A 55,809-nucleotide genomic window follows, 5' to 3' on the forward strand; every position below is an offset into this window, starting at 1 on the left:
ACCTGCACATCATTCTCGATAATCACAGCGCCCACAAAACGAAAGAGATCAGAGATTGGCTGGAGGCCAGGCCTTACATTCACTTCCATTTCACGCCGACCAGTGCCTCCTGGCTGAATGCAGTAGAGGGTTGGTTTGCCCAGCTTGAACGGCGCGCCCTCTACCGCGGAGTTTTCACCAGCGTCCCAGAGCTCAAAGCAGCATTACTCGACTTTATTAAAGTCCACAATCGCACGTTGGCCAAACCGTTCAAATGGACCAAGGATGCGAAGGGTATCCTCGCAGCCGTTGATAGAGCAAAGAATGCGTTACCTAATTAATCAAGCGTCCCACTAGCGATGGCAGTGTGTATGCTCCTTACGCTCCAATCCAGCGCCTCGCCTGAATGGAGACGGGTGCGTTTGGCGTGCAGGTGTTGCCGGATGAGCTTACCCGGTCGTGGCCCCATTGCGACACGAGGTCTTGCGAGTGCCGCAGCACACGGTCGACCGAAGGTATTTGACGTCTGATATCCCGGTTAGCGGTCATTGCACATGGCCTCAGCTGAGCCCCTCGATTTTAAGCGAAAAACGGATGTATGCCACTCATGCGAATCCGGCATGGCTTTGCTTGCCACGTCATTCGATATTCTGCACCTGCTCCCGCATCTGCTCGATCAGCACCTTGAGCTCCACCGCGTTGTGGGTGCTGCTGCTGGCAATGGATTTCGAGGACAGGGTGTTCGCCTCGCGGTTCAGCTCCTGCATAAGGAAATCGAGCCGGCGCCCGCAGGGGCCCCCTTTATCCAGGGTGCGCTGCACCTCGCCGATATGTGCCTGTAAACGATCCAGTTCCTCGTCGACATCTGCCTTCTGTGCCAGATACACCAGCTCCTGCTCCAGACGGCCTGGATCAATTTCAACCTGCAGCTCGGCCAGGCGCGCCTGCAGCCGGGCCCGTTGCCGCTCACGCAGGGCGGGCACCAACTGCCGAGTGGCCAGGGTAGCGGCTTCCACCTGCGTCAGGCGCTCGCGAATCACCGCCGCCATCTTGGCCCCTTCCCGGGCGCGGTTTTCCAACAGGCTGGTGAGTGCTGCCTCGAATAGCGCAGTGGCGCCCTGCAGCAGCGCCGTTTCGTCGATCTCCGCCGTGGCGCACACGCCGGGAAACTGCAGCAGTTCCAAGGGGTTGACGGCCTGTGCATCGGGCAGCAAGGCGCGCAGTTCGGTCGTGGCGCCGAGCACCTGCTGTAGCCGTGCGCGGTCGATTTCCAGCGTGGCGGCCTGCGCGCCGCCGGCCTGAAAGCGGAACTGACAGTCGAGCTTGCCGCGCGACAGGCGTGCCGCGGCGCGATCCCGCAGCCGCGTTTCGGCATTGCGCAGCGCCTCGGGTAGTTTGAAGCTGCAGTCGAGATAGCGGTGGTTTACGGTGCGCACTTCGGCGATCAGCTCACCACCGCTCACGCTGGCGCTCTCCCGGGCGAATGCGGTCATGCTGTAAATCTCTGCCACGTGCCTGCCTCGCATACTGTGTTAGCGGGCAGTCTAGCAGCCTCTGCGGAAGGCTCACACCGGCGTTCCCCGGGCGGTAACACCTGCGGTCGATTGCGGCCTGTACTGAGCCTGCTCTGCAGGCGGCTTGCGGCTCGCGTATACTGCGCTCCCCATTGACCGGAGACTCCCCATGCAACGACCCAGCGGCCGCGCGCCTGACGACCTGAGAACAGTCACCCTTACCCGGGATTTCACCTGCCACGCAGAGGGCTCTGTGCTGGTCGAGTTTGGCGCCACGCGCGTTATCTGCACAGCCTCGGTGGAGCCGGGCGTGCCGCGCTTCCTGCGCGGCACCGGCAGTGGCTGGGTGACCGCTGAGTACGGTATGCTGCCGCGCTCTACAGGATCGCGCATGGATCGTGAAGCGAGCCGCGGCAAGCAGGGTGGCCGCACGCTGGAAATCCAGCGCTTGATCGGTCGCTCACTGCGCTCCGCCGTCGACCTGAAAAAGCTGGGGGAATTCACCATCACGGTCGACTGCGACGTGATCCAGGCCGACGGCGGCACGCGCACGGCGGCCATTACCGGCGCCTGTGTGGCGCTGGTGGATGCCCTGAACCACCTGCAACGCAAGAAGTTGATTACCACCGACCCGCTGTTGCAGATGGTGGCGTCGGTGTCCGTCGGTGTGTTTCAGGGTGAGCCGGTACTGGACCTGGACTACCGCGAGGACTCCCGCGCCGACACCGACATGAACGTGGTGATGGGCGAGGACGGCGGTTTTATCGAAGTGCAGGGCACCGCCGAAGGGCAGCCGTTTCAGCGCAGTGAGATGAACGCCATGCTGGACCTGGCAGAGAGCGGCATTCGCGAGCTGTTTGCGGCCCAGAAGAGGGCGCTGGCGGGCTGACGCGGCTCAGACTTCGATGTCGTAATCCATGATGACCGGGGCGTGGGAGGAAAACACCCGCGCCTTGTAAATGGCGCCGTAATCCACCGCGTACTTCAGGCCCTTGGAAATGATCTGGAAGTCAGTGCGCCAGCCGTTGCTGCCGGGCTCACCGTCCGGCCACCAGCTGAATTCGTCGCGGTCAGAGTTGATCTCCCGGAACGCGTCCACGTAACCGCCATCGAGCAGTTCGTCCATCCATTGCCGTTCCTCGGCCAGGAAGCCGGGAACGGTGCTGTTGCGTTCGGTATCCTGCACGTCGGCCGCGGTGTGCGCCAGGTGCCAGTTGCCGCAGATGATGAACTCGCGGCGCTTGTTGCGAACCTTCTGCAGATGGTTCTGCAGCAGCCCGTAGAATTCTGTCTTGCGCGCCAACTGGTCGGCGTTGCCCGGCTCGGCGTAGGGGGCCAGCAGGCAGCCCACGCTGAGGTTTTCGTAGTCAGCCTGAATGTAACGGCCTTCCATGTCGAAGTCCGCGAACCCCAGCCCGGTCATAATGGCTTTCGGCAGCTTGCGACAGTACACCGCCACGCCATTCGATTTGCCATCGACGTGGTCGTAGAAGTAAGCGTTGTATTCCCGCGGGAAGTAGAGATCGTCGCGCAGGTCGTATTCGGTGCAGCGCAAATCCTGAATGCAGATGAAATCGGCGTCCTGCTCGTTCAGCCAGTCATAAAATCCGTTACCGGCGGCGTTCTGGATGCCGTCGGCACTGAAGCTGATGATCCTCATTCTTGGCCCCTTGCTGAGAGAGCGTGTATCATTAAAGCGCCATGATACCGGCGTCGTGGGGCAAGCATAACCCCAATCTGGCCAATTCGCAGCCTTTACTCCCGCTCGGAGTTGTAAATGAACGCATATCAGCAGGAGTTCATCGAGCTCGCCCGTCGTCACGATGTCCTCAAGTTTGGTGAATTCACCCTCAAATCGGGTCGCGTCAGCCCCTACTTCTTCAATGCCGGCGCGTTCGCCAGTGGCGCGGCGCTGGCCACGCTCGGTCGTTGCTATGCGCAGAGCATCGTGCAGGCCGGGATTGAATTCGACGTATTGCTCGGGCCGGCCTATAAAGGCATCCCGCTGGCCGCCGCGACGGCCGTGGCTCTCGCGGACCACCACGGGCGCGACGTGCCTTTTGCCTACAACCGCAAAGAGGCAAAAACCCACGGGGAGGGCGGCACGCTGGTCGGTGCACCTTTGCAGGGGCGCGTGCTGGTGATCGACGATGTAATCACCGCCGGCACTGCCGTGCGTGAGGTCATCGGCATGATCGAAGCGGCGGGGGCCAGCCTGGCCGGTGTGGCCATCGGTCTCGACCGGCAGGAGCGCGGCACGGGAACGGCCTCTGCCATCCAGGAGCTTGAGCGGGAGCAGGGCATTCCGGTACTCAGCATCATCAACATGGGCCACATTATCGATTATCTGCAGGCGGCGGGCGATCCCTACACTGAGGTGCTGACCGCCATGCGTGCCTACCGACAACGTTACGGCGTGTGACTTGTTGCGTCGGCTGGCAACCTCTATATTGAACGCCATGAAAAGACCGGTCCTTATGCAGCTTGTCGGCGCGGCCCTGTTCACTTGCCTGGTGGCCCAGGCGACTGCACAGGGTGGCAACCTGTACCGCTACCGCAATGACCAGGATGTCGTCGTGGTGGATGACAGCGTGCCGCCGGAGTTCGTCGCGCGCGGCTATGAAGTGCTGAACGAGCGCGGCGCGGTCATTCGCGTGGTGCCCAGGGTACTCACCCCCGAGGAGCTCGCCGACGCCACCCTGCAAACCCGTCTGGAAGAGGCGGCGGCGCGTGAAGAGCAGCGGCTGCGCAAGTGGGACCAGACACTACTGCTGCGCTACAGCTCCATCGAGGACATCGAGGCACACCGCGACCGCGCACTCGCCGACCTGCGCCTGCGCGTAGGTATCCTCAAAAGCAACCGCCGCAATTTCAAACAGCAGATCGAGAACTACCAGTCCCAGGCCGCCGATCTCGAGCGCCGTGGCTACGAAGTCGACGAGGCGCGGCTCAAGGCCATCGCCAGCCTGCAAAAGGAACTGGCCGCAACCGACCGCCAGATCGCCGATCGCAATGTGGAAGTGGAAGAGGTTCGAGCCAGCTTCGAGGCGGACATCGAGCGTTTCAAGATGCTGGAAGAGGCGGTGCGTTTGCGCCGCGAACTGAGCTCCAGGGCCGCTCAGGCCGATTAGTCGGGGGCGCCAAGTCGGGGGCGCCAAGTCGGGGGCGCCAAGTCGGGGGCGCCAAGCCTCGCAAGCCCCAAATCCCAACGGTCACGAATTTGTCGCATATTTGCGCTTGCACTTTCAAGTTAATGTGTAGTGCTTGAAGTGAAGTTGACAAAAAGATGCGAGGCAAATCCAATGCACCGAATAATAAAACGCGCGGGGCTCTGCCTTGCGTTTCTGGTGGCGGCGTCCACCGGCTCGGCCCTGGCGGCTGATAAACCGAATATCCTGGTGATCTGGGGTGACGATGTCGGCCAGTCCAATATCAGTGCCTATACCCGTGGCCTGATGGGCTACAAGACACCGAACATCGACCGCATTGCCAACGAGGGCATGCTGTTCACGGACTACTACGGTGAGCAGAGCTGCACCGCAGGGCCGCGCCTCATTCATCATGGGCCAGTCGGTATTTCGCACCGGGCTGTCCAAAGTGGGCCTGCCGGGTGCCGAGCTCGGCATGCAGGAAGAGGACCCGACCATTGCCGGTCTGCTGAAAAACCACGGCTACATGACCGGCCAATTCGGTAAGAACCACCTTGGCGACAAGGATGAGCACCTGCCGACCAATCACGGTTTCGATGAATTCTTCGGTAACCTGTACCACCTGAATGCGGAAGAGGAGCCTGAAAACGAGGATTATCCCAAGGATCCCGCTTTCCGCGAAAAGTACGGTCCGCGCGGTGTCATCCGCTCTTACGCTGACGGTCGCATCGAAGACACCGGCCCGCTGAGCAAGCGGCGCATGGAAACCGTTGACGATGAAACGGTTGCCGCGGCGAAAGACTTCATTACCCGCGCGGTGAAAGCCGATACGCCCTTCTTCGTCTGGTGGAGCGGCACGCGCATGCACTTCCGCACCCATGTCAGCGACGAAAAAATGGCGATGGTGAAGAAGCAGTATCCCCACGCGGATGAATACACCGCTGGCATGATCGAGCACGATATGCATATCGGGGAGTTCCTCACGTTGCTCGATGAACTCGGTGTAGCCGACAACACGCTGGTTTTTTATTCCACCGACAATGGCCCCCACATGAACACCTGGCCGGATGCGGCGATGACGCCTTTCCGCGGTGAGAAAAACACCAACTGGGAAGGTGGCTGGCGGGTACCCGCCGCAGTGCGCTGGCCCGGCAAGATCCCTGCTGGCAGCGTCTCCAACGACATCATGCACCACATGGATTGGCTGCCCACCTTTCTGGCGGTAGCGGGAGAGCCTGATGTGAAGGAGAAACTGCTCAAGGGGCACCGTGCGATCAACCGCAAGTACAAGGTGCACCTGGATGGCTATAACTTCCTGCCCTTCCTCACCGGTGAAGCCGAAACCGGGCCGCGTCGTGAGATATTCTACTTCTCCGATGATGGTGACCTGACGGCCCTGCGCTACGACGTGTGGAAGCTGGTGTTCCTGGAGCAGCGCATCGCGCAGACGTTGCAGGCGTGGCAGGAGCCCTTTGTGGAACTGCGTTTGCCTTACATATTCAACCTGCGCCGCGACCCCTACGAGCGCGCCCAGATCACCTCCAACACTTACTATGACTGGATGATAGACAGGGCCTACCTGTTGGTGCCCGCGCAGGACTACGTAGCGCAGTTCCTGGCGACCTTCAAGGAGTACCCGCCACGTCAGAAAGCCGCCAGCTTCTCGCTGGACCAGGTAATGGAAAAGCTGACGACGCCCGCCGGTACGCCCTGAGGCCGTTGATGAGAACCCCGCGGGCGCAAGTCCGCGGGGTTTTTTTATGAGCGCTGTTTGACGAGCGCCTGGCTAGCTGGCGGCGGAGCCCGTCTGGCCGGCGAGGGGTGTGCTGATTGCCTGGCGGAAAAAACCGTTGAGCAGCAGCGACCACTGTTCCTGCCAGTTCTCGGTGGGTGAGCGGGTGAAGCCGCTGCGCACGAACTGCGCGATACGCCCTTCGGCGGTAGCCATGAGCAGGTTGGCGGCGGCGGGCAGTGGTATGACCGGGCGCAGCCCCTCGCGCAACTCCGCCTCCCGCAGCACCTGTTTCAGCTGTGTTTCGTAGCGGTCAAAAAGCTGTGCCACGCGCTGGTGCAGGCGATCGTTTTCCCCGGCGAGGGCATCGCCGGTGAGTATGCGGGTAATGCCCGGGTTGCGTTCGGTAAAGGCCAGCAACAGCAGCAACATCTTCTCGCAGCGCCTGGCGACGCCGGGTTCCTCAGTGAGGATGAGGTTGATGCGGGAAAACAGTGTGTCTTCAATAAACTCGATCAGCCCCTCAAACATCTTTCCCTTGCTGGGAAAGTGGCGGTAGAGAGCGGCTTCGGACACACCGACTTCACGCGCCAGACCGGCGGTCGTGATGCGATTGCCAGGGCTGGCCTCCAGCATCTGGGCAAGGGCTTCCAGGATTTGCTGACGGCGTTGGGATTTTTTCGGCGGCATGTCGCTCACGATCGATGACGGGTGCCCTAATGCTATCGACTCACCGGGGCGGCTGCAACACGCGAAACGTTCTGGCGCCCCGGTTTACCCCGCGCGGCCGGTAATCAATGTGCCGATGCCAGTGTCGGTGAAGATCTCCAGGAGCACCGCGTGCGGCACGCGGCCGTCGATGATGTGCGCACTCGCCACGCCGGACTTGACTGCATCCAGTGCGCAGCCGATTTTCGGCAGCATGCCGCCGCTGATGGTGCCATCTTCGATCAGCCCGTCCACCTGTTGCGTACTCAGCCCGGTGAGAATGTTGCCCTGTTTGTCCAGCAGACCAGAGACGTTGGTGAGCAGCATGAGTTTTTCCGCGCGCATAACCTGGGCGATTTTGCTGGCTACGAGATCGGCGTTGATATTGTAGGTGTTGCCGGCATGGTCCACGCCAATGGGTGCGATAACGGGAATGAAGTGACTACCCAGAATCACATTGAGCACTTCCGTGTCGATCTGGTCGACTTCACCCACGTGGCCTATGTCGATGATCTCCGATGCGCCGAGTTCGGGGCTGTAGCGGTTTACGGTGAGTTTGCGCGCGCGAATCAGCTGGCCGTCCTTGCCGGTGACACCAATGGCCTTGCCGCCGGCGCGGCTGATGGAGGAGACGATCTCCTTGTTCACGCTGCCGCCGAGCACCATTTCCACCACGTCCATGGTTTCGCTGTCGGTCACCCGCATGCCGTTGACGAACTCGGTGTGGAGGTTGAGTTTCTTCAGCAACTCGCCAATCTGTGGGCCACCGCCATGCACGACTACAGGGTTCATGCCGACCAGCTTCATCAGCACTACGTCCCGGGCGAAGATCTCGTGCAGCACCGGGTCCACCATGGCATTGCCGCCAAATTTCACCACGATGGTCTTGCCGGTGAAGTGCTGGATATAGGGCAGCGCTTCGGTCAGTACCTGGGCGATGTTAAGAGCGGATTCACGGTCGAGCGACATAGTCTTTCCTGCGGCGCACTCTGGGCGAGCGGAGTAGGTATCGGGTTATTCGGGGAGGCTGAGCTGTGGCGACACCACGGCCATCTGGTCCCGGAAATCAGTCATGATAGCGCGCAAGCGCTGCTCTGTGGAGGCCTCGAAGCGGGCGGTGAGCGCGGCTGACGTGTTGGATGCACGCACCAGACCCCAGCCGTCGTTGAAGTCGACGCGCAGGCCATCGAGCGTGTTCACCTTGCCCTCCGGGAAGTAGGCGCCATCCACAAGCTGTTGTACCAGTGCGAACTTGTCGTCATCCGGAACCGGGATGAGAATCTCCGGCGTATTTGCCGATTGAGGCAGGGCATCGAGCATGTCGTCAAGGGTCTGGTTCTGGTTGCTGAGTATTTCCGCGAGGCGCACGGCCGCGTACATGCCGTCATCAAATCCATACCAGCGTTCGCCGAAGAAAATGTGCCCGGAGAATTCGCCGCCGAGCATCGCGCCCGTTTCCAGCATCTTTTCCCGCATGAAGGCGTGCCCGGTTTTCGACAGCACAGGCCGCCCTCCGTGCTCGACAATCAGCTGCCCCAGGTTGCGGCTGCACTTCACGTCAAATACCACGTCCGTACCCGGATTGCGGGATACGACGTCTTCGACATAGAGCATCATCAGCTGGTCCGTGCGCAGTATCCGGCCGGAGCCCGTCACCACGGCAATGCGGTCACCGTCACCATCGAAGGCAACACCCAGATCGGCGTGGTTGTGACGCACGGCCGCCGCGAGGTCGGAGAGATTTTCCTCGCGGCTGGTATCCGGGGAGCGGTTCGGGAAGCGCCCGTCAATTTCGCAGTACAGTTGCAGGACATCACAACCCAGCTCTGCGAACAGCTGCGGCGCGATGTCGCTGGTGGCACCGTTGCCGGCGTCCACCACCACTTTCAGCGGAGCGGGCAGCGTGATGTCGCTGATAATCTCCTCGAGGTAGGCGGGCAGTGGATCGGCTTTCGATGCCTTGCCCCGGCCTTCCCGGAAGTCTCCGGCCAGCGCGGTTTCGCGTAGGCGCTGCATCAGGCCTGTCGTGCTGGGCGCGTTCCTCAGCACTATCTTGAGCCCGTTGTAGGACGCCGGGTTGTGGCTGCCGGTCACCATGACGCCGGAGCGGGTTTGCAGTGTGCGTGTTGCGAAGTACAGCAGTGGTGTGGGCACGACACCGATGTCGATGACATCGCGACCCGTGCTGAGCAGCGCCTTGATCAGGGCAGCTTTGATGCGTGGGCTGGATGTTCGCCCGTCGCAACCTACAATAAGTGCGCTTTCTTTGTTGTCGGCGGCGATGGTGCCCAGCGCACGACCGATCAGGCTGACGGTGGTATCGCCCAGCTCCCGCTCGGCTTGCCCGCGAATATCGTAGGCGCGGAATATCTGTGCCGGCAGGAACTCCTCCGGGTTGATCACGGGGTCGTGGGAGAGATCGGCGTTCTCGAGGTCGACGTGGGTGTCGGCGCTGGCGTGGTCGGGTTCATCCTCGACCAGGGGCGTACGCTGGAACAGCGGATGCATCAGGTGGTTGTCTGACTGACTGTTTCTAGGCTGCTCGGGTTTGTCCTCGTCCTCGTCTTCGTCTTCGTCTTCGTCGAGAGGTGCATGCCCCTTGTGCTCTACCAGCAGTTCGCGCAGGTGCTCCCCGAGGGGAACCAGATGCGGCAGGTGCAGCTGCACCTGACCCCGCAGGCCTGCACCGCGCATGATACGTTCGACATCCTTGGTCAGCAGGCCGGGTATCCGTGCGGCGAGCAGCAACAGGCCACCGGTGATACCGAGCAGAATCAGGGCCAGCAGTAGCAGCACCGGCAGACGGCTGATGTGGAACTGGGCGATGAGGGCATGCGAGGGCGTGAATGCCAACTGCCAACTGGTGTCCGGGACGGTAAATACCACTCGGTACGCTTCGCCCTGTGCCTCGGCGCTGCCTACGGTAATCAGTTCCACACCGTTTTCGACATGGCTCTGCTGCAGGGTCACCTGCCCATTGGCCGGGTCGGCCAGCGCCAGCCAGCGCGGGATAAGCGCCTTGTCGAAGGTCCCAAGGATCACGATCTGTTGCCCCGGCTGGTCGTCAGCGCGCACCAGTTGCGCCATGGAGGTGTAGATCTGGCCTTCGGCGCGATAGGTTTCCGGCTGGCTCGGGTCACCTGCGGTAGCGCGGCGCACCAGGTCGAGCTCAATGTGGTTGCGCAGCTGATGACTGGACCCGCTGAGGCTGGCTGTGCCCAGGTCGCTGAGCAGCAGTGCACGCACCTCGCTGAACTCCGGGAACAGGCGCAGGATCTGCCTCTCCAGCGGCGCTACCGTTGCCTCCTCGGCAACCAGCAGCTGCTGCCCGAGTGCGCTGTCGGCGACCTGCTGCAGGCGTTGGCGCAGGTCCGCCGCGACCTGAGCCAGGGCGCGCGCCTGTTCGCTGGCAATGATATTCACCGCGGCGCGGGTATGCCGATCCTGCAGCCCGGTATCGCGCAGCAGGGCGAGGTAACCGAACCCGAGCAGCACCGGCAGGGTAATGGTCAGCACGGCAATCAGGAGTATGCGGTGCAAGGTCGCTTTGCTGGCGACGACCCCGGCAGCGGTGTTCTTGATGTCTTTAGCCATCCGCTGCCTCCATGCGCTGTGCGATCAGGGCTATCAGCTCGCGTGCAATGGTCGACTTGCTGGCCTGCGGCAGCGCGCAGCTGCCCTGCTGCCAGAACACCGTTACGGCATTCTGGTCACTGTTGAACCCAATGGCCGTATCGGAAACATCGTTGGCGACGATCATGTCCAGTTTTTTACGCTCGAGTTTGCCTCGTGCATACTGCTCAACATCGTGTGTTTCCGCGGCAAAGCCCACGGTGAAAGGCGCCTGCGCATGGCGGCTTACGGACGCCAGAATATCCGTGGTGCGCTCCAGTTCGAGGGTGAGGTGCTCCGCATCCTTCTTTATCTTGCCTGCGGCGGCTGTCGCCGGACGGTAGTCCGCTACCGCGGCGCAGGCGATGAACAGGTCGCAGTCCGTCACCCGCGCGAGGCAGGCGTCCAGCATCTCGGCCGCACTCACAACATCCACACGTTCTGCGTGCTCGGGCGTGGCCAGCTGCACGGGCCCGCTGACCAGGGTTACCTGCGCGCCAGCATCCACGGCCGCAGCGGCCAGGGCATAGCCCATCTTGCCGGAGCTGTGATTGGACAGGTAGCGCACAGGATCGAGTGCTTCACGAGTTGGCCCCGCGGTGATCACAACGCGGCGGCCGGCCAATGCGCCGTTGGCAAACAGCCCGGCAGCGGCCAGCGCGATATTGGCGGGCTGTTCCATGCGTCCGGGCCCCACATCCCCGCAGGCCTGTTCACCCGAAGCGGGGCCTACCAGTGACATGCCCCGGTCCTGAAGCGTGTCGATGTTGGCGCTGGTAGCCGGGTCGCGCCACATTCGCTGGTTCATCGCTGGCGCCACCAGTTTCGGCGCCGCGGTGGCGAGGGCAACAGTGGTCAACAGGTCATCGGCGCGCCCACTGGCCAGCCGGGCAATCAGGTCTGCGGTGGCCGGCGCAATGATGAGCAGGTCAGCCCAGCGCGCCAATTCGATATGCCCCATGCCGAGCTCGGCCTCGGTGTCCAGCAGTTCGGTGTGAACCGGGTTGCCGGAGAGCGCTTGCAAGGTCAGCGGCGTGATGAATTCCTGCGCGCCCCGGGTCATCACGACTCGCACATCGGCGCCGCGCTCCTTGAGTTGGCGGACGAGCTCTGCCGATTTGTAGGCGGCGATGCCGCCGCTGACGCCGAGCACAACATTGCGATTGAAAAGATGTGCCACTGCGGCTACCCAACTGGGACAATAGGTTGTTTTCAGAGGCGAACAATACCATCACGACAGGTGTTTTGACACCGCAGGGCCGAAGCCAGGGAGGGCGTCGCCATGTCAATCAGGAATTGGGCCGCGGGGGAGGGCCCGCGGGACAAGCTGCTGCAGCGCGGCGCGAGGACGCTTTCCGACGCCGAGTTGCTCGCCGTGTTGCTGCGCACCGGGCGCCGCGGTTACTCCGCGCTGGACCTGGGGCGCGACCTGTTGCAGCGCTTCGGCAGCCTGGGCGGGCTGCTGGGCGCAAGCCAGGAAACGCTACTGGAGTATCCGGGATTGGGGTCCGGCAAGTACGCGCTGCTGAAAGCCGGGCTCGAGCTCGCCCGGCGTCACGCGCTGGAACAGGCCCGCGCCGGGAGTGCCCTGTGCAGCCCCCAGGCGACGCGGCAGTTTCTGCAGCATCACCTGGGCGGCCAGCCGCGTGAAGTCTTTACCTGCCTGTTTCTCGACAACCAGCACCGCATACTGCGTTGCGAGGATCTTTTTTTCGGCACGCTGGATGGTGCTGCCGTGTACCCGCGCGAGGTGGCTGTGCGCGCGCTGCAATACCATGCAGCGGCGGTGATTCTCGCGCACAACCACCCCTCCGGCATCGCCGAGCCCAGCCACGCGGACCGGCGCATCACCGAGCGCCTGCAGGCGGCGCTGGGCCTGCTGGATATCCGCGTGCTGGACCACGTCATCGTGGGGCGGGGCCAGAGCTATTCCTTTGCCGAAAGCGGGTTGTTGTAGCGTATACTTCGCAGCCGGTTTCGCTTGCGATACGTGGGGTGTTCTGGTATAAAGTCGCGCTCCGCGCGGCCGGGGTACCCTTTCAGACCCGTTTGGCCACACAAATTCGACAAGTCCCGTGGTATATGGGAGAGGCAATCATGGCAAGAGTATGTCAGGTCACCGGCAAGCGCCCGGTCACAGGAAACAATGTATCACACGCAAAAAACCGCACGCGCCGTCGTTTTTTGCCGAACCTGCACCACCACCGGTTCTGGGTTGAATCCGAGAAGCGTTTTGTCTCCCTGCGTGTTTCCAGCAAGGGCATGCGTATCATCGACAAGAAGGGCATTGACCAGGTGCTGAGCGATATTCGCGCCAGCGGCGTCAAGGTCTGAGCGGCGAAGTCTGAAGGAGAATAGCCATGAGAGACAAGATCAGAATGATTTCGTCAGCGGGTACAGGCCACTTTTATACCACTGACAAAAACAAACGTACCACCCCGGACAAACTGGAAATGAAGAAATACGATCCAGTTGTGCGCAAGCACGTCATGTATAAAGAAGGCAAGATCAAGTAAGCGCGTCTCGCCTCCTGGTACGTAGGGAACCCCGGCCTGTGTCGGGGTTTTTTATGGCCACGCAACATGCCTGAACTACCCGAAGTCGAAACTACCCGTCGCGGTGTTCTGCCCTGGACCGAGGGGCAGCGCGTACTCGCCGTGGACATTCGCGAATCCCGCCTGCGCTGGCCAATACCGGATGACTTGCCACAGCGGCTCTGCGGTCAACATATTACCGCGGTGGAACGTCGCGCCAAGTATCTGCTCTTTCACACCGCCGCCGGCAGCCTGCTGGTGCACCTGGGGATGTCTGGCTCCCTGCGCGTGATCCGCGATAACAGCCCCCTGCTGCGTCACGACCACGTGCAGATCACGCTCGCCAGCGGTGATCGGCTGCGTTACAACGACCCCCGGCGCTTTGGTTGCATGCTATGGCTGGCTCCCGGTGAGTGTCATCCGCTGCTTGCCGGGCTGGGTCCGGAACCACTGTCCGAGGCTTTCAGCGGGGAGCTGCTTCATGCGCGCGCTCGCGGCCGCCGCGGTGCGGTGAAACCGTTTCTGATGGACGGCAAGGTGGTTGTGGGTGTGGGTAATATTTACGCCAATGAAGCGCTATTTCTTGCGGGCATTCGCCCGGATCGCCCCGCGGGCAAGATCAGCCTGGCCCGCTACCAGCGTCTGACGGAGCACGTGAAGCAAGTGCTTACTTCCGCTATAACGCAAGGAGGAACGACTCTGCGCGACTTCGTGGGCGGCGATGGCAAGCCGGGCTACTTCGCGCAGCAGCTCGCGGTCTACGGCCGCGGCGGCAGGCCTTGCACCCGCTGCGCGCGCCCCCTGCAGGAGGTGCGGCTGGGCCAGCGCAGCACAGTGTATTGCGTGGCCTGTCAGCGCTGAACAGGCTACACTCTGGGTCTGTCTGGGTGGGGACGTCCGTCCCGCGGGGGAGTGAACAATGAAAACCAATGACCTTAATCGCCGGCTCGCGTCTGCAGCGTTGGCTGTATGCCTGACGGCACCTCTATTGGCCGTGCCGCAACAGGCTGCGGCGCAAAACGCCGTGGATGAAAGCCCGTCCGCCGGAGCCATGGTGGGGGATCTGCTGATTGCGCGGCCTATCGGCGCGGTGATGACCGTGGGTGGCACGGCCGCCTGGCTGGTCAGCCTGCCCTTTACCCTCCTCGCGGGTCACGCCGGGGAAGCGGCCGAAACGTTGATGGTGGGCCCGGCGGAAGCCACCTTCATGCGCTGTCTTGGCTGTCGTGAAACCGGCTATACCAACAAGGATATCGACCGCAATCGTGCACGCAAGGCCGCCGCCGCGGCTGAAGAAGCCGGCAACTAGCGGAAACGTTCCTGCAGGGCCCGGGCCACCGGCTCGGGCACGAAAGGTGTGATGTCGCCGTTGAGTGCGGCGATCTCACGCACCAGGGAGGACGAGATGTAGGACAGGTGCTCCGAGGGCGTCAGGAAAATGCTCTCGAATTCCCGGTCCAGTGCCCGGTTCATGTTGGCAAGCTGGAACTCGTATTCAAAATCCGCCACAGCGCGCAGCCCGCGCAGCACGCAGCGCGATCCCTGGCTGTGCACAAAATCAATCAGCAGGTTGCTGAAGCCCACCACTTCCACGTTATCCAGATGCTGCAGTGAGGCCTGGCACAGCGCCACGCGCTCCTCCAGGTTGAACAGCGGCGTCTTCTTTTCACTGTGCGCAATTGCCACCACCACTTTGCCGAACAGGCGCGCGGCCCGTTCTGTCAGGTCGACGTGACCGTTGGTGATCGGATCGAACGTGCCCGGGTAAATGACCGTGTGTGAATTCATGCAGGGTGCTCAGCGCTGATAGACCAGCCGCGGATGGTAAACACTCACTGTAGCCGGTGCAAACGCCCCGACGTCACGCCGTGGTGCGGAAAACGCGGTAGCGCACCGCGCCGGAGGTTTTATCGCGATACAGCACCCAGTCCTCTGGCAGTGCGGCTTCCGGCTCGGTAGCCGCGGTTTCGACGTAGATGCTCGCCCCCGGCGCCAGCACACCGCTCTGTGCCAGCAGCGCACAGACAGGCTCCACCAGTTGCAGGGCAAACGGCGGGTCGATGAAGACGATGTCCCAGGGGCCGGCCCCCGAGGCCAGCAGGTCCAGCGCACTACAGGCATGGCAACTCGCGCGCGCCGCCCCGTCCAGGGTAGCCAGGTGGCGGCGGATCTGCGTCAGGCTCGCGGCATTGTTGTCGACAAAATCGCAGTGGCGCGCCCCGCGTGACAGCGCCTCCAGCCCGAGCGCGCCGGAGCCGCTGAACAGGTCCGCGCAGCGCGCATCCGGCACCTCGGCCGCCAGCCAGTTGAACAGGGTTTCCCGCACGCGATCACCGGTGGGTCGCAGGCCCTCCGCGGCGTTGAAAAGCAGTTTGCGGCCGCGCCAGCGCCCGCCGATGATACGCAGGCTGCTGCTGGCAGTTGACGGCTGCTTGGCCGACCGATGCCGTGCTGTCATTTCGTCGCTCCCCCGAGCAGTGGTAGGATACGCAGTCCTGCGGATGCCTCCCGCGAATTTTATCACGAGACCCATGAAGTTTTTCAAACGCAGTAAGAAGACGCCTGCGCCGGACGTAGCTGAAACCGAAACCCGCGCGGACGATGACGTTGCGCCCGCGGAGCGCGAGGCAGGCAGTGCTGACGACGTGGTCGCCACCCCGGTGCCCGCGGCCGAGGCTCTGGTGCCAGCCTCCGAGGCCGAGCAGGCCGCGGCGGAACCGGTACAGCAGCCTGCCGAGCGGCCGGTGGCGGCGGCGGAGGCCGGTTTCTTCGCCCGCCTGCGGCGCGGCCTCGGCAAGACCAGCAACACTCTGGTGGAGGGGCTGGGAACGCTGTTTCTGGGGCGCAAGGAGATCGACGCCGAGCTGATGGAAGAGCTGGAGTCGCGCCTTCTGCTGGCTGATGCCGGCGTTGACGCCACTGTCGAGATTATCGGGCGCCTTACCCAGCGTGTTTCACGCAAGGAGCTGACACGGCCGGAGGCCCTGCAGCGCGCCCTGCAGGAAGAGCTGTTGAGCCTGCTTCAACCCTGCGAAATGCCGCTTGATGTCAGCGGCCACAAACCCTATGTGATCCTCATGGTCGGCGTGAACGGCGTAGGCAAGACGACCACCATAGGCAAGCTCGCGCGTCGCTTTCAGGCGGAAGGGCGCTCTGTCATGCTGGCGGCTGGTGATACGTTCCGCGCCGCTGCGGTCGAGCAGTTGCAGGTGTGGGGTGAGCGGCACAATGTGCCGGTCATCGCCCAGCATACCGGTGCCGATAGCGCGTCCGTGATCTACGATGCGCTGCAGGCAGCTCAGGCGCGCAAGGTGGATGTACTGATTGCCGACACTGCCGGGCGCCTGCACAACAAGGACCACTTGATGGAAGAGCTGCGCAAGGTGGTGCGCGTGATGGGCAAGCTGGATGCCGCTGCACCCCACGAGGTCATGCTCGTGCTGGATGCCGGCACCGGGCAGAATGCCCTGGCCCAGGCCAGTCAGTTCCAGCAGGTGGTGGGGGTGACCGGCCTCACTCTCACCAAGCTGGACGGCACCGCCAAGGGCGGTGTGATCTTTGCCATTGCCCGCAAGCTGGGGCTGCCGATTCGCTTTATCGGCGTGGGCGAAACAGCGGACGACCTGCGCCCGTTCGCGGCGGAGCCGTTCATTGACGCCCTTTTTGCAGGTGCCGATCAGGCGCCATGATCACGTTCGATCGTGTCAGCAAGCGCTACGCGGAAGGTCACGAGGCTCTGAGCGAAGTCAGCGTTGATATTCGCCAGGATGAAATGGTGTTTCTCACCGGTCATTCGGGTGCCGGCAAGAGCACGTTGCTGCGGTTGATCATGCTCATCGAACGGCCCTCACGCGGGCAGGTTATTGTCGATGGCCTGAATCTGGCCAAGGTGGGGGAGCGCGGCATTCCCCGTCACCGGCGCAATATCGGCGTGGTATTCCAGAACCACCAGCTGCTGTTCGACCGCAGCGTATTCGACAACGTTGCCCTGCCGCTGGTGATTGGCGGCTACGAACACCGGGAGATTGGCCGCCGTGTGCGTGCAGCGCTGGACAAGGTAGGGCTGCTGACGAAAGAGCGGGCGCTGCCTGTGACCCTATCTGGCGGTGAACAGCAGCGGGTGGGCATCGCCCGTGCGGTGGTAGCGCGCCCGCGGATCCTGCTGGCGGATGAACCCACGGGCAACCTCGACCCGGTGCTTTCGGCGGAGATCATGCAGTTGTTCGAAGCCTTCAGCCAAGTCGGCGTGACGGTATTGATTGCCAGCCACGACCTGGCGCTGATCTCCCGCCTGCGCCACCGCATCCTGACCCTGCGTAATGGCCGTCTGGTCGGTGCGGGGTCATGAGCGCCGCCGAGGGCAAGCCGCGTCGCGATGGTGCCAGTGCTCGCCGCACGCGCCTGCGCCACTTGCTCCAGGGCTGGCTGGCCCACCACCGGCTCTCCGCGGCAGATAGCCTGGCGCGTGTGCTCGACCATCCGTTTGCCAGTGCGCTTACCTGGCTGGTGATCGGCATTGCGCTGGCGCTCCCGGCTGCACTGACCGTGGCGCTGGACAATGCCCGCGCGCTCAGCGACCGTTGGGACAGCCCGGCGCAACTTTCTCTATTCCTGGGTGGTTCGGTGGGTGGCGAGGAGGCGCAGGCGTTGCAGGATACGCTCCAGCAGCGACCCGACATCGAACAGGTGGTGTTTGTATCGCGCGACGATGCCCTCGCCGAATTCAGTGCGCTTTCCGGGTTCGCCGATGTGCTCGATACACTGGAGCGCAACCCGCTTCCGGACGTTCTGCTGGTAACGCCCGTGCCCGGTAGCGACGCGCTGGCGCCGCTCTACGAACAGCTCAAGGATGACCCGCGCGTCGCGGAGGTGGTGCTGGACATGGCCTGGCTGGAGCGACTGAATACCCTTATGCAGCTTAGTCGGCGCGTGGTGCTGGCACTGGGTAGTGTGCTGGTGGCGGGGGTGGTGCTGATTCTGGGCAACACCATCCGGCTGGCCATCGAGAGCCGGCGCGAGGAGATCGTGGTGATCAAACTGGTCGGCGGCAGCAATGCCTTCGTGCGCCGCCCCTTCCTCTACACGGGCCTCTGGTACGGGGTGGGGGGAGGCGTGTTCGCGGCGCTGCTGGTGGCCTCGGCACTGTGGTTTCTCGGCGGGCCGGTGACACGCCTCGCCGAACTCTACCAGAGCAATTTCCGGCTCGGCGGCCTGGGCATCATGGGCAGCCTCAACCTGGTGCTCATCGGCGGTGTTTTGGGGTTGGCGGGCGCCTGGCTGGCGGTGACCCGGCACTTGCGCCTGATCGCTCCGCGCTAGGCAGGGCGCGCCTGCAGGGAACTTTTCCACCGTTAGCACTCTAATACAAAGAGTGCTAGAATCGGGCACATGACAGAGGGGAAAAATCGCATGAGTAAAGCGTTGCTGCCGGTCGACCAGATGGTCCCGGGCGCCAATCTTGCCGCCTACGTGCAGGCTGTAAGCACCATTCCGCTGCTCACACCGGAGCGCGAAAAGGCGCTGGCGGAAGACCTCTTTTTCAACAGCAATCTTGAGGCTGCACGCGAGCTGGTCATGTCGCACCTGCGCTTTGTGGTGCACATCGCCCGCAGCTACTCCGGCTACGGCCTGTCCGAGGCCGACCTCATTCAGGAAGGCAATGTAGGCCTGATGAAAGCGGTCAAGCGCTTCAATCCGGAAAAGGGCGTGCGCCTGGTGTCGTTTGCCGTGCACTGGATCAAGGCAGAGATGCACGAGTTCATCCTGCGCAACTGGCGCATCGTCAAAGTCGCCACCACCAAGGCCCAGCGCAAACTGTTTTTCAACCTCCGCGGTGCGAAGAAGGACTTGTCCTGGCTCAGTCACGAAGAGGCTCAGGCGGTAGCGGATGATCTGGGTGTTGATATCGCTGAAGTGCAGCGCATGGAAGGGCGGCTCAGTAGCCGTGATGTCGCCTTCGATTCACCGGTAGGGCAGGACGAAGACGACGCCTGGCAGGCACCGCAATATTACCTGGAAGACCAGCGTAGCGACCCCGCCCTGTCCGTTGAGTCGGACAATTGGCAGGAAAACAGCGAAGAACAGCTCTACCACGCACTGTCTGAGCTGGATGAGCGCAGCCGCGACATCCTCGCCCAGCGCTGGTTGGCGGAGAAAAAGGCCACGCTGCACGAGCTGGCTGCCAAGTACGAGGTGTCTGCGGAGCGCATTCGTCAGCTCGAGCAGAACGCCATGAAGAAATTGCGCAGCGCGATCGCCGCCTGACGCATCTCCGGGGGTGCTACACTGCACCCCCCTGTTTTCCGGAGCCTGCCATGGCGCAGTTTTTCATTGCCAGCGCGGCTGTCAGCGGTGCTCTCGCGGTCAGTTTTGGCGCCTTCGGTGCCCACGCCCTGAAAGCCCGGCTGGATAGCTACTCTCTGGGCGTCTTCGAGACCGCCGTGCAATACCACTTTATTCATTCTCTCGCCCTCCTGGCGGTGGGCATCCTGCTGCAGCAAAACAGCGAGCTGGCCCTGCTGCGCAGCAGTGGCTGGCTGTTCGTGCTCGGTATGCTGCTGTTTTCCGGTAGCCTCTACGTGCTCAGCCTGTCTGGCCTGCGCTGGCTCGGTGCCATTGCGCCGCTCGGTGGCCTGTCGTTTATCGCCGCCTGGGGTTGCCTGGCGGCCGCGAGCTGGAAACTGGCTGGCTGATGGGTGAGAACAGCCAGCGCCCCATTCGCAGCTACGTACTGCGCATGGGGCGTCTTACCACCGGCCAGCAACGCGCCTGGGATACCTACTGGCCGCGCTTCGGCCTGCTGCACGGTGATGGTCAGCTCGATTACCAGAAGGTGTTTGGTCGCGACGCGCCGCGGGTGCTGGAAATCGGCTTCGGTATGGGGCAATCCTTTGTCGAGATGGCCGCGGCAGCGCCCGCGACGGATTTCATCGGCATTGAGGTGCATCGCCCCGGCGTGGGGAAAATGCTGCACAGCATGGCCGAGTGTGGTGTGGGAAACATCCGTGTGTACTGTCACGACGCGGTGGAAGTGTTGCGCGACTGCATTGCCCCCGCTTCGCTTGATACCATCCAGATATTCTTCCCCGACCCCTGGCACAAAAAGCGTCACCATAAACGACGCCTGATCCAGCCGGCTTTCACCGCAACGCTGGTGGACTACCTGAAGCCCGGCGGCGTGCTGCACCTGGCGACCGATTGGGAAAACTACGCGCAGCAGATGCTGGAAGTGCTGGACGCCACCCCGGGCCTGGTCAACCTGGCGCCCGATGGGCTGTATGTCCCGCGCCCGGCACACCGACCGCTGACCAAGTTCGAGCAGCGCGGCGAGCGCCTGGGGCACGGCGTCTGGGACCTCATGTTCCGTCGCAGCGTCGACTGAAGCCCGGCCTTGCGAGCCCGAGGGGATGCCCTCAGGCGAGAAATTCCGTAATCACCGAGTCGAGAAAGCGGCGCCCCAGGGCGCTGGCGCGTACCCGTGTGCCCTCCTGCAGCAGCAGGCCGCGAGCGGTCAGTGTATCCAGTGCCGGTTGCAGCGTGGATGGCGGGAGTCCGGTGCGCGCCGCGTAGTCCGCCAGGGCGAAGCCGCTGTTCAGGCGCAGGGCGTTGAGCATGTATTCACCGGGCTTTTCCGCGTCTGTCAGCCACTGGGACTGGACGCGCCAGTCGCCCGCCGCCGCGAGGTAAGCGTCCGGCTGGCGTCGTTTGGCATAGCGCATAATACGTCCATCGGAAAAACTCACCTTGCCGTGCGCGCCCGCCCCGATACCCAGGTAGTCGCCGAACTGCCAGTAGTTCAGGTTGTGCCGGCACTGCTCACCGGCCGCGGCCCAGGCCGATACTTCGTACTGCTCAAGGCCAGCCGCCGCGAGCTGGATCTCGCCGGCGTCCTGAATATCCGCCAGCACGTCCTCTACAGGCAGAATGGGTGGTTGTTTGTAGAAAACCGTGTTCTGCTCGATGGTCAGCTGGTACCAGGAGAGATGCCCGGTCTGGTAGCCACTGGCCGTTGCCAGGTCGGCCATGGCCGCGCTTGCACCCTGCGCGGGCAGCCCGTGCATCAGGTCGAGGTTGATACGCTGAAAGCCCGCGCGGCGCGCCGCCGCCACCGCGGCGTGCGCCTGGTCACTGTCGTGCACCCGGCCCAGCGCCGCGAGCTGCTCATTCTGGAAGGATTGAATTCCCAGCGACAGGCGGTTGATGCCGGCAGCGCGAAACCCGGCAAACTTCTCCGCCTCCGCGCTGCCCGGGTTGGCTTCCAGGGTGGCTTCGAGGGCGTCTGCCAGCGCTACCCGCTGCCCGATACCCTGCATCAACCGACCAATGCCGGCAGCGCTGAACAGGCTCGGTGTACCGCCGCCGATGAACAGCGTCTGGATCACGCGGCCCTGCACGAAGGGCAGGTCGGCCTCCAGGTCTGCCAGCAGGCTATCGATATAGGCGGTTTCCGGCAGGTTGCGGGATTCGTGTGAGTTGAAATCGCAGTAGGGGCATTTGCGCTCGCACCAGGGCAGGTGCACATACAGTGCCAGCGGCGGTAGTGGCAGCTCGCCCATCAGGGCGCCGGCTGCTGCAGACGCCGCTCCAGTGCCGCGACCAGCTGCGCGCAGGCCTGGGCCCGGTGGCTCACCCGGTTCTTGGTGCGCGGAGCCAGCTGCGCCGCGCTGCAGTTGAACGCGGCGACGTGAAACACCGGGTCGTAGCCAAAACCGCCCTCACCCTGGGGGCTCTCGAGAATATGACCCTCCCAGCTTCCCTGGCAAATAATCGGTGTTGGGTCACTGGCGTGGCGCAGGTACACCAGCACGCACTGGTAGCGTGCGCTGCGTTCCGGCCACGGCACGCCCTGCAGCGCGGCCAGCAGCTTGCGATTGTTGCCTTCGTCGCCCGCCCCGGAGTAACGCGCCGAGTGAATACCCGGCGCCCCCTGCAGGCAATCCACTTCCAGCCCGGAATCGTCGGCAATAGCCGGCAGGCCGGTGTGTTCGGCGGCGGCGCGTGCCTTGAGGAGGGCGTTCTCCACAAACGTGAGCTCGGTTTCCGCCACATCCGGCACGCCGAATTCCGACTGCGCCTGCAGCAGGTAGCCCAGCGGGTCGAGAATGCGTGACAGTTCCGCCAGCTTGCCGGCGTTGCCACTTGCCAGCACCACGGCCTGGGCGTTGCGCGCGGTGCTCATCAGTTGACGTACAGCTGGTGGCGATGCTCGAAACGGTAGGTGGTATCGGCACCTTCGGGGCGGAAATCAATCTCGAAAAAGCGCCACTCCTCGTTGATGAAGCCGAATTCCGCAATGTAGTAGATGGCGCCGCTCTCCCGCACTTCGAGGAACTCCAGGGGCTCACCGGTAATCAGATCGCGCGTGTAGCCCTGAATCATCATCGCCCGCGCCTCGGTGCCATCGCCAACGTGCTCGCGGACCGCGAGGTTGAGGATAGCCCTGTTCTTGCCGCGGGTGATGCCGTAGCTGGCGGCGACACGCGGGTCGAGAAAGGTGGTGTTGACCACGCTGTAGTGCAACTCGTAGGGGCCGAAGCGCTCAGATTGTTGTGCGCTGGCGGTGCCGGTGAGCACCAGCATGAGCAGTGTCAGGCAAAATCTCTGGATCATCGTTCTCTCCTCAGCGGCTGATGAGATAGATCGCGGTGACGGCGAACAGGTTGGGCCAGGCGCTCGCCAGCAGCGGTCGACGCGGGGTGTTGCCGACCATATCGCGGGCGAGTATGCGGATGCCCCGTTCCTCGCACAACGCTTCAAAATCCGTCACCGTGCAAAAGTGGATGTTGGGCGTGTCATACCAGTTATACGGCATGAAACGGGAAACGGGCATGCGGCCCCGTGAACCCAGATACAGCCGGCAGCGCCAGTGCGCGAAGTTGGGGAAGGTGACGATGCCCTGGCGGCCGATGCGCAGCATTTCTTCCAGCACACGGTCGGGGTAGTGCACCGCCTGTAGCGCGTGTGCCATCACCACGGTATCGAAACTCTGGTCGGGGAAGTTGCCGAGTCCCGCATCCATATCCTGTTCAACAATATCCAGGCCGCGGGAGACGGCATTGGTAATCTTGTCCGGGTCGATCTCGAGGCCCAGGCCACGTACCTGGCGCTCCTTCGCCAGGCGTTGCAGGAATTCGCCGTTGCCACAGCCGAGATCGAGTACCCGTGAACCGGGCTCGATCCAGCGCTGGATATGCGTGAGGTCGAGGCGCATCAGCAGTTTCCCCGCACGCGCTGCATATAGGCAGTGAACAGCGCCAGGTAACGCGGGATCGGCATAAGGAAGGCGTCGTGCCCCTCATCGGCCTCGATTTCCGCATAGGTCACCGGCCGGTCGGCGGCGATCAGTGCATCGACGATCTCGCGGGAGCGGCCTGGCGAAAACCGCCAGTCGGTAGAGAACGACAGCACCAGAAAGCTGCACTGTGCGGTGCGGAAGGCCGCCACCGGGTCGTCACCGTATTCACGGGCCAGGTCGAAGAAATCCAGTGCCTGTGTCATCAGAATATAGGTGTTGGCGTCGAAGCTGCCGGAAAACTGGCTACCCTGGTAGCGCAAGTAACTTTGTACCTGGAATTCCGCGATCTCCTCTTCACCCAGCTCGAGGCTGCCGGAACGCAGGTCGCGACCGAACTTGTTGGCCATGGCATCGTCGGACAGATAGGTGATGTGGCCTACCATGCGCGCCAGCGCCAGCCCCTTGGCCGGCAGTGTGTTGTGCGTCAGGTAGTGGCCCTCGGCGAAGTCGGGGTCGGACTGTATAGCCTGGCGGGCGATCTCGTTGAAGGCAATATTCTGGGCGCTCAGGCGCAGCGCGGAAGCGATCACGACACAGTGGCGCAGGCGCTGCGGATAAAGCAGTGCCCAGCGCATGGCCTGCATGCCACCCAGGCTGCCCCCGACCACGGCGGCCCAGCAGTCGATACCCAGCAGGTCCGCGAGGCGGGCCTGGCTGTGCACCCAGTCGCGTACCCGCAGTGAGGGGAAATCCGGGCCCCAGGGCGCACCGTTTTCCGGGTTGATGCTGACCGGGCCGGTAGACCCGTGGCAGCCGCCCAGGTTGTTCAGGCTCACCACGAAAAAATGGTTGGTGTCGATCGGTTTGCCCGGCCCAATGCACTCGTCCCACCAGCCGGGTTTGCGGTCATCGGCACGGTGATAGCCGGCCGCGTGGTGGTGGCCGGAAAGCGCGTGGCATACCAGAACCGCGTTGGAACGCGTGCTGTTCAGAGTGCCATAGGTTTCGTAGACCAGCTCGTAAGATGCCAGTACACGGCCACAGGCCAGCGTCAGCGGCTCGTCGAAGCGGGCGCGCTGCGGCGCGACAATGCCAACGGTCGAAGTTTTCACGTGGCGACGTTCAGAGCCCGATAACCAGGGCCGCGGGCAGACCCGCCGCTGCCGCCATGTGCCCGAGCGCAATCTGGATCACGTTGATCAGGATGAACACCAGAATCGGCGAGAAATCGATACCGCCCATGCTCGGCAGCATGCGCCGAAAGGGCGCCATCACTGGCTCGGTGAGCTGGAAGAGCAACAACAGCGCCGGGTGCCGGCCGCCAGGCGCGATCCAGCTGAGAATGATCATGGCCAGCAGGGCAAAGAAATAGATATTCACCAGCAGGCCGACAATGCCCAGCACGGACCACACCAACAGCGTCAGCACCCCCGGTGGCCCCAGGCCATTCAGTGCCAGCAGCGCCACAATCGCCGCCATCTGCAACAGCAGGGCGAGCAGCAGTGTCGACAGGTCCAGGCCCCGGTAGGCAGGAATCACGCGGCGCACCGGCAGCACCAGCGGGTTGGTGACCTTGGCCAGAAACTGGCTCACCGGGTTGTAGAAGTCGGCCCTGACCAGCTGCAACAGGAAGCGCAACAGGATGGCCAGCAGTGCGAGGTTGAGCACCGTTTGCAACAAATAGGCAACGATATCACTCAGTGCGTTCATGGTGTCTCCTGCTCCGACTCGGCAGCCATGTCAGTGGCTCGCTGTTGCGCTGCGGTCATGGCATGTGCCACCAGGTCGCGCAGGCCCTCGTGCTCGAAACACTCCACGGCGCGCTCAGTGGTGCCACCGGGGCTGGTGACACGGCGCCTCAACTCCACCAGGTCGACATCACTCTCCAGCGCCATGCGCGCCGCCCCCAGGCCTGTTTGCCGGGTGAGGGCGGTGGCGCAGTCGCGCGACAGGCCCATGGCGCAGCCGGCATTGATCATGGCCTCCATAAACAGGAAGAAATACGCCGGGCCGCTGCCCGACAGGGCGGTTATCGCATCCAGCAGAGGCTCTTCATCGACCCACTGCACCAGGCCAACGGCGCCGAGAATGTTGGCGGCAAGCGCGCGTTGCTCAGCGTTCACCTGTGCATTTGCGTACAGGCCACTGGCACCCGCGCCCAGCAGGGCCGGTGTATTGGGCATGCAGCGCACAATGGCGGTACCACTGCCCAGGGCGTTCTCCATACTGGCAACCGTGGTGCCCGCAGCGATGGAAATGACCAGCGCCCCGCGTGCACGAATCGCTGTGGCGATGCTCGCCAGCGCAGCGTGCATGGCCTGGGGCTTGACCGCCAGAATGATGACATCGGCATTGGCACAGGCCTGTGCATTGTCGTTGTGGACATTGATCGGGCCCAGCTTGCGCAGGTTGGCCAGGCTCGCCGGCGAGGGATCGGCGGCGTGCAGGGCAGCGGCGGAATGGCCGCTGTCCATCAGGCCCCCGATGATGCTCGAGGCCATGTTGCCGGCGCCGATGAAGGTGATAGCCGCGTTGGTCATAATTCGTGTGTCGGTTGGTCTGGGGAAGACCGCAGTATACACGCCGTGGCTGGCCGAAATCATCCGCCCCCGTGCGTGCTGCGCGGGCCGAAAATATCCGTGCCCACGCGCACCAGCGTAGCGCCTTCGGCGATAGCCGCTTCCAGATCGCCCGACATGCCCATCGACAACGTGTCCAGTTGTGGTAGTGCTGCCTGCAGTTCGACCAGCGCTGCCTGTAGCCGCGCGAAGGGCATGCGCTGCGCGGCAAAGGAGTCAGCGGGTGCAGGGATGGTCATCAAACCGCGCAGTTGCAGCCGCGGCAGCTGTGCCACCGCAGCGGCCAGTTCCGCTAGTTCACCCGGTTCCACGCCGGACTTGCTGTCTTCACCGGAGATGTTCACTTGCAGGCACACCTGCAGGTCGGCCAGCTGCGGTGGGCGTTGTGCGCTGAGGCGCTGGGCGATTTTCAGCCGGTCCACACTGTGCACCCAGTCGAAATGCTCGGCGATGGCGCGTGTCTTGTTGGACTGGATCGGCCCGATGAAGTGCCAGCAGAGGCCGAGATCAGCCAGCGCATCGACCTTCGCCAGCCCTTCCTGCAGGTAATTCTCGCCGAAATCCCGCAGCCCCAGCGCAGCCGCGGCGCGCACCTCGTCCGCCGAGCGGGTTTTGCTGACGGCGAGCAGACGTATCGCCCCCGGCGCGCGCTGGCTTTTTTCCGCGCTGAGTCGTACTCTTTCGAGGAGCCTGGAAATCCGTTGAGCGAGCTGTTCGTTCTGCATGGGGCAGATGGTAGCTGATTCCGCTACTGCCAGGCGAGTTGAGAATAATCGGTTGCCGCGCCATGAGGTGTGAGCAGCAGTATCCGGCGCTCGCGCCGGACCGGCCCAGAGGGAGTGGAACGGTGGATATTACAGAACTTCTCGCGTTCAGTGCCAAACAGGGTGCATCGGACCTGCACTTGTCTGCCGGCCTGCCGCCGATGATCCGGGTCGATGGCGATGTGCGCCGTATCAACCTGCCACCGATGGATCACAAGCAGGTGCATGATCTCATCTACGACATCATGAACGACAAGCAGCGCAAGGACTACGAGGAGTTCCTGGAGACTGACTTCTCCTTTGAAGTGCCGGGTGTCGCGCGGTTCCGGGTGAACGCTTTCAACCAGAACCGCGGTGCCGGCGCAGTATTCCGCACCATTCCCTCGAAAGTGCTGACCATGGAAGACCTGGGCATGGGCCCGGTTTTCCGCGATATTTCCATGATGCCGCGCGGGCTGGTGCTGGTGACCGGCCCCACCGGCTCGGGCAAGTCCACCACTCTGGCGGCCATGGTCGACCATATCAACGACAACAAGTACGAGCACATCCTCACCATCGAGGATCCGATCGAATTCGTGCATGAAAGCAAGAAGTGCCTGGTGAACCAGCGCGAAGTGCACCGTGACACGCTGGGTTTCTCCGAGGCGCTGCGCTCGGCCCTGCGTGAAGACCCGGACATCATTCTGGTGGGCGAAATGCGCGACCTGGAGACCATTCGCCTGGCGCTGACCGCTGCCGAAACCGGTCACCTGGTGTTCGGCACCCTGCACACGACCTCGGCTGCAAAAACCATCGACCGCGTGGTGGACGTGTTCCCGGCGGCGGAAAAGTCCATGGTGCGTTCCATGTTGTCGGAGTCACTGCAGGCCGTTGTCTCGCAAACCCTGCTCAAGCGGTCCACCGGCGGCCGGGTTGCGGCGCACGAAATCATGCGTGGCACCTCGGCCATCCGCAACCTGATTCGCGAGGACAAGGTGGCGCAGATGTACTCCGCCATCCAGACCGGGCAGGCGCTGGGCATGCAAACCATGGATCAGTGCCTCAAGGACCTGGTGGATCGCCGCATCATTACCCGTGACATTGCGCGAGAAAAGGCGCGTATGCCGGAAAACTTCTAGTACTCAAGGATGGGAGATCGGGCCATGTTGATTGATGAGTTGTTGCAACGGGTCGTCAAGGAGCAGGCCTCCGACGGTTTTGTCACGGCCGGTGCGCCGCCGAGTATCAAGATTGACGGCCAGATCTACCCGATCAGCAAGGCCCGGTACACCGATGAGCAGACCCGCGATATCGTGCTCTCCACCATGAACGAGCGGCAGCGCGAGGAGTTCCTGCGCAGCCACGAATGCAACTTTGCCCTGGCGGTGCCCAACCTGGGCCGGTTCCGGGTCAATGCCCTGGTGCAGCGCGGCAGTATGAGCCTGGTAGTGCGCCGCATCCACACCGAGATTCCCGAAATCACCGAGCTGGGACTGCCGCCGATCATCAAGGAACTGGCCATGACCAAGCGCGGCCTGGTGATTTTCGTCGGCGCCACCGGCACCGGCAAGTCCACCTCGCTGGCGGCGATGGTGGGTTACCGCAACCAGAACAGTCGCGGCCATATCATCAGCATTGAAGACCCGATCGAGTTCATGCACGACCATGGCAACTGTCTTGTGACCCAGCGCGAGGTGGGCATTGACACCGAATCCTTCGATGTCGCCCTGAAAAACACCCTGCGCCAGGCGCCGGATGTGATCATGATCGGCGAGGTGCGCTCTGCCGATACCATGGCCCAGGCGCTGACGTTTGCGGAAACCGGCCACCTCTGCCTGTGTACCCTGCACGCCAACAATGCCAACCAGGCACTCGACCGCATCCAGAGCTTCTTCCCGGCCGACCTGCACTCCCAGGTGTGGATGGACCTGTCGCTCAACCTGAAGGCCATGGTGGCCCAGCAGTTGCTCCCGCACAAAGAGGGCAAGGGGCGCACGCCGGTGGTGGAGGTGCTGCTCAACTCGCCACTGATCCAGGATTACATTCGCAAGGGCGATGTGCACCTGATCAAGGATGTCATGGCCAAGTCCACCGAGCAGGGCATGCAAACCATGGACCAGTCGCTGATTACGGCCTACAAGGACAACCGCATTACGCGCGAGGATGCGGTGCGCTACGCCGACTCGGCCAACGATGTGCGGCTGATGATCAAGATGTTCGACAAGGGGCAGGACTCGGGGGCGGACGACCTGGATTTGAGTTTTGACGACTCGGATCGCGGCAAACACATGGGCCGCTAGCCTCTAGTTATTCACCTGTTCGGCCAGCCAGGTCTGCAGGATCAGTTCCGCCGCGTAACTGTCCACCGGTGCGGCGCGATAGTCTCCCCGGTGCCCCTGTTCGCGCTGTGCCGATTTGGCGGCATAGCTGGTCAGGCGCTCATCGCTCATCTCTACCGGCAGCCCCAGGCGCCCGTGCAGTCGGCGCGCGAATTTGCGTGCCCGCAGGGCCAGGGGGCTCACCGTACCGTCCATGTTCAGCGGATCTCCCACGACGATGAGCCCCGGCTGCCACTCCGCGACCAGCGCCGCGATTTGCGCCCAATCGGGAATGCCGTCGCGGGCCTGCAGCACGCACAACGGCTGGCTGGTGGCGAGCAGGGAATTACCCACCGCAACGCCGATCTGGCGCAGGCCGTAGTCAAAGGCAAGTACGGTGGCGGCGCCGGCGCGCGTGCCGCGCTGCTGCTCAGGCATGGCCTGCCTGCGCGCTGATCAGATTCATATCTATGCCCAACGCACCGGCGGCCGCGGACATCCGCCGATGCCAGGGTGTCGCGAACAGGATATCGCCGTTGGCGGGCGCGGTGAGCCAGCTGTTGTGCGACAGCTCTTCCTCCAGCTGGCCGGCTGACCAGCCGGCGTAGCCCAGGGCGATAAGGTAGTCCCTGGGGCCGCTGCCAGCCGCGATCGCCACCAGAATATCCCGCGAGGTGGTCAGGGTGATGTCCTCGGTCACCGTGAGGCTGGCGTCCCAGTTCTGGCGGGCGCCGCGGTGCAATACAAAGCCATGATCCAGCTGCACCGGCCCGCCAGCCATCACCGGCTCATCGCTGAAGTCGCGACAGGCTTCAATTTTCAGGTGCTCGAAGATCTCGGCGACGTTGAGGTCCAGCGGCTGGTTGACCACCAACCCCATAGCGCCGCTTTCCCCGTGCTCGCAGAGGTAGGTCACACTGTGCGCAAACAGGCCTTCCTCGAGGCTGGGCATGGCCAGCAGGAAGTGGTCCCGCAGGCAGGCGCCGCTGTGGGTGATGGTGGTGGAAACAGGCATGGTTTCGGGTGCTGACCTCAGGGTGAATGGTGCCGGTTGTATTGCTGTGTGTTCACTCTGAGCTTAGCCGGTTTTCTTCAAATTGCCACGTGCGCACGATTTCCAGCTTGTCGGTGGTGGCGCGCAGCGCGGCGGGAAAAGGGGCAAATGGCGCGGCCATGCGCACGATCTTCATCGCCGCCTCATCGAGTACGGCGTATCCCGAGGAGCTCAGGATGCGAAGGTCCTCCAGCTGCCCTTCGTAGTTGACCACCACCAGCAATTGCAGGCTGCCGTAGAGGCCGTAGCGTATCGATGCTTCCGGATAATACTGGTTGCCTACAGCCTCCACCCGCCGCCGCCAGTCGTGCAGGTAGGCGGCGTCCATGGCTTCCTGCGCCGACACCGCACTGAGGCGGCGCACGCGGGGTGCACTCGACAGCGTGGTCTGGTCCTCGTCGATATCCATGTCGGCCTGTTCGCTGACCAGCCGGGCGGTGAGGCCGACTGGCTGTGGCGCTGACATCGGAGCCGCCTCCCGCTGTTGTTCCCGCTCTGCTGCGGCCTGTTCGCGACTGCTGCGCGCGCTCAGGGCGCTGTCACTGGCACTCGCATCAGCCGCCTCGCTCGCTTCGCGGGCCTCGGCTTGCAGGGGCGCACCGGCGGAGCGTCCTCCGGTGCGGTCCTCGGCGGCTGAACTGCCGCTGCCCGCCTGGCTGAACTGGGCGAGGTGGGTGATCTCCTCCGGCGTCAACGCGGCGCGGTGCTGGGCGAGGGTAATCGCCAGCTGCGGGGGTTGGGGCGAGGGCGGCTCGAAACCGAATCCCAGGCCCAGCAGCAGAATGAGGTGCAGGGCACCGGCCAGAAACAAGGCGATGGTGAAGGTGTTGCTCGCAGCGGGAGCGGTGGTCGTGGACACGTGGTGCCGGCCCTAGCGGGCGGCCAGCTCCGCGGCAATACAGTCCATGAGCTGGCCGCCGATATCGACATCGTAGGCGCGCTCTATTTCCTGGATGCCGGTGGGGCTGGTCACGTTGATTTCCGTGAGGTAGTCGCCAATGATGTCCAGGCCGACGAAATACAGGCCGCGCTCGCGCAGGCTGGGTCCGACCTGCTCGGCGATCCAGCGGTCCCGCGCTGACAACAGCTGCGGTCGCCCCGTGCCCCCCGCCGCAAGGTTGCCGCGGGTTTCCCCCAGTGAGGGAACCCGCGCCAGGCAGTAGGGTATGGGTTCGCCATTGATCATCAGGATGCGCTTGTCGCCCTCGGTGATTTCGGGAATGAAGCGCTGTGCCATGATGGTGCGCTTGCCGAAATGCGTCAGCGTTTCCAGAATCACGTTCAGGTTCGGGTCGCCCGGTTTCACCCGGAAGATGGACGCTCCCCCCATGCCATCCAGCGGTTTGAAAATCACGTCGCCGTGCTCGGTCTGGAACGCTTTCAGGCGCCGCGTATCACTGCTTACCAGCAGCGGCGGGCAGCACTGGGGGAACTGGGTGGCAAACACCTTCTCGTTGCAGTCACGCAGGCTGTGGCAGCGGTTCACGATGAGGGTGCCCTCGCGCTCGGCGGCTTCGAGCATGTAGGTTGCGTACACATACTCGTTGTCGAAGGGCGGGTCCTTGCGCATGAGGATAGCGTCCAGCACGGTGAGGTCCTGCACCTGCGCGTTGCCCAGTGTGTACCAGCTTTCCGGGTCGTGGAACACGGTCAGGTGGGACATGCTGGCGCGGGCCTTGCCCTGTTCGAGGAACAGGTCACCGGGCTCCATGTAGTAAAGCTGCCAGTCTCTGGCCTGGGCGGCCCAGAGCATGGCCATGGTGCTGTCCTTCTTGAACTGAATCCGGGAGATGGGATCCATTACAACGCCGATCTTGATGGTCATCAGTGTTTTCCGCGATTGGGTGTTGCCGTAAAGTACGCAATGGGTGTGTTGTTCGCAAGCGCGAACCCCGCGCAACACGGTCCGCCTAGCGGGGCAGGCACATATCGCCCCAGTGCGCTTGCAGTATGGCCAGTGCGGCCAGAGGTGCGGTCTCCGTGCGCAGTACCCGGGGCCCCAGAGCGAGTGGCAGGAAACCGGCGGCCATTGCCGTGGCAATTTCCGCTTCGCTCAGGCCACCCTCAGGCCCGACCAGCAGGCTGAGCGACGTTGGCGAGCTCGCCGTGGCGGGCAGGGGCGAAGCGCGGTGATGCAACACCAGGCGCTGTGCATCTTCGCAGTCGCCGGTCCAGCCCGGTACCGTGCCCGGCGCATGCACCTGCGGCAGGCAGCTGCGGCCCGACTGTTCGCAGGCGCTGATGGCAACCTGCTGCCAGTGTTGCAGCTTGCGGGCCTCCCGTTCGCCGCGCAGGCGCACTTCGGTGCGCTCGGTATAGAGCGGCGTAATCTCTGCTACCCCGAGTTCAGTGGCCTTCTGCACCACCCAGTCCATGCGCTCGCCGCGCGATACGCCAATGCCCAGGTGAATGCGCAGCGGTGACTCCACCAACCCCGGCTGACCCTGCTCCAGGGTGACGGTGACCGCGCGTTTGTCGGCGCTGACGATGGTTGCCGGGAAATCCACACCGCTGCCGTCAAACAGGCAGAGCGCATCTCCCGGGCCCATGCGCAGCACCCTGGCCAGATGCTGACTGGGGCCGGGCTCAAGCACCAGCGTGGCGTCACCGGTCAGTGTCTGCGCCGTGAAAATGCGAGGAATCCGCACTACCTCGACCCTACAGCCCCAGGTTGTTGCGAATTTGCCGCGTGGGCTCCACCTGGTTCATGGTGTAGAAATGCAGGCCCGGAGCGCCATTCTCCAGCAGGGTCTGGCAGAGCTGGGTGACTACCTCGACGCCGAACTGACGGATGCTCTCCTGATCGTTGCCATAGCCCTCGATGCGCTGGCAGATCCAGCGCGGGATTTCGGCGCCGCAGTTGCGCGAAAAGCGCGCCAGGTTGGCGAAGTTGGTGATGGGCATAATGCCGGCCACGATGGGCTTGTCGATACCGATCGCCGCGCATTGGTCGAGAAAATAGAAATAGGATTCCACATTGTAGAAGTACTGGGTAATGGCGCTGTTGGCACCGGCATCCAGTTTTTCCTTCAGGAACCGCAGATCGCTGTTGTAGCTCTCCGCCTGCGGGTGAATCTCAGGGTAGGCCGCCACTTCGATATGGAAGTAGTCGCCACTGTGTTCGCGGATGAATGATACCAGCTGACTGGCGTACACCAGCTGGCTGGCACCTCCCATACCCGAGGGCATGTCTCCGCGCAGGGCGACAAGCCGGCGCACTCCCAGTTCACGGTAACGCTTCAGCAGGTCGCGGATGGTGTCTTCGCCGTCACCGCCGAAGCTCAGGTGCGGGGCGACATCAATGCCCTGCTCGCACAGAGCCGAGACCACACCGAAGGTGCTGTCACGCGTGGATCCGCCGGCACCATAGGTCACCGAGAAGAAGCTGGGGTCCAGCGCCTGCAGAGCGGGTGTCGTCCGCTCCAGCAGGGCTGTTTTGCCATCCGCCGTCTTGGGCGGAAAATATTCAAAGCTGATTGTGGGCATGCTGCGCCTAGTACTTGTAGCTGTCAGGCTTGAAGGGGCCTTCCTGCTTGACGTTGATGTACTCGGCCTGGGCTGTGGTCAGACGGGTAATGACCCCGCCAAAGCCGGCCACCATGTGTGCTGCCACCTCTTCGTCCAGCTTCTTCGGCAGTACTTCCACGCGCAACGCCGCGGCCTTCATTTCGGGCTCGAGGTTGGCGAAGCGGCGCTCGTACAGGTAGATCTGCGCCAGAACCTGGTTGGCGAAGGAGCCGTCCATGATGCGGGACGGGTGGCCGGTGGCATTGCCCAGGTTCACCAGGCGACCTTCAGACAGCAGAATCAGGTAGTCGCTGCGGGCGTCGTCGCGGTACACCTTGTGCACCTGCGGCTTCACTTCTTCCCACTGCCAGTTGCGGCGCATGAAGGCGGTGTCGATCTCGTTGTCGAAGTGGCCGATGTTGCACACTACCGTGCCGGATTTCAGTGCGCGCAGCATGTGCTCGTCGCACACGTTGTAGTTGCCGGTGGTGGTGACCAGCAGGTCGACGTTGCCGAGAATGCCGTGGTCGATGCCGTCGGCAGTGCCGGTGTTAACACCATTGATGAAGGGTGATACCACCTCGTATCCATCCATGCAGGCCTGCATGGCACAGATCGGGTCGATCTCGGTAACACGCACAATCATGCCTTCCTGGCGAAGTGACTGGGCGGAACCCTTGCCCACGTCACCGTAACCGATCACCAGCGCCTTCTTGCCGGCGAGCAGGTGGTCCGTGCCGCGCTTCACGGCATCGTTCAGGCTGTGACGGCAGCCGTACTTGTTGTCGTTCTTGGACTTGGTGATGGAGTCATTCACGTTCACCGCGGGAATCTTGAGTTCGCCGCGCGCCAGCATTTCCTGCAGGCGATGCACGCCGGTGGTGGTTTCCTCGGTCACACCGTGGATGCTGTCGAGCATGGCGGGGTATTTCTGGTGCAGCATGGAAGTCAGGTCGCCGCCGTCATCCAGGACCATGTTGGCGTCCCAGGGCTTGCCGTCCTTGAGGATGGTCTGCTCCAGGCACCACTCGTACTCTTCTTCGGTTTCCCCTTTCCACGCGAACACGGGTACGCCGGCGGCAGCGATGGCCGCGGCGGCGTGGTCCTGGGTGGAGAAGATGTTGCAGGACGACCAGCGCACTTCGGCGCCGAGCTCGACCAGGGTTTCGATGAGCACACCGGTCTGGATGGTCATGTGGATGCAGCCGAGGATTTTGGCCCCCGCCAATGGCTGGCTGGCGCGGTACTTTTCGCGCATGGCCATGAGTGCGGGCATTTCGGTTTCAGCGATGTCGAGTTCGCGGCGGCCCCAGTCGGCCAGGGCGATGTCGGCGACTTTGTAGTCGGGCTGATTGTCGAGTTTGGTCACTGTGCTCATAGTCTTGTCCTTCCTGCTGGTTGTTTCGATTACTACTGTTTGTGTTTGTGTTTGTGTTTGTGTTTCGTGTTTCGTGTTTCCGGGTTGGGCGCGCTGTAGTGCGGCCCCGCTTGCCCTCCGCCGCGGGCGACCGGGACGGGCGGCCTGCGGCTGCCCTCACTGCGGAGCCTGCTCCGGGCCCCGCCCCGACGCGCTTCCTGCGCGGCGAGGCTTTCCGGCACATCCCTGTGCCTCCAGGCCCTGCGCAGGCGCCTTCGTTCGGCGCCCTTCACGGTCACCCGCGGCGGAGGGCAAGCGGGGCCTCGCATTCCTGCCACATCAAGGATCTGGCTGGACTAATTGCTCGATGTATCGCCCGATCGCGCGGACCGGTGCTGCCCGGGACAAGCATGTCCAATGTGGCACCCAAGTGAGGCGCGGCGGGCTCGTCAGGGGTTTGCGGGACTGTCTGAAACATGGATGTTTCAGACAAGCCTACAGGGACGTATTCACGGCGTGTCCCGCAAACCCTGACGAGCCTGCCGTGCCGGCCTCACAGAGTGCCCACCAAAGCAGGCCTGTGAGCCCATCCGAACCGTCCTCACAGAGTCCCTACCAAAGCAGGCCTGTGAGATCGCCCGCATCACATCGCCCCGCGCAATACATCCGCCTTGTCCGTCAGTTCCCAGGTAAAATCCTCGTCCTCCCGGCCAAAATGTCCATACGCTGCAGTTTTACGATAAATAGGCCGCTTCAGATTGAGCATGTCGACGATGCCCTTCGGGCGCAGGTCGAAATGCTCACGCACCAGCTTCACGATGCTGGCATCGGACAGCTTGCCGGTGCCGAACGTGTTGATTGAGATTGACGTAGGCTCAGCCACCCCGATCGCGTAGGACACTTGAATCTCACAGCGGTCTGCAAGCCCTGCCGCAACAATGTTCTTGGCCACATAGCGCCCGGCGTAGGCGGCGGAGCGGTCAACCTTCGAGGGGTCCTTGCCGGAAAACGCGCCGCCACCGTGGCGCGCCATGCCGCCGTAAGTGTCGACAATGATCTTGCGACCGGTGAGGCCGCAGTCGCCCACGGGGCCGCCGATGATGAACACGCCGGTGGGGTTGATGTGGTAGCGCGTGTCGGCGCTCAGCCACTCGGCGGGGAGCACTTCCTTGATAATGAGGTCCATCACCGCCTGGTGGATGTCGGCCTGGCTGATGCTCTCATCGTGCTGCGTCGACAGTACCACCGCATCAATACCCACCGGCTTGCCATTCTCGTAGCGCAGGGTCACCTGGCTTTTGGCATCGGGGCGCAGCCAGGGCAGCGTGCCGTGCTTGCGCAGCTCCGCCTGCCGCTCTACCAGACGGTGGGCGTAGAAGATGGGCGCGGGCATGAGAGTTTCGGTTTCATTGGTGGCGTAGCCGAACATCAGGCCCTGGTCGCCGGCACCCTGTTCCTTGTCGTCGCCGGCATCGACGCCCTGGGCGATGTCCGGGCTCTGCTTGCCAATGGCATTGAGAACAGCACAGGACGCGCCATCGAAGCCGACTTTCGAGCTGTTGTAGCCGATGTCCAGCACCACGTTGCGCACCACGTCCTCGAGGTCGACGTAGGTTTTGGTGGTCACCTCGCCGGCAATCACCACCATGCCGGTCTTGACCAGGGTCTCCACCGCAACGCGCGCATCGGGGTCGTCGACAAGGATCTTGTCGAGGATGGCGTCGGAGATCTGGTCGGCCATTTTGTCGGGGTGCCCTTCGGACACTGATTCGGAGGTGAAAGTCGCGTACTCGCTCATACCGTGTTTCCTGTTGCTGTGTGTGGGCGGCCGAAGAGGCGCACCTGTATCTGAAATCCGTTGCGCTGTGCCAGGTAGACGCTGGCGATGTCGGTCAGTCCGGCATCGCTGGCCCAGGCCGCGAGGTCCTCGGGGGCAAAGCCCAGCCAGAGGTCCCCGCAGTTCTCCCGCGCCCAGGCCTGGTCGTGGCGGCACAGGTCGGTCACCAGTACCACGCCGCCGGGTGCCAGGCAGGCGGCAACGTCGTGCAGTATCTGCTGCGGCTGAGGCGTGTGGTGCAGCACCATATTGATGACCACGCAATCTGCCTGCAGGCTCACCAGACGCTCGTGTCCGGTGTCGCCGTGCACGAATTCAATGTTGTCGAGTGCGTCGGTGGTGCTGCGTGCCCGTTCGAGCATGGCCGCGGTGTTGTCCAGCGCGACCACGTGCCGGAAACGGGGGCCCAGGGTGAGCAGGAAGCTGCCGTCACCCGGGCCCACTTCCAGTGCGGTGTCGAAGCGGCTGAGCGGGGCGTCCCGCAAGACCTGGGCTACGGTGTCCGCGTACTGTTCGTAGCTGGCGATCAGGTCTTGCTGCTGGCGGAATTTGTGCGCGTTGTCGGTGAAGAAATGGCGTGAATTGGCCTCGCGCTGGCGTTGTACCTGTTGCAGGCGCTGTTCCAGCAGTTCGGGCAGGGGCACGGCATCCAGCGCATCGAAAATCTGTTGCTGCAGGGCATCCAGGCCAGGCTGTTGGCCAAGCTCGCTGCGGCGGTAGAAGATGGAGTTGCCCTCGCGCCGGGAGGCGACCAGACCCATGCCAGCAAGCACCTTGAGGTGGTGGCTCAGCGCAGGCTGACGGGTTGCAAACAGGGCGCACAACTCGGACACACCAAAGGAGTCGTTGCGCAGCACGCGCAGGATCTGCAGGCGCAGCGGGTCTGCACTGGCCTTGCACAGGTTGGCCAGGGATTCGATGCGCGCTTCGGGACGGGTGTCCAGCGCGTCGGGCTGTCGGGTCGCGGTGAGCATGGCGGCGGAGTGTAGCAGGCAATGCAACCTATATCAAAATAATTTGATATAGATGCGCGATGTGTCGCGGCGGGCAGAATAAGCGCGCAATAGTTGGGTGATTTGTTTGCCGTGGGCCGCCGCTTACGCGAAAATAACGCCCCCTTGTTTACCGGCCTCAGCGCCCAGCCACGGAGCACGCCAATGCCATCCCGCTTTGAACTCGCCAACGCCATTCGTGCACTCAGTATGGATGCTGTCCAGCGCGCCAACAGTGGTCACCCTGGTGCCCCGATGGGAATGGCGGATATCGCCGAGGTGCTGTGGAACGACTTCCTGCAGCACAACCCGGCAAACCCGCAATGGCCCAACCGCGACCGTTTCGTGTTGTCCAACGGTCACGGCTCCATGCTCATTTACTCCCTGTTGCACCTGAGCGGCTACGAACTTCCGCTGGAGGAGCTGCAGAATTTCCGTCAGCTGCACAGCCGCACGCCGGGGCACCCGGAGTACGGCTACGCGCCCGGCGTGGAAACCACTACCGGCCCGCTGGGCCAGGGCATCAGTAATGCCGTGGGCATGGCGCTGGCGGAAAAGGTGCTGGCGGCGCAGTTCAACCGGCCCGGGCACACCGTGGTGGATCACCATACCTATGTTTTCCTCGGCGATGGCTGCCTGATGGAGGGTATCTCCCACGAGGTTTGCTCCCTCGCGGGTACGCTGGGGCTGGGCAAGCTGATCGCCTTTTACGACGACAACGGCATTTCGATTGATGGCGAGGTCGAGGGCTGGTTCACCGACGACACGCCGGCGCGGTTCCGTGCCTACGGCTGGCAGGTTATCCCCCGCGTTGACGGCCACGACCCGGACGAGGTGCGCCAGGCGATTGCCACCGCGCGCGCCGAAGAAGGCATGCCCACGCTGATTTGCTGCAAAACCATCATCGGCAAGGGCGCACCGAACAAGCAGGGCACAGAAGCCTGTCACGGCGCTCCCCTGGGTGTGGATGAGATTGCGGCGGCGCGCGAGTCCCTGGGCTGGACGCACGGTCCCTTCGAGATCCCCGAGGCAATCTACGGTGGTTGGGATGCCCGCGCTGCGGGTGCCACGCGGGAGCAGGACTGGGAGGCTGCCATGGCAGCCTATGCCGAGGCGTATCCAGCCGAGGCGGCACAGCTGCGCCGGCGGCTCGCGGGGGATCTGCCCGAGGGCTTTGCCGCCCAGGCCCAGGCGTGGATCGACCAGTGCCAGGCCGAGGGGCAGAGCATTGCCTCGCGCAAGGCCTCGCAGAATTGCCTGGGTACCTTCGGCCCGCTGCTGCCCGAGCTGCTCGGTGGCTCGGCGGATCTCGCCGGCTCTAACCTCACTCTGTGGCAGGGTGCGCAGGGCATCACCCAAACCGATGCCGCTGGCAACTACATCTACTACGGCGTGCGCGAGTTCGGCATGTCCGCCATCATGAACGGTATCGCCCTGCACGGCGGGTTTGTGCCTTACGGCGCCACCTTCCTCATGTTCATGGAATATGCCCGCAATGCCGTGCGTATGGCGGCGTTGATGAAGCTGCGCACGATTTTCGTCTACACCCACGACTCCATTGGCCTGGGCGAGGACGGCCCAACTCACCAGCCGGTGGAACAGCTCACGGCACTGCGTGCCACACCCAACCTGCACACCTGGCGGCCCTGCGATACGGTCGAGTCCGCGGTGTCCTGGAGCGCTGCCTTGCAGCGCACCGCGGGCCCCACCGCGCTGATCTTCTCGCGCCAGAATCTCGCGCATCAGGCGCGCTCTGCAGAGCAGGTGGCCGCGATTGCGCGCGGTGGCTACACCCTGGTTGATTGTGACGGTCACCCCGAGTTGATTCTCATCGGCACCGGTTCGGAGTTGCAGCTTGCCGTGGACGCCGCTGCCCGCCTGAGCTCCGCCGGGCGCCGTGTGCGCGTGGTGTCGCTGCCCTGTGCGGAGCTGTTCATGGAGCAGGACGCGGCGTACCGCGAAGCCGTGTTGCCCAGTGACGTGCTGGCGCGCGTTGCGGTAGAGGCCGCGCACGCCGACTACTGGTACAAGTTCGTCGGCCTCGACGGGCGGGTTGTGGGCATGACCACCTTTGGTGAGTCGGCCCCCGCCGCCGATCTTATGGCGTATTTCGGCTTCACCGTGGATGCGGTGGTCGCTGCGGCCGAAGAGGTGCTGCTGGGAGACTGAAGCGGTGTTGCGTCTCGCCATCAATGGCTACGGCCGCATCGGGCGCAGCATCCTGCGTGCGCTCTATGAGGGGCGGCGGCGCGAGCAGCTGCAGATCGTCGCCATCAATGAACTGGCCGATGCGCGCACGGTGCTGCACCTCACGCGCTACGACAGCACCCACGGCCGCTTCGCGCTGCCCCTGAGTGGTGGGGTGGGGGAGCTGCATATCGACGGCGACCGTATCGCCCTGCTCAGCCAGCCGGATGTGGCGCGCCTGCCCTGGGCGGAACAGGGCGTTGACCTGGTGCTCGAGTGCACCGGTGCCTTCAGTGACCGGGCTACTGCGGAACTGCACTTGCGTGGCGGCGCCGGACGTGTGCTGTTCTCGCAGCCTGCACAAACCGATGTTGATGCAACGGTGGTGTTCGGTGTGAATCACGACACACTGCAGTCTGCTCACCGTATTGTCTCGGCGGCCTCCTGTACCACCAATGGCATCGTGCCGGTTATCGACGCACTGCACCGCGCGCTGGGGGTGGCCTGCGGCACCATTACCACCATCCACTCGGCGATGAACGACCAGCCGGTGCTGGATGCCTACCACCACACCGACCTGCGCAAGACACGGGCGGCATCCCAGTCCATCATTCCTGTGGATACCGCCCTGGCGCGGGGTATTGAGCGCATTCTGCCGGAATTGGCCGGGTGCTTCACGGCGCAGGCGCTGCGGGTGCCCACGCAGAATGTGTCGGCCATGGATCTCACGGTGCAGGTGACCCGCGATACCAACGAGCAGGATGTGAACCGCATTCTGCGTGAAGCCGCCGCCAGCGCTTATCACGGTGTGTTGGGCTTCACCACGGAGCCGCTGGCGTCCTGCGACTTCAATCACGACCCGCGCTCCAGTATCGTGGATGCCAGCCAGACCCGGGTCAGTGGCCGGCGCCTGGTGAAGGTGCTCACCTGGTTCGATAATGAATGGGCCTACGCCAACCGCATGCTCGATGTGGCTGCCTGGTGGGGTGGCCGCGATGTTGACTGATTGCGCAGGAGTGCAGAGATGAAGCTGATGTCCAACCTCGACCTGGCCGGCAAGCGGGTGCTGATTCGCGAGGACCTGAACGTACCCCTGAAAGCGGGCCAGGTGAGCAGTGATGCGCGCATACGGGCGGCGCTTCCCACCCTCCGTCAGGCACTGGCTGCGGGCGCGAAAGTACTGATCATGTCGCACCTGGGTCGTCCCGAGGAGGGCGTGTTTGCCGAGGAGTTTTCCCTCGCTCCCGTGGCTGAGCGCTTGTCGGAACTGCTGGGCCAGCCGGTGTCGCTGCTGCGCAACTGGCAGCAGGGTGTGACGCTGGACAACGGCGAGATCGCCCTGCTGGAAAATGTGCGCTTCAACCCGGGTGAGAAGAAAGATGACGAAACACTGTCCCGCGCTTACGCTGCGCTGTGCGATGTGTTCGTCATGGATGCCTTTGGCACCGCTCACCGTGCCCAGGCCTCCACCCACGGGGTGGCGCGCTTCGCGCCGGTGGCCTGCGCTGGCCCGTTGCTTGCGGCGGAGCTGGACGCGCTGGACAAGGCGCTGGCCAACCCTGCCCGCCCACTGGTGGCGATCGTCGGCGGATCCAAGGTGTCCACCAAGCTGACCGTACTCGAAACCCTGGCGGACAAGGTGGACCAGCTGGTGGTCGGCGGTGGCATTGCCAATACATTCCTCGCCGCCAGCGGCAAACCGGTGGGTAAATCGCTGTGTGAGCACGACCTCATTCCCGCGGCCCAGGCGCTGATGGCGAAAACACACATTCCCCTGCCCGAGGATGTGGTGACCGGCAAGGAGTTCGCGGAATCCGCCGCGGCGGAAACCAAGCCCGCCGCTGCCGTGGCCGACGACGACATGATTTTCGACATCGGCCCGCAGGCGGCAGCAGCGATTGCTGACATTCTGGCCCAGGCGGGTACCATTCTCTGGAACGGCCCGGTGGGCGTATTCGAATTCGACCAGTTTGCGGGCGGCACCGAGGCGCTGGCCCACGCCATTGCCGCGAGTTCCGCATTTTCCCTCGCCGGTGGCGGTGACACCCTGGCGGCGATAGACAAGTTCGGCATTGCCGACCGGGTGTCCTACATTTCCACCGGCGGCGGCGCTTTCCTCGAGTATGTCGAGGGCAAAACGCTGCCCGCCGTTGCCATGTTACAACAGCGCGGGGACGATGCCTGAGGGCGCACCTGCACCAGAACCCATCGAGGATAGACCTATGGCACTTATCAGTATGCGTCAGTTGCTGGATCACGCCGCAGAGTTTGGCTATGGCGTGCCGGCGTTCAATGTGAACAACCTGGAGCAGACCCGCGCCATCATGGAAGCGGCCGATGCCACCAACTCGCCGGTCATCATGCAGGCCAGTGCGGGTGCGCGCAAATACGCCGGCGCACCGTTTCTGCGCCACCTGATCCAGGCCGCCATCGAAGAGTTCCCGCACATTCCCGTGGTCATGCATCAGGACCACGGTGTATCACCCGCCGTGTGCCAGCGCTCCATTCAGCTGGGCTTCAGTTCGGTGATGATGGACGGCTCCCTCGGCACGGACGGCAAGACACCCATGGATTACGACTACAACGTGGACGTAACGCGCCGCGTGGTGGACATGGCACACGCCTGTGGTGTGTCGGTGGAGGGCGAACTCGGCTGCCTGGGCTCGCTGGAGACCGGCGAGGCGGGGGAGGAAGACGGTGTCGGTGCTGCGGGCAAGCTGAGCCATGAGCAGATGCTCACCGACCCCGAAGAAGCGGCGGCCTTCGTGGCCGCCACGGGGGTGGATGCCCTGGCCATTGCCTGTGGCACCAGCCACGGGGCATACAAGTTCAGCCGTCCGCCCACCGGCGATATTCTCGCTATCGACAGGATTAAGGAGATCAATGCCCGCATCCCCAATACCCACCTGGTGATGCATGGCTCCTCCTCAGTGCCGCAGGAGTGGCTGGCGATTATCAACGAGTTTGGCGGCAACATCCCGGAAACCTACGGCGTACCGCTAGAGCAGATACAGGAAGGGATACGCCATGGCGTGCGCAAGGTGAATATCGATACCGACCTGCGCCTGGCCTCCACCGGTGCCGTGCGCCGTTTCCTGGCGGAGCACCCTGCCGAATTCGACCCGCGCAAGTTCCTGGCCGTGACCACCACGGCGATGAAGGACATCTGTGTGGCGCGTTACGAAGCCTTCGGCACCTCCGGCCATGCCGACAAGATCAAGGTGCGCTCGCTGATTGCCATGCAGGAAGCCTACGACGCGGGCCAGCTGGGCTCGTAGACCCGATAGCTTCAGGCCGCGACGTGGCTCCCGGCGCTGCAAGCCTGCAGGCACTGCGCAACGCACTGCCCCGTTTCGGCGGGGCCTGCGACCTTCCCGGCCTGGATGAGTACCTCGCGTTCTACGGTCTCGATTTCCGCGACTCGCCGGCGGGCTCTCGGTATCGGCTGGGCCGGGTCACCTCCGGTGGTTACGAACTCGCCGTGCAGTGCTGGGAACAACCTGACGCCCGGCACACCCTGCTGCTGGTGCACGGCTTTCTGGACCATGTGGGCTTCTACCGCCACCTCATAGGTCATGCCCTGCAGCGCCAGTGCAACGTCATTGCCTTCGACCTGCCGGGGCACGGCCTCTCCACCGGTGAGCCGGCGGCCATTGGCGACTTCAGCGAATATGCCGATGCGATTCAGGCGGTGCTCGACGCCGTCGACGTGCCGCCGCTGCCCCTGCAGGCAATGGCCCAAAGCACGGGTGGTGCGGCCCTGGTCGCCTACGCGCGACAGTGCGCGGCATGGCCGTTTACCGGCACCGTTCTCCTCGCGCCGCTGTTGCGCCCCGCGGGCTGGCTGCGTGTACGCGCCGCGCACGCGTTGGTCCACCGTTTTGTGGACACGGTGCCCCGCGGTTTTGCGCAGAACTCCTCGGACGCAGAGTTTCTTGCCTTCGTGCGCGCCGATCCCCTGCAGTCCCGGCGTATTCATGTGAGCTGGGTCGGTGCGTTGCGCCGCTGGCTGGCGGATTTGCCTATTGCCGACCTCGGAGTGGGGCCGGCGCTGCTGGTACAGGGCGATGCCGACGGTACGGTGGACTGGCGCTTCAATCTGCCGCGCTATGGTCAGCTGTTTCCGGGGTTGCGGATTGAGTTGCTGCACGGTGCGGGGCATCAGTTGGCGAATGAGTCCGAGGCGTTGCGAGAGCGGTATTTGCGTCAGGTGGATCGGTATTTGGGGTGGGGTTGTTGAATTTTCTCTGGTGCCCTGAAGTCGGCTCTGGGCGTGTTGGTGCTCTCAAGGGCACGCAGTGAACCCTTCCATGGGGGCTTGATGAAAACATCCGTGTTTTCAACAGCCCTTGAGAGCACCAACACCCCCAGAGCCTGGCTTGTGTGGTTCGCGGAGCCAGGAGTTTCTACAGAAGTCAGGGGGGCGAGGCGGGGACGACTGGGCCGGGCAGTCTACCCAATTGAGGGGGTCGTCGCCGACTGGGTCTCTCCGGGCTTGTATGAAACACGGATGTTTCATACAAGCCTCCATGGACGGATTTACGGCGTGCCCGGAGAGACCCAGTGGGCTGCGGCACCCGGTTTGTGGCACGACATCTCAGCGCACCGTCACTCGGTAGCACTCACGCGGACCACTACTCACCCCCCCGCCAGGTTGAGAAACTTCTGCACCCCGTCAAAAAACATCTGCACTGAGATGATCACCAGAATCATTCCCATCAAGCGCTCCATCGCCAGCAACCCGCGGGCGCCGAGCGCTTTCAGCAGCAGCGGTGCCATCATCAGCAATGCGGCGCACACGCCCCAGGCACCCACCACCGCAATGGTCCAGTCCACCATCCGGTCGGGGTCCTTGTGCACCAGCAGCATCGTAATCGCCAGCGCCGAAGGTCCCGCCACCATGGGTATGGCCAGGGGTACGATAAAGGGCTCGCCATCCGGCGTGTCGCCCATGAGGCCGTAGGGGGAGGGAAAAATCATGCGCAGCGCTATCAGGAACAGAATGATCGCACCGGCGATGCTGATCGACTCCTGTCGCAGGTTCAATACGTTGAGCATGGCGGAGCCGGCGTACAGGAACAGCAGCAACACCACCAGTGCAATCACCAGTTCCCGGAAAATCACCCATTGCCGGCGCCGTGGTTCCACATCCTTCAGCACCGACAGGAAGATGGGTACGTTACCCAGCGGGTCCATGACGAATGCCAGAGTGACAAAAGCAGAAATGGTATCCATGTTAACTCCGAGGCTGCAGCGCGCAGTGTAACCCGCAAGGGTGGCAGGGCAGTAGGGCCGTGGCCAGGGGCGGCCGGGGTGCGTGGACACGGTGAGGTGGATCTACGCTAGGGGTTGACGCGTCCAAGGCGGGCCGGTGCTATGCTTGGGCAAAAGGCTCGCCGGAGGGTTGAGGTATGCAGCGGCTTATTGGGAAGTTTTTGCGCGCGGGTGTGGGGCTCGCCGCCGTTGCGGTGCTCAGTGCCTGCGCGGCACAGCCGCCGGTGGAACGCGCCGTAGTGGTGGCAAACAGCGAGCTGCTTTCGGGGAGTCGACTGGGTGTGGCGGCGGATGCTCGCGCGCCGTCTGCAGACCTGACGGCCGTGAATGCCGACATGCGTGATTTCCTCCGTCAGCATGTGCCGGAGGGGCTTGGGCCCACGCGTACCATCGAGTTGATTCTGCGGGCGATTCTGGATGACGGCCTGCAGTTGCGCTACGACAATTTTCGTACCTTGACGGCTGCGGAGGCCTTCGACAGTCGGGAAGGGAACTGCATGTCATTCACGAACCTGTTTGTGGCCCTGGCGCGCGAGGCAGGTATCAAGGTGCATTACCAGGAGGTGGAGATACCGCCGTCGTGGACGGCGGAGGGCGACACCTGGCGCTACAATCTGCACATCAATGCGCTGGTGAAACTGCCGGGCGCGGAGCAGGTGGTGGACTTCAATCTGGGCGACTATGACCCCGCACTGCACCGGCGCGTATTGACTGACGAAGAGGCGCAGGTGCGCTATCACAACAACATGGGTGTGCACTGGATGACCGCGGGTGAGCACGAGCGTGCGTTCCTGCAGTTCCGCGAGGCGCTCCTGTTGCGGCCACGCACGGCGCATGTCTGGACTAACCTCGGCACGCTGTATCGTCGCGGGGGTGATCTGGTGGCAGCCGAATCGAGCTACCTGCATGCGGTGGAACTGGCCGATGATGCGGCGGCCAACAGCAACCTTGCGCGCCTGTACGCGGAGCTGGGTGAGCCGGCGCTGAGTGACTGGTATCGTGGTCGCGTGCAATTGTTCCGCCAGCAGAATCCTTACTACCTTCTCTACCTCGCGCGGGAGGCCTACGCGACGGCGGATTATTCGGCGGCGGATCGGCTATTGCGGCGTGCGATTCGCAAACAGCCGGAGGAGCACGAGTTCTATCGCTGGCTCGGGCTCAATGACCTGCAGCAGGGGGATACGCGCGCGGCTGCGGCGCATTTCGCCCAGGCGCTGGCGCGTGCCGACGCCGAGTCGGGGGCACGTTACCGGCACAAGCTGGATTTACTCGCAGGGCATTGAGCCGCCCTGCCTTGCGTAGAATTGCGCCGGGCCCTCAATTGCGTCGAGCCCTCTGGTAAACTTCGTGTTTTGACGTTGTCTGCGGGCGGGGTGATTCATGACAGTATTGCAATGGGGTGGGAGCGGCAGTTCGGTGCCTCTTTGTGCGCGGGTGCGCGCGTGAGCGGTCAGCCACAGCAGCGCCTGCAGGCGGCCCTGGAGGCGTTGCGTGCGGGGCGGGCGGGTGAAGCGGAGGCGCTGCTCGACGAGCTCACCCGGGCCGGTAACGCGGCGGCCTCCACCTGGCTGGCACTGGCCTTTGCGCGCGTGAATCTGGACCGGGCGGAAGGGGCTCTGCTGGCCGTGGACCGTGCCTTGCAGCTGGAGCCGCGCAACATCCGCGCGCTGTTGTTCAAGGCAGACCACCTGGATCGGCTGGGGCGCGATCGCACGGCCCTGGGGTTCTATCAGGGCGCGCTGCGCGTGGCGTCGAGCATGGCGCAGATACCGGAAGATGTGCGGCGCGGGCTGGCGCGTGCCGAAGAGGTGTGCGACCGCTGGGCCGCGCACTACGAGAATTACCTGCTGGAAAACCTGGAGGAGGCGGGTTTCAACCGCGCCGAGTTTCCACGTTTCGCGGAATCGCTCGATATTGCCTGTGGCAAAGTGCCGGTGCAGTTGCAGCAACCCACCCGTTACTATTTCCCGGGCCTGCCACAGCGCACGTTTTACCCCCGGGAGGCGTTTCCCTGGGCGGCGGCGTTGGAGGCACAAACCGCACAGATCCGCGCCGAGCTGCTCGCTGTCATGGCGGACGGTGCGCACTTTCAGCCTTACCTGGAGTCGGACCCGGACCAGCCGCAGCTGAATACCAGCCGCAACCTCGACGCCATGGACTGGAGCGCCTGCTATCTGTGGCGCGAGGGTGTGCGTGTGGAGGCGCTGGCGGAGCGCTGTCCGGTGACCTTCGCCGCGCTGGAGCAGGTGCCGTTGTGTCGGGTGCCCGGGCAGATGCCTTCGGCGCTGTTTTCCCGCCTGGCACCGGGAGCGCGTATCGAGCCCCACCACGGCGCGGTCAACACCCGGTTGATCTGTCACTTGCCCCTGGTGGTGCCGCCCCAGTGCGGCGAGTTGCGCGTGGGCAATGATCGGCGCAGCTGGCGCGAAGGGGAGTTGCTGGTGTTTGACGACACCATGGAGCACGAGGCATGGAACGAAAGCCGGGAGGAGCGGGTGGTACTGCTGTTCGACATCTGGCGGCCGGAGCTGGGTGAGGCGGAGCGCCACTGGGTGGCGACCATGCTGCAGGCCGTCAAGGCCTACGAAGCCACATGAGTGCTCAGGGGCCGGCCGCACACGCGGGCGCCTGGGATACCTACTGGCGGGGCACGCGGGAGAGTGCATCGCATCAGGAAGGGGGGCCACAGGAGCCCGTACTGGAGGCATTCTGGGCGACATTCTTCGCCGCGCAACTGGGCGCGCGCGCAACGCCATCGTTACTTGATCTCGCCTGTGGTCATGGCGCCGTGACCGGCCATGCCCTGAAGGTGTCTCCGGCACTGCTGCCGCACTGTAGCGATTACTCGTTCAATGCCTTGCAGGGCCTGCAGCAGCGCTACCCCAGCGCACGCTGCATTGCTGCCGACGCCGGCAATACCCCGTTTGCTGACGGTGCTTTCGACCTCGTGGTCAGCCAGTTCGGCGTTGAGTATGCGGGCCCCGAAGCGCTGTTCGAGGCCGCCCGGCTGGTCGCCCCCGGTGGCACGCTGGGGCTGTTGCTGCACCTGGCGGGCGGGGCCATTTACCGGGAGTGCGAGCACAATCGCGATACCGTGCGCGCCCTGCGTGAGCTGGATATCCTGAGCCTGGCGCGTGCCGCGTTTGACGCCGGATTTGCGTTGAATGCGGGTACCGGCAGCCCCGAGGCTTTCAAAGCCGCGGAGCGGGCCTTCACACCGGCCGTCAGGGGCCTGGAACAGTTGCTGCAAAGCCGCGGTGCGCAGTCTGCCGGGGGGCTTTTACAACAGCTGTATCAGGACATTGCGCACATGTACCGGCGCATGTCTGCCTATGCACCGGATGATATTCGCAGCTGGCTAGACGGCATGGATCTGGAGCTTACCGCCTACAGCGGCAGAATGCAGTCGATGCTGGACGCCGCATTCAGTCAGCAGGCCATTGACGCCGCAATGCAACGACTGGCTGCCGACGGATTTTCCCTGCGGGATTTGTCCCGGCTGCGGGTGTCCGCCGAGGCGCAGCCTGCCGCCTGGGCGCTGGTCATGCAACGCGGCTAGAAAACCCGTTCAGCGGTTCTAGATGGAGGGCGTGCCGCTTAGCCGCCGGCGGGGCCGGCGCTCTGCGCACTGTTGTTCTGGATGCTGTTGGTGGCATCGCGGCTGTCCTGTGATTCCTGCTTCCACTGGGCGTCTGTTTTGCAGACGCGTGTGCCCAGGCGTGTGCCGGTCTTGATGATATTGCGGCAGGTCATGTTTTCGTTGCTGGCCACGGCCTGGGCGGGCGTTGCGCTGTTGGCTCCGGCCGTTTGTGATGTGCCGGTGCTGGAGCACGCTGCCAACATCGTTAAGGTAGCGCCGAGGGCACAAAGCGTGAATGAGCGATTCATGTTGATCTCCTGAAAAGTCAGTACAGTCTCTACTGCGTTGTGTTGAAGGTCAATCCATCGAAAAAAAACCCGGCCTGGGGCCGGGTCTGGTCTTGCACCGTTGGGCGGCCGTTGCCGGCCGCCCGCAGGAAGTCGCTTAGAAGCTGACGCTGACGCCGACGAACATGTAGCGACCGAGTGCGTCGTACATGCCGGGGAAGACGTTACCGTTACCGTTGATAGACGGCCCGGCAGCGTTGCCCGCAATCGGCGGCTCTTTGTCAGTGATGTTGTTCACACCCAGACGGATCGACGCGTTCTCGGTGACATCCCAGGAGCCGGCCAGGTCAAGGTAGTTGACGGAAGGCAGGTCCAGGTTACCGTTCAGGTCGGTCACTGAGCTGATGTGGCGCCAGTAAGCACTTACCGCCACATCCCAAGGGGTCATCCAGGTCGCGCGCAGGTTGTTGCGGAAGTCAGGTGTGGGGTAACCACACTCGCCGCCCCAGTTACCTTTGCAGTCAACAACCGGTGCACCTTCAAGCTCCTGCTGGTCCCAGGTGTCGATGATGGACATGGTGTTGTTGAACGACAGGCTGCCCATATCACCGATGGTCACATCGTAGTCAACGATCACGTCCCAACCGGTCACTTCCTCAATGGCGAGGTTGTCCAGCAGGGCCACGATCTGGCCACTGGAACCGACTTCGGAGCCAATCCACAGGTCACCGCGCGCGGCGTTACGCTTCACGTTTTCGCAGAGCGCGTCGTTGCCATCCAGACACTGGTTGAGGATGAACTCGGGGCCGAGGTTGTTGATGCCCTTCTCGATTTCGATCGAGTAGTAGTCAACGCTCAGCACCAGGCCGTCAACGAACTCTGGCGACCAGATGAAGCCCACGGAGTAAGTGTCGGACTCTTCCGGTGCCAGTTCGGTGTTACCGCCCTGGAGGTAGTTGTACTGGCCCGCGAAGGAGTTGAGGATGTTGCCGTACTGGGCAGCAGTCACCCCGGTGCGGGCGCAATCTTCAAAGCTGCGCTCGGGGGTGGCGCCACCACAGGGGTCCACGTCCATGTCGAACAGGTTCAGGCCCTGGGGCAGGAACAGTTCGCGGATGTTGGCAGCACGTACGGCGCGCTGGAAGCTGGCACGCAGCTTCACGTCCTGGTTGATTGCCCAGCCGCCGCGCACACCGTAGGTGTCAGTGGTCACGCCGGTAGAGTAATCAGAGTAGCGGTAACCCAGGTCCAGGGTGATTTCCTCGGCGAAGGCTGCGCCTTCCACCAGCGGAACACTGGCTTCCATGAAATATTCAGTGACGTCATATTCACCGTTAACCGCGTTGGTGGCGCCACCCTGGCCGGCACCCAGGCCGAGGCGGAAGCCTTCGTCGGGGTTGAAGTCCAGCGTTTCCTTGCGGTACTCGGTACCGATGACCACTTCCACGCCGTTGTTGGCGGAAGGCAGCTTGAGGCCGTAGTCGCCCAGGCTACCTGCAACGAACGCGTTGAACACTTTCTGCGTGGTGGTGCCGCGAGCAAACAGCGGCAGTGTCAGGTATTCTGCAGCTGCGGGGTCAACCGCACCAGTTTCCCAGATGTTCCAGGGCACACAGTTCGTATCGCTGCCGTCAACCACAGACTGACAGGTGATGTTGCCGTCTTCGTCCAGTACCGCATCCAGAGCGTTGCGGATCTTGGCATTGGACAGGTCGTTGTTGTAGGTGTTTTCCATGCTGACTTCTGAGTAGAGGCCAGACACGTCATAACGCCAGGTGTCGTTGATGTCGCCACGGAAGCCGAGCACACCGCGGAAAGAGGTGTGACGCAGGTCCTGGTTACGCGGGCCGCCTTCAACGTTCCGACGCAGAACAACCACATCCTGCGTGTCACCCGGGCCGAGGCCGTTGGCGCCGCAGATCACGCCAACCTGCTGATCGGACAGGAACGGGTTGTCACAGGAGATCGGCACGTTCAGGCCGAACGCGCCAGAGGGCGCGATCTGCGCGTTGCTCTGGTTGTCCATGAACATCAGTTCGGTGTAGGTCTCTACATGCTCGTTGATCTGGTAGCGACCGAAAGCACCGGCGGTGTAACGCTCGTCGGGGCGCTGGTAGTAGTTCAGCGGGCCGTAGTTGTACACCTCGCTGGGCTGTACCAGTTCGTTGCCAGAAACACGATAGGGATCGGCGGTGCCAACGATAAAGGTACCTGCGGCGCTGGTGCCGGAACCGAAACAGCCGGTTGCATCGTTGTTCAGGGCGCAGGCGCTGTAATCGCGCGCGCTCTGCAGCACGGCGTCGATTTCACGGTACGTGGCGTAAGCCGTTACGTTGCCGCGGCCGTTGTCGAAGTTGCCACCCATGACCAGCGACCAGTTCTGGATTTCGCCGTCGGTGTTGCTGCCGTCAGGGAAGGGGAAGCCCGCATCGCCGACGATCTGCTGGAGGCCGCCGTTGTCGTTGTCGTGCTGGTACTGGCTGAACTGGTAGTCGAACTGCACGCCTTCGAAGTCGTCAACCATCACGAAGTTGACAACACCCGCGACCGCGTCAGAACCGTAGGTAGCGGAGGCACCACCGGTCAGCACTTCAACACGCTGGATCAGGGCTGCCGGGATCTGGTTGATGTCGGCGCCGGTACCGCCCTGCAGCGGTGAGCCCGCGGGCAGGCGACGGCCGTTGACCAGTACCAGGGTACGCTCGTCACCCAGGTTGCGCAGGTTCAGGGTAGCGGTACCCGTTGCGCCGTTCGAGGTGGATGAGTTCTGGTTGGAGTAAACCTGAGGCAGGTTCTTCATCAGGTCTTCAACACGGGTGGTGCCCTGGAACTTGAATTCCTCGGCATCTACCTGAGTAACCGGGCTGGCGGAAACCAGGTTGGCCCGCTGAATACGGGAACCGGTAACAACCACTTCTTCCAGCATCAGCTGGTCGTTCTGGGCGTTGGCCACAGTCGGCATTACCGCCGCTGCGCTCATGCCCAGAGCAGCGGAAACTGCCATGGTCAGACGATTTTTCCTCAACATATCAATACCCCTGTACTTGACTGTAAGCATGCTAATCCGGTGGCCAATGCCACTGGAGACGAACATTAAACGAATTCAGCGGCCGGTTCCTCAGAGTTCCATGTCACTTTTGTGACTTATTCACGAAAAACGCCGGGAACTCGGCAAATTACCAGAAATGACCTGACAACATGGCAGCAGGTCGCTGATATCCCGATAGTTTTAGCGCCCCGGCGCGAGTGCCGCGCAGCGCAGGTTGTGGTCGCTCAGCGCACCCGGCTGACGCCGACGGTCTTGTCGGTGGAGGTGACAGTCATTTGGTAGAAGCCGAAAAAATTTTTGTCGATAACTACCGCGGTGTCCTCGCCACGGTGCATGTAGCGCCCGGGCAGGCGCTGGCGCCAGACCTGGCCGTTATCGAGGTAGAACAGGGTCTCGCCAGACCAGCCGTCGAAAGGCTGTTTGATGTGTGCCTCGATGCGTATGGCCTCCTCCGCCGCGATGACCTCTGGGTTGCTGCGCAGCATGGCGGGCGCCTCGGCAGCGGTGTAGTTCACCAGCCAGCGATTCAGTGCCGCGCGCTCGTCAGCGCTGAGCTTGTCGAGGCCCGAGGCCCGGTACTCCTCGTCGGACATCAATTTTTGTACGCCGGGGAATTCGCTGTCCGGGTCGGCGCCGGCCATGGGAATGATGCACGCGAGAGTGAGGAATAGCAGGGGGGGCAGTGCGCTGCGCATGAGTGGGGCTCCGGTCAGAAGCGCTGGCTGATACGGGTGTACCAGAAGCGCCCCTTCAGTTCGTGGGTGCGGGCGTCGATGTTATCGTTAAATGCCGACGCCGCCAAAGGGGCTGCCTGGTCGAACAGGTTGTCGACGCCCAGTGTGAGGCGCAGCCCCGACAGCACATCGAACACATAGCTGACCTGCATATCGTGTACCGTCCAGCTGTCGATCTCGCGGGTTTCTGTGGTGCCGGGTACGGTTTCGTCCAGCGCGCTGACGTGGTGGATGTCATAGCTGGCCAGCCAGCGTTCGCGCTTCCAGCGCAGGCCCAGCTGGCCTTTCCACTCGGGAATGCCGCCGAGGCCCTCGGAGGCCTCGTCGACGAAGGTGCCCGCCAGGTCCACGTCGGGGCCGCCGTCACCGGGCTGCGAGAGGTACTCGTGAATCCACGCCCCGGTGCCGGTCACCGACACTTGGCCCCAGGGCTGATCGGGAAAGTAATAGGCCAGGCTCAAGTCCGCGCCGCGCACCCGGCGCTTGCCGAAGTTGATATTGCTGGCCGTCACCCGCGTGAGGTTGCCCCGCGCATCGCGGTTGACCTGCTCGCCGAAGGCTCCCGTCGCGGCATTGAGGTCAACGATGGACTGCGCGCTGGAGCTCACCACGTCTTCCTGGCGGATCTCGAAGAAATCCAGCGATACGCGCAGGCCGGGTAACACCACGGGTGTCCAGATTGCCCCGCCGCTTACCGAGGTGGAGGTTTCCGGATTGAGGTCCGGGTTGCCGCCTTTCACCGTCAGAAATTGATTGCGCGAGGCATCCGCGAGTTGCGTGCACCCGGGTAGCTGGCCGACATTGGCGGCGATGGTGCAGGGGTCGGCAATAAAGGCCTGTTGCTCGCTGTTGCCTTCGTAGAGTTCGTTGAGGCTGGGTGCACGAAAGCCCATGGCATAGCCGCCGCGCAGTGTGAGTGAGGGGCCGAGCTGCAGCTTCAGTCCGATCTTGGGGTTGGTGCTGCTGCCGAAGTCGCTGTAGGCGGAATGACGGAGTGCCGCTTCCAGCTGCAGGTTGCGACCGCCGCTGGCATTGCTCCAGAGTGGTATGCGGCTCTCGCCGTAGAGTTCGAGAATCTTGCGATCGCCCCGGGTGGGCTGGAAGTTGGTGGCTCCGATGGTGCCGATGGAAGCCAGGCGCTGGTCCGGCAGCTTCGAGGTGGATTCATGACGAAACTCCACACCCAGCGCAAGGTCGCCCCGCCCCGCGGGCAGGTTCAGCAGCGCGTTACTGAGGTTGAGGGCTGCACTGGAGAGCGTGGTGTCGCCCCGGGTGCGTCCATCGAGCCGCAGGTAATCTACCTGCTCGTCCGTGATGCTGCCCACGGGCCCCATGATGTCCACCGGTACGCAGCCGTCCAACTCCGCGCCCCGGCAGCCGGCGGCGGGGCCCAGAGCACGTCGCAACCGGTCGGCGTCAACGAGGTTGGTGACGGTTTCCGTGGCTTCGCTGCGGCTCCAGTTCACCCCGATGTCCCAGTGCCAATCGGCGTACAGCCCTTCGACTATCGCACTGAGGCGAGCCACACGAGATTCATTTTGCTGCATTCGTCCGGGAAACTCGACCAGTCTGCGGCGAACATCGGTTATTTCCTGATCGAAGTCATTGTAGATACTGTCCGCGGCTACGCTCAACGGCATCTGCTCGAAGCCGGTGAAAATGGGTGTGGGCGCCAGTGTGGCGCGGGCGCTGGTCTGCAGGTAGGTGGCCTCGAGCAGGGTGGTGACCTGTTCACTCAGGTCCCGGGTAAGGCTGGCGTACACGCTGCTGCGACGCAGGGGTACCACGGCCGAGGTAAAGGCCTGGTAGTTGAACAGGTCTTCGCTGCCCGCCGGACGATAGCCGTCGCCGTCGGCGATCAGTGCCCGGCCGTCGGGCAGCACCACGCGCGCACTGGGGGTCGCGCTGGAGCGCAGGTCAGTGCCCCCGAGGTGGCGGGTGTCGGCGCTGGCGGAGACCGAGCGGTCGCGACTGAATAGCGGCTCCTGTTCGTAGTGCGTGGCGCTGATGAACACGCCACCGTCGCGGAAGCTGTTGCCATACTGCAGTGTTTGCGTGGTCGTGGTGAGGTCGCCACGGCTGCTTTCGCCCACATAGGTTTCCGCCAGGAAGCCGTGGAAATCGCGCTTCATGATGATGTTGACGACACCGGCGATCGCGTCCGAGCCATAGATGGCGGAGGCGCCGTCCTTGAGTATCTCGACGCGCTCCACGGCGGCGGGAGAAATGCTGTTCAGGTCGACGGATTCGCCCGCCAGGCCGTCGTTGGCAATGCGGCGACCGTTGATCAGGATGAGCGTGTTGCTGGCGGGCAGGCCGCGCAGGGTCACGGTTGCCGTGCCGTCGCCGCCGTTGGAGATGGCGGTGCTGGTGGAGTTGCCGATGACCGCGGGCACAAAACGCAGCAGCTCGCCCAGTGTTTGTGCGCCGCTGCGCTCGATATCGGAGCGAGCGTACACCTCGACCGGCGCGCTGAAGCGGTTCGGATCGCGGCGGATGCGCGAGCCTGTGAGCCGGCTGCCATACACGTAGGTCTGTTCCATGCCGGGTTCATAGATGGGCAGCGCAACCGCCGCCGGCGTGGTGCCTTCGCAGCGCTCTTGGGGGCAGTCACTGGAATAGATGGCGACGATGCGCTCGTCGATCAGCTCCCAGTTGAGCTCGCTTTCCGCCAGCAGTCGGTCGAGGGCGTCGTCCCGCGTCAGCTCGCCGACCAGCGTGGGTGCGGACAGGTGCCCGGTGAGGCGGTCGGAAAAAACAATGGGGGTGTTGCTCTGGCGGCTGAACTGGATGAGGGCTGCGGACAGCGAGCTCTCGCGTATGTCGTAGTGACGAACAGGCTCCGCCGC

Annotated in this window: 55 protein-coding genes and 1 pseudogene (1 of these 56 only partly in view); 26 read left to right on the forward strand and 30 right to left on the reverse strand. The window is 63.4% G+C overall.

Annotated features, from left to right (window positions below; genetic code table 11):
• Positions 1 to 320, forward strand: a 320-nt coding sequence (locus G533_RS0112090) for a transposase (RefSeq protein WP_205622613.1), incomplete at its 5' end; no start/stop codon positions are given.
• A gap of 297 nt (positions 321 to 617) precedes the next feature.
• Here the strand turns inward: G533_RS0112090 and G533_RS0112095 are convergent.
• Positions 618 to 1,490 carry a YicC/YloC family endoribonuclease gene (locus G533_RS0112095; RefSeq protein WP_338035401.1) on the reverse strand — a complete coding sequence of 291 codons (873 nt, stop codon included), beginning with the start codon at positions 1,488 to 1,490 and terminating at the stop codon, positions 618 to 620.
• Positions 1,491 to 1,662: 172 nt separating this feature from the next.
• Between G533_RS0112095 and rph the strand changes: the two genes are divergently transcribed.
• Positions 1,663 to 2,382 (forward strand): ribonuclease PH, encoded by a 720-nt coding sequence (rph, locus tag G533_RS0112100; RefSeq protein ID WP_027950170.1) that lies wholly within the window; start codon positions 1,663 to 1,665, stop codon positions 2,380 to 2,382.
• Positions 2,383 to 2,388: 6 nt separating this feature from the next.
• Here rph and G533_RS0112105 read toward each other — a convergent pair whose 3' ends face one another.
• Positions 2,389 to 3,153 (reverse strand): exodeoxyribonuclease III, encoded by a 765-nt coding sequence (locus G533_RS0112105; protein ID WP_027950171.1) that lies wholly within the window; start codon positions 3,151 to 3,153, stop codon positions 2,389 to 2,391.
• Positions 3,154 to 3,270: 117 nt separating this feature from the next.
• Here G533_RS0112105 and pyrE point away from each other — a divergent pair, with 117 nt between their 5' ends.
• The 3 genes and pseudogenes from pyrE to G533_RS21855 all read left to right on the forward strand — a co-directional run bounded on the left by pyrE (position 3,271) and on the right by G533_RS21855 (position 6,356).
• Entirely contained in the window at positions 3,271 to 3,915 is a 645-nt protein-coding gene (gene pyrE / locus G533_RS0112110) for an orotate phosphoribosyltransferase (RefSeq protein WP_027950172.1), read from the forward strand.
• Between the two features lie 37 nt (positions 3,916 to 3,952).
• A complete protein-coding gene (locus G533_RS0112115; RefSeq protein WP_240472431.1) occupies positions 3,953 to 4,624 on the forward strand; it encodes a hypothetical protein in 672 nt (223 codons plus the stop codon).
• Between the two features lie 171 nt (positions 4,625 to 4,795).
• A pseudogene (locus G533_RS21855) lies at positions 4,796 to 6,356 on the forward strand (arylsulfatase).
• 72 nt (positions 6,357 to 6,428) lie between these two features.
• On the opposite strand, the gene slmA reads toward G533_RS21855, so the two are convergent.
• From slmA to coaBC, 4 genes are all read right to left on the reverse strand, one after another.
• Complete coding sequence (slmA, locus tag G533_RS0112125) at positions 6,429 to 7,064, reverse strand: nucleoid occlusion factor SlmA (protein ID WP_027950174.1); 636 nt, start codon at positions 7,062 to 7,064, stop codon at positions 6,429 to 6,431.
• An 84-nt stretch (positions 7,065 to 7,148) separates the two neighbouring features.
• Positions 7,149 to 8,051: an acetylglutamate kinase gene (argB, locus tag G533_RS0112130; protein WP_027950175.1), complete on the reverse strand. Its 903-nt coding sequence runs from the start codon at positions 8,049 to 8,051 to the stop codon at positions 7,149 to 7,151.
• A 45-nt stretch (positions 8,052 to 8,096) separates the two neighbouring features.
• The gene (locus tag G533_RS25140) at positions 8,097 to 10,676 is read right to left on the reverse strand and encodes a phosphomannomutase/phosphoglucomutase (RefSeq protein ID WP_051230278.1); all 2,580 of its coding nucleotides are present in this window, start codon (positions 10,674 to 10,676) and stop codon (positions 8,097 to 8,099) included.
• Complete coding sequence (coaBC, locus tag G533_RS0112140) at positions 10,669 to 11,874, reverse strand: bifunctional phosphopantothenoylcysteine decarboxylase/phosphopantothenate--cysteine ligase CoaBC (RefSeq protein WP_027950176.1); 1,206 nt, start codon at positions 11,872 to 11,874, stop codon at positions 10,669 to 10,671. The genes G533_RS25140 and coaBC overlap by 8 nt, the downstream gene beginning before the upstream one ends.
• Positions 11,875 to 11,976: 102 nt before the next feature.
• On the opposite strand from coaBC, the gene radC reads away from it, so the two are divergent.
• The 5 genes from radC (at position 11,977) to G533_RS21865 (ending at position 14,537) form a co-directional block, all read left to right on the forward strand.
• Positions 11,977 to 12,651, forward strand: coding sequence for a RadC family protein (gene radC / locus G533_RS0112145; RefSeq protein WP_027950177.1), 675 nt, complete (start codon positions 11,977 to 11,979; stop codon positions 12,649 to 12,651).
• Between the two features lie 140 nt (positions 12,652 to 12,791).
• Positions 12,792 to 13,028, forward strand: a complete 237-nt coding sequence (gene rpmB / locus G533_RS0112150; RefSeq protein WP_027950178.1) for a 50S ribosomal protein L28 — start codon at positions 12,792 to 12,794, stop codon at positions 13,026 to 13,028.
• A 26-nt stretch (positions 13,029 to 13,054) separates the two neighbouring features.
• Complete coding sequence (rpmG, locus tag G533_RS0112155; protein ID WP_027950179.1) at positions 13,055 to 13,210, forward strand: 50S ribosomal protein L33; 156 nt, start codon at positions 13,055 to 13,057, stop codon at positions 13,208 to 13,210.
• 66 nt (positions 13,211 to 13,276) lie between these two features.
• On the forward strand, positions 13,277 to 14,089 hold the full coding sequence (gene mutM / locus G533_RS0112160) for a bifunctional DNA-formamidopyrimidine glycosylase/DNA-(apurinic or apyrimidinic site) lyase (RefSeq protein ID WP_027950180.1): 813 nt from the start codon (positions 13,277 to 13,279) through the stop codon (positions 14,087 to 14,089).
• 58 nt (positions 14,090 to 14,147) lie between these two features.
• On the forward strand, positions 14,148 to 14,537 hold the full coding sequence (locus G533_RS21865) for a hypothetical protein (RefSeq protein ID WP_084638968.1): 390 nt from the start codon (positions 14,148 to 14,150) through the stop codon (positions 14,535 to 14,537).
• Here G533_RS21865 and coaD read toward each other — a convergent pair.
• Both coaD and rsmD read right to left on the reverse strand, forming a co-directional pair.
• A complete protein-coding gene (coaD, locus tag G533_RS0112170; RefSeq protein WP_027950181.1) occupies positions 14,534 to 15,016 on the reverse strand; it encodes a pantetheine-phosphate adenylyltransferase in 483 nt (160 codons plus the stop codon). The two genes, G533_RS21865 and coaD, sit on opposite strands and share 4 nt — an antisense overlap.
• A 73-nt stretch (positions 15,017 to 15,089) precedes the next feature.
• Entirely contained in the window at positions 15,090 to 15,686 is a 597-nt protein-coding gene (gene rsmD / locus G533_RS0112175; RefSeq protein WP_027950182.1) for a 16S rRNA (guanine(966)-N(2))-methyltransferase RsmD, read from the reverse strand.
• A gap of 73 nt (positions 15,687 to 15,759) precedes the next feature.
• On the opposite strand from rsmD, the gene ftsY reads away from it, so the two are divergent.
• The 6 genes from ftsY to trmB all read left to right on the forward strand — a co-directional run bounded on the left by ftsY (position 15,760) and on the right by trmB (position 20,609).
• Positions 15,760 to 16,917 (forward strand): signal recognition particle-docking protein FtsY, encoded by a 1,158-nt coding sequence (gene ftsY / locus G533_RS0112180; RefSeq protein ID WP_027950183.1) that lies wholly within the window; start codon positions 15,760 to 15,762, stop codon positions 16,915 to 16,917.
• The gene (gene ftsE / locus G533_RS0112185; RefSeq protein ID WP_027950184.1) at positions 16,914 to 17,576 is read left to right on the forward strand and encodes a cell division ATP-binding protein FtsE; all 663 of its coding nucleotides are present in this window, start codon (positions 16,914 to 16,916) and stop codon (positions 17,574 to 17,576) included. The genes ftsY and ftsE overlap by 4 nt, the downstream gene beginning before the upstream one ends.
• Positions 17,573 to 18,547, forward strand: a complete 975-nt coding sequence (gene ftsX / locus G533_RS0112190; RefSeq protein ID WP_027950185.1) for a permease-like cell division protein FtsX — start codon at positions 17,573 to 17,575, stop codon at positions 18,545 to 18,547. The genes ftsE and ftsX overlap by 4 nt, the downstream gene beginning before the upstream one ends.
• Positions 18,548 to 18,637: 90 nt before the next feature.
• Positions 18,638 to 19,492 (forward strand): RNA polymerase sigma factor RpoH, encoded by an 855-nt coding sequence (gene rpoH / locus G533_RS0112195; protein WP_027950186.1) that lies wholly within the window; start codon positions 18,638 to 18,640, stop codon positions 19,490 to 19,492.
• A gap of 50 nt (positions 19,493 to 19,542) precedes the next feature.
• Positions 19,543 to 19,920, forward strand: a complete 378-nt coding sequence (locus G533_RS0112200) for a DUF423 domain-containing protein (RefSeq protein WP_027950187.1) — start codon at positions 19,543 to 19,545, stop codon at positions 19,918 to 19,920.
• Positions 19,920 to 20,609, forward strand: coding sequence for a tRNA (guanosine(46)-N7)-methyltransferase TrmB (gene trmB, locus G533_RS0112205; protein WP_027950188.1), 690 nt, complete (start codon positions 19,920 to 19,922; stop codon positions 20,607 to 20,609). The genes G533_RS0112200 and trmB overlap by 1 nt, the downstream gene beginning before the upstream one ends.
• A 31-nt stretch (positions 20,610 to 20,640) precedes the next feature.
• Here trmB and hemW read toward each other — a convergent pair whose 3' ends face one another.
• The 8 genes from hemW to G533_RS0112245 are packed head-to-tail and all read right to left on the reverse strand — an operon-like array spanning position 20,641 to position 26,766.
• Positions 20,641 to 21,783, reverse strand: a complete 1,143-nt coding sequence (gene hemW, locus G533_RS0112210; protein ID WP_027950189.1) for a radical SAM family heme chaperone HemW — start codon at positions 21,781 to 21,783, stop codon at positions 20,641 to 20,643.
• Positions 21,783 to 22,406, reverse strand: a complete 624-nt coding sequence (gene rdgB, locus G533_RS0112215) for an RdgB/HAM1 family non-canonical purine NTP pyrophosphatase (RefSeq protein WP_027950190.1) — start codon at positions 22,404 to 22,406, stop codon at positions 21,783 to 21,785. The genes hemW and rdgB overlap by 1 nt, the downstream gene beginning before the upstream one ends.
• Positions 22,406 to 22,837: a DUF4426 domain-containing protein gene (locus tag G533_RS0112220; protein WP_027950191.1), complete on the reverse strand. Its 432-nt coding sequence runs from the start codon at positions 22,835 to 22,837 to the stop codon at positions 22,406 to 22,408. The genes rdgB and G533_RS0112220 overlap by 1 nt, the downstream gene beginning before the upstream one ends.
• A gap of 10 nt (positions 22,838 to 22,847) precedes the next feature.
• Positions 22,848 to 23,438, reverse strand: a complete 591-nt coding sequence (gene metW / locus G533_RS0112225; protein ID WP_027950192.1) for a methionine biosynthesis protein MetW — start codon at positions 23,436 to 23,438, stop codon at positions 22,848 to 22,850.
• Positions 23,438 to 24,574, reverse strand: a complete 1,137-nt coding sequence (gene metX / locus G533_RS0112230) for a homoserine O-succinyltransferase MetX (RefSeq protein WP_027950193.1) — start codon at positions 24,572 to 24,574, stop codon at positions 23,438 to 23,440. The genes metW and metX overlap by 1 nt, the downstream gene beginning before the upstream one ends.
• Before the next feature lie 10 nt (positions 24,575 to 24,584).
• Positions 24,585 to 25,172 carry a YggT family protein gene (locus G533_RS0112235; protein WP_027950194.1) on the reverse strand — a complete coding sequence of 196 codons (588 nt, stop codon included), beginning with the start codon at positions 25,170 to 25,172 and terminating at the stop codon, positions 24,585 to 24,587.
• The gene (gene proC, locus G533_RS0112240) at positions 25,169 to 26,002 is read right to left on the reverse strand and encodes a pyrroline-5-carboxylate reductase (RefSeq protein WP_027950195.1); all 834 of its coding nucleotides are present in this window, start codon (positions 26,000 to 26,002) and stop codon (positions 25,169 to 25,171) included. Before proC ends, G533_RS0112235 begins: the two co-directional genes overlap by 4 nt.
• Positions 26,003 to 26,061: 59 nt before the next feature.
• Positions 26,062 to 26,766: a YggS family pyridoxal phosphate-dependent enzyme gene (locus G533_RS0112245; protein WP_027950196.1), complete on the reverse strand. Its 705-nt coding sequence runs from the start codon at positions 26,764 to 26,766 to the stop codon at positions 26,062 to 26,064.
• Positions 26,767 to 26,888: 122 nt separating this feature from the next.
• On the opposite strand from G533_RS0112245, the gene G533_RS0112250 reads away from it, so the two are divergent.
• Together G533_RS0112250 and G533_RS0112255 are read left to right on the forward strand one after the other, a co-directional pair.
• Complete coding sequence (locus tag G533_RS0112250) at positions 26,889 to 27,923, forward strand: type IV pilus twitching motility protein PilT (RefSeq protein WP_027950197.1); 1,035 nt, start codon at positions 26,889 to 26,891, stop codon at positions 27,921 to 27,923.
• Positions 27,924 to 27,947: 24 nt separating this feature from the next.
• Positions 27,948 to 29,084, forward strand: coding sequence for a PilT/PilU family type 4a pilus ATPase (locus tag G533_RS0112255; RefSeq protein WP_027950198.1), 1,137 nt, complete (start codon positions 27,948 to 27,950; stop codon positions 29,082 to 29,084).
• A gap of 3 nt (positions 29,085 to 29,087) precedes the next feature.
• On the opposite strand, the gene ruvX is transcribed toward G533_RS0112255, so the two are convergent.
• From ruvX to G533_RS0112300, 9 genes are all read right to left on the reverse strand, one after another.
• The gene (gene ruvX, locus G533_RS0112260) at positions 29,088 to 29,540 is read right to left on the reverse strand and encodes a Holliday junction resolvase RuvX (protein WP_027950199.1); all 453 of its coding nucleotides are present in this window, start codon (positions 29,538 to 29,540) and stop codon (positions 29,088 to 29,090) included.
• Positions 29,533 to 30,117, reverse strand: a complete 585-nt coding sequence (locus G533_RS0112265) for a YqgE/AlgH family protein (protein WP_051230279.1) — start codon at positions 30,115 to 30,117, stop codon at positions 29,533 to 29,535. Before G533_RS0112265 ends, ruvX begins: the two co-directional genes overlap by 8 nt.
• A 52-nt stretch (positions 30,118 to 30,169) precedes the next feature.
• Positions 30,170 to 31,015 carry an energy transducer TonB gene (locus G533_RS0112270; protein ID WP_027950201.1) on the reverse strand — a complete coding sequence of 282 codons (846 nt, stop codon included), beginning with the start codon at positions 31,013 to 31,015 and terminating at the stop codon, positions 30,170 to 30,172.
• Positions 31,016 to 31,027: 12 nt separating this feature from the next.
• Entirely contained in the window at positions 31,028 to 31,981 is a 954-nt protein-coding gene (gene gshB, locus G533_RS0112275; protein WP_027950202.1) for a glutathione synthase, read from the reverse strand.
• Positions 31,982 to 32,066: 85 nt separating this feature from the next.
• The gene (locus G533_RS0112280; protein ID WP_027950203.1) at positions 32,067 to 32,804 is read right to left on the reverse strand and encodes a 16S rRNA (uracil(1498)-N(3))-methyltransferase; all 738 of its coding nucleotides are present in this window, start codon (positions 32,802 to 32,804) and stop codon (positions 32,067 to 32,069) included.
• Between the two features lie 10 nt (positions 32,805 to 32,814).
• Positions 32,815 to 33,642, reverse strand: coding sequence for a methylenetetrahydrofolate reductase [NAD(P)H] (gene metF, locus G533_RS0112285; RefSeq protein ID WP_027950204.1), 828 nt, complete (start codon positions 33,640 to 33,642; stop codon positions 32,815 to 32,817).
• Between the two features lie 7 nt (positions 33,643 to 33,649).
• Positions 33,650 to 35,041 (reverse strand): adenosylhomocysteinase, encoded by a 1,392-nt coding sequence (ahcY, locus tag G533_RS0112290; RefSeq protein WP_027950205.1) that lies wholly within the window; start codon positions 35,039 to 35,041, stop codon positions 33,650 to 33,652.
• A 622-nt stretch (positions 35,042 to 35,663) separates the two neighbouring features.
• A complete protein-coding gene (gene metK / locus G533_RS0112295; protein WP_027950206.1) occupies positions 35,664 to 36,818 on the reverse strand; it encodes a methionine adenosyltransferase in 1,155 nt (384 codons plus the stop codon).
• Positions 36,815 to 37,831 carry an ArsR/SmtB family transcription factor gene (locus tag G533_RS0112300; RefSeq protein WP_027950207.1) on the reverse strand — a complete coding sequence of 339 codons (1,017 nt, stop codon included), beginning with the start codon at positions 37,829 to 37,831 and terminating at the stop codon, positions 36,815 to 36,817. The genes metK and G533_RS0112300 overlap by 4 nt, the downstream gene beginning before the upstream one ends.
• Before the next feature lie 183 nt (positions 37,832 to 38,014).
• On the opposite strand from G533_RS0112300, the gene tkt reads away from it, so the two are divergent.
• Genes tkt through G533_RS21870 form a run of 5 tightly spaced genes read left to right on the forward strand, consistent with a single transcriptional unit; the run spans position 38,015 to position 44,276 of the window.
• Positions 38,015 to 40,018: a transketolase gene (gene tkt, locus G533_RS0112305; protein ID WP_027950208.1), complete on the forward strand. Its 2,004-nt coding sequence runs from the start codon at positions 38,015 to 38,017 to the stop codon at positions 40,016 to 40,018.
• 4 nt (positions 40,019 to 40,022) lie between these two features.
• Positions 40,023 to 41,042, forward strand: a complete 1,020-nt coding sequence (locus G533_RS0112310) for a glyceraldehyde 3-phosphate dehydrogenase NAD-binding domain-containing protein (protein ID WP_027950209.1) — start codon at positions 40,023 to 40,025, stop codon at positions 41,040 to 41,042.
• 27 nt (positions 41,043 to 41,069) lie between these two features.
• Positions 41,070 to 42,221, forward strand: a complete 1,152-nt coding sequence (locus G533_RS0112315; protein ID WP_420835535.1) for a phosphoglycerate kinase — start codon at positions 41,070 to 41,072, stop codon at positions 42,219 to 42,221.
• Positions 42,222 to 42,258: 37 nt separating this feature from the next.
• On the forward strand, positions 42,259 to 43,314 hold the full coding sequence (gene fba, locus G533_RS0112320; protein WP_027950211.1) for a class II fructose-bisphosphate aldolase: 1,056 nt from the start codon (positions 42,259 to 42,261) through the stop codon (positions 43,312 to 43,314).
• Between the two features lie 23 nt (positions 43,315 to 43,337).
• Complete coding sequence (locus tag G533_RS21870) at positions 43,338 to 44,276, forward strand: alpha/beta hydrolase (protein ID WP_051230281.1); 939 nt, start codon at positions 43,338 to 43,340, stop codon at positions 44,274 to 44,276.
• Positions 44,277 to 44,674: 398 nt separating this feature from the next.
• Here G533_RS21870 and G533_RS0112330 read toward each other — a convergent pair whose 3' ends face one another.
• Positions 44,675 to 45,271: a YhgN family NAAT transporter gene (locus G533_RS0112330; protein ID WP_027950212.1), complete on the reverse strand. Its 597-nt coding sequence runs from the start codon at positions 45,269 to 45,271 to the stop codon at positions 44,675 to 44,677.
• Between the two features lie 176 nt (positions 45,272 to 45,447).
• On the opposite strand from G533_RS0112330, the gene G533_RS0112335 reads away from it, so the two are divergent.
• From G533_RS0112335 to G533_RS23560, 3 genes are all read left to right on the forward strand, one after another.
• Positions 45,448 to 46,593, forward strand: a complete 1,146-nt coding sequence (locus tag G533_RS0112335; RefSeq protein WP_027950213.1) for a tetratricopeptide repeat protein — start codon at positions 45,448 to 45,450, stop codon at positions 46,591 to 46,593.
• Positions 46,594 to 46,752: 159 nt separating this feature from the next.
• Positions 46,753 to 47,907 carry an aspartyl/asparaginyl beta-hydroxylase domain-containing protein gene (locus G533_RS0112340; protein WP_035528034.1) on the forward strand — a complete coding sequence of 385 codons (1,155 nt, stop codon included), beginning with the start codon at positions 46,753 to 46,755 and terminating at the stop codon, positions 47,905 to 47,907.
• Entirely contained in the window at positions 47,904 to 48,869 is a 966-nt protein-coding gene (locus tag G533_RS23560) for a class I SAM-dependent methyltransferase (protein ID WP_027950215.1), read from the forward strand. The genes G533_RS0112340 and G533_RS23560 overlap by 4 nt, the downstream gene beginning before the upstream one ends.
• A 38-nt stretch (positions 48,870 to 48,907) precedes the next feature.
• On the opposite strand, the gene G533_RS0112350 is transcribed toward G533_RS23560, so the two are convergent.
• The 4 genes from G533_RS0112350 to G533_RS21885 form a co-directional block, all read right to left on the reverse strand.
• Positions 48,908 to 49,198: a hypothetical protein gene (locus tag G533_RS0112350; protein WP_027950216.1), complete on the reverse strand. Its 291-nt coding sequence runs from the start codon at positions 49,196 to 49,198 to the stop codon at positions 48,908 to 48,910.
• Positions 49,199 to 49,334: 136 nt separating this feature from the next.
• Complete coding sequence (locus G533_RS0112355) at positions 49,335 to 52,181, reverse strand: TonB-dependent receptor domain-containing protein (RefSeq protein ID WP_205622614.1); 2,847 nt, start codon at positions 52,179 to 52,181, stop codon at positions 49,335 to 49,337.
• 269 nt (positions 52,182 to 52,450) lie between these two features.
• Entirely contained in the window at positions 52,451 to 52,921 is a 471-nt protein-coding gene (locus G533_RS21880) for a hypothetical protein (protein WP_051230282.1), read from the reverse strand.
• Positions 52,922 to 52,935: 14 nt separating this feature from the next.
• Positions 52,936 to 55,809: the 3' portion of a TonB-dependent receptor gene (locus G533_RS21885; RefSeq protein ID WP_051230283.1), read on the reverse strand. 99 nt of this gene lie beyond the right edge of the window; 2,874 of the gene's 2,973 nt are visible here — the last part of the coding sequence; its start codon lies beyond the right edge, outside the window — the gene reads right to left on this strand; the stop codon is at positions 52,936 to 52,938.

This window comes from Haliea salexigens DSM 19537 (assembly GCF_000423125.1).
In the GTDB taxonomy this organism is placed as follows: domain Bacteria; phylum Pseudomonadota; class Gammaproteobacteria; order Pseudomonadales; family Halieaceae; genus Haliea; species Haliea salexigens.

What these genes read in the sequence shown, in the direction of transcription:
- rph (WP_027950170.1), top strand. Translation starts at nt 1,663, where the DNA reads ATGCAACGACCCAGCGGCCGCGCGCCTGACGACCTGAGAACAGTCACC.
- G533_RS0112105 (WP_027950171.1), bottom strand. Translation starts at nt 3,153, where the DNA reads ATGAGGATCATCAGCTTCAGTGCCGACGGCATCCAGAACGCCGCCGGT.
- pyrE (WP_027950172.1), top strand. Translation starts at nt 3,271, where the DNA reads ATGAACGCATATCAGCAGGAGTTCATCGAGCTCGCCCGTCGTCACGAT.
- G533_RS0112115 (WP_240472431.1), top strand. Translation starts at nt 3,953, where the DNA reads ATGAAAAGACCGGTCCTTATGCAGCTTGTCGGCGCGGCCCTGTTCACT.
- slmA (WP_027950174.1), bottom strand. Translation starts at nt 7,064, where the DNA reads ATGCCGCCGAAAAAATCCCAACGCCGTCAGCAAATCCTGGAAGCCCTT.
- argB (WP_027950175.1), bottom strand. Translation starts at nt 8,051, where the DNA reads ATGTCGCTCGACCGTGAATCCGCTCTTAACATCGCCCAGGTACTGACC.
- G533_RS25140 (WP_051230278.1), bottom strand. Translation starts at nt 10,676, where the DNA reads ATGGCTAAAGACATCAAGAACACCGCTGCCGGGGTCGTCGCCAGCAAA.
- radC (WP_027950177.1), top strand. Translation starts at nt 11,977, where the DNA reads ATGTCAATCAGGAATTGGGCCGCGGGGGAGGGCCCGCGGGACAAGCTG.
- rpmB (WP_027950178.1), top strand. Translation starts at nt 12,792, where the DNA reads ATGGCAAGAGTATGTCAGGTCACCGGCAAGCGCCCGGTCACAGGAAAC.
- rpmG (WP_027950179.1), top strand. Translation starts at nt 13,055, where the DNA reads ATGAGAGACAAGATCAGAATGATTTCGTCAGCGGGTACAGGCCACTTT.
- mutM (WP_027950180.1), top strand. Translation starts at nt 13,277, where the DNA reads ATGCCTGAACTACCCGAAGTCGAAACTACCCGTCGCGGTGTTCTGCCC.
- G533_RS21865 (WP_084638968.1), top strand. Translation starts at nt 14,148, where the DNA reads ATGAAAACCAATGACCTTAATCGCCGGCTCGCGTCTGCAGCGTTGGCT.
- coaD (WP_027950181.1), bottom strand. Translation starts at nt 15,016, where the DNA reads ATGAATTCACACACGGTCATTTACCCGGGCACGTTCGATCCGATCACC.
- rsmD (WP_027950182.1), bottom strand. Translation starts at nt 15,686, where the DNA reads ATGACAGCACGGCATCGGTCGGCCAAGCAGCCGTCAACTGCCAGCAGC.
- ftsY (WP_027950183.1), top strand. Translation starts at nt 15,760, where the DNA reads ATGAAGTTTTTCAAACGCAGTAAGAAGACGCCTGCGCCGGACGTAGCT.
- ftsE (WP_027950184.1), top strand. Translation starts at nt 16,914, where the DNA reads ATGATCACGTTCGATCGTGTCAGCAAGCGCTACGCGGAAGGTCACGAG.
- ftsX (WP_027950185.1), top strand. Translation starts at nt 17,573, where the DNA reads ATGAGCGCCGCCGAGGGCAAGCCGCGTCGCGATGGTGCCAGTGCTCGC.
- rpoH (WP_027950186.1), top strand. Translation starts at nt 18,638, where the DNA reads ATGAGTAAAGCGTTGCTGCCGGTCGACCAGATGGTCCCGGGCGCCAAT.
- G533_RS0112200 (WP_027950187.1), top strand. Translation starts at nt 19,543, where the DNA reads ATGGCGCAGTTTTTCATTGCCAGCGCGGCTGTCAGCGGTGCTCTCGCG.
- trmB (WP_027950188.1), top strand. Translation starts at nt 19,920, where the DNA reads ATGGGTGAGAACAGCCAGCGCCCCATTCGCAGCTACGTACTGCGCATG.
- hemW (WP_027950189.1), bottom strand. Translation starts at nt 21,783, where the DNA reads ATGGGCGAGCTGCCACTACCGCCGCTGGCACTGTATGTGCACCTGCCC.
- rdgB (WP_027950190.1), bottom strand. Translation starts at nt 22,406, where the DNA reads ATGAGCACCGCGCGCAACGCCCAGGCCGTGGTGCTGGCAAGTGGCAAC.
- G533_RS0112220 (WP_027950191.1), bottom strand. Translation starts at nt 22,837, where the DNA reads ATGATCCAGAGATTTTGCCTGACACTGCTCATGCTGGTGCTCACCGGC.
- metW (WP_027950192.1), bottom strand. Translation starts at nt 23,438, where the DNA reads ATGCGCCTCGACCTCACGCATATCCAGCGCTGGATCGAGCCCGGTTCA.
- G533_RS0112235 (WP_027950194.1), bottom strand. Translation starts at nt 25,172, where the DNA reads ATGAACGCACTGAGTGATATCGTTGCCTATTTGTTGCAAACGGTGCTC.
- proC (WP_027950195.1), bottom strand. Translation starts at nt 26,002, where the DNA reads ATGACCAACGCGGCTATCACCTTCATCGGCGCCGGCAACATGGCCTCG.
- G533_RS0112245 (WP_027950196.1), bottom strand. Translation starts at nt 26,766, where the DNA reads ATGCAGAACGAACAGCTCGCTCAACGGATTTCCAGGCTCCTCGAAAGA.
- G533_RS0112255 (WP_027950198.1), top strand. Translation starts at nt 27,948, where the DNA reads ATGTTGATTGATGAGTTGTTGCAACGGGTCGTCAAGGAGCAGGCCTCC.
- ruvX (WP_027950199.1), bottom strand. Translation starts at nt 29,540, where the DNA reads ATGCCTGAGCAGCAGCGCGGCACGCGCGCCGGCGCCGCCACCGTACTT.
- G533_RS0112265 (WP_051230279.1), bottom strand. Translation starts at nt 30,117, where the DNA reads ATGCCTGTTTCCACCACCATCACCCACAGCGGCGCCTGCCTGCGGGAC.
- gshB (WP_027950202.1), bottom strand. Translation starts at nt 31,981, where the DNA reads ATGACCATCAAGATCGGCGTTGTAATGGATCCCATCTCCCGGATTCAG.
- metF (WP_027950204.1), bottom strand. Translation starts at nt 33,642, where the DNA reads ATGCCCACAATCAGCTTTGAATATTTTCCGCCCAAGACGGCGGATGGC.
- ahcY (WP_027950205.1), bottom strand. Translation starts at nt 35,041, where the DNA reads ATGAGCACAGTGACCAAACTCGACAATCAGCCCGACTACAAAGTCGCC.
- metK (WP_027950206.1), bottom strand. Translation starts at nt 36,818, where the DNA reads ATGAGCGAGTACGCGACTTTCACCTCCGAATCAGTGTCCGAAGGGCAC.
- G533_RS0112300 (WP_027950207.1), bottom strand. Translation starts at nt 37,831, where the DNA reads ATGCTCACCGCGACCCGACAGCCCGACGCGCTGGACACCCGTCCCGAA.
- tkt (WP_027950208.1), top strand. Translation starts at nt 38,015, where the DNA reads ATGCCATCCCGCTTTGAACTCGCCAACGCCATTCGTGCACTCAGTATG.
- G533_RS0112315 (WP_420835535.1), top strand. Translation starts at nt 41,070, where the DNA reads ATGTCCAACCTCGACCTGGCCGGCAAGCGGGTGCTGATTCGCGAGGAC.
- fba (WP_027950211.1), top strand. Translation starts at nt 42,259, where the DNA reads ATGGCACTTATCAGTATGCGTCAGTTGCTGGATCACGCCGCAGAGTTT.
- G533_RS0112330 (WP_027950212.1), bottom strand. Translation starts at nt 45,271, where the DNA reads ATGGATACCATTTCTGCTTTTGTCACTCTGGCATTCGTCATGGACCCG.
- G533_RS0112335 (WP_027950213.1), top strand. Translation starts at nt 45,448, where the DNA reads ATGCAGCGGCTTATTGGGAAGTTTTTGCGCGCGGGTGTGGGGCTCGCC.
- G533_RS23560 (WP_027950215.1), top strand. Translation starts at nt 47,904, where the DNA reads ATGAGTGCTCAGGGGCCGGCCGCACACGCGGGCGCCTGGGATACCTAC.
- G533_RS0112350 (WP_027950216.1), bottom strand. Translation starts at nt 49,198, where the DNA reads ATGAATCGCTCATTCACGCTTTGTGCCCTCGGCGCTACCTTAACGATG.
- G533_RS0112355 (WP_205622614.1), bottom strand. Translation starts at nt 52,181, where the DNA reads ATGGCAGTTTCCGCTGCTCTGGGCATGAGCGCAGCGGCGGTAATGCCG.
- G533_RS21880 (WP_051230282.1), bottom strand. Translation starts at nt 52,921, where the DNA reads ATGCGCAGCGCACTGCCCCCCCTGCTATTCCTCACTCTCGCGTGCATC.